Source organism: Pseudomonas spelaei (assembly GCF_009724245.1).
GTDB lineage: Bacteria > Pseudomonadota > Gammaproteobacteria > Pseudomonadales > Pseudomonadaceae > Aquipseudomonas > Aquipseudomonas spelaei.
This window is the reverse complement of record NZ_WNNK01000012.1, coordinates 56,637-111,900: the sequence shown is the minus strand read 5'-3', so window position 1 is coordinate 111,900 and position 55,264 is coordinate 56,637. Positions and strand designations below refer to the sequence as shown.

Below are 55,264 nucleotides of genomic sequence, written 5' to 3'. Positions count from 1 at the left end.
ACACAACCGCCAGAGCATTCGTTATGAAGACGGCATCGTCGATCAGTTGCTGACCCCCCTGCCCAACCATCAACTGGAAATGCTGCACTCGTGCTTCCCGCCCGGGACCTATAGCCAGCAAAGCTACAGCCATGAAGGCGAAGAAGCCGGTTATGTGTTGAGCGGACGTTTTGAATTGTGGGTCAGCGAGCGGCATTTCCAGCTGGATGAAGGCGACAGTTTCAGTTTCCCAAGCAGTGAGCCCCACCGTTATGGCAACCCCGGCAAAGTGGATACGGTGGTGATCTGGGTGATTACGCCGCCGACGTTTTGAAGCGCCGGGGGCCTGCTCAACGCTGAGTCGGAATACGAATGTCCCCGTCACGGCACTGACTCTTGACACTCCTTGGGCAAGCGGCGAACTCCAGGTCCTTGGTCAGGCAAACCCGTACCTCCGACAACACCTTGCCCTTGCAGATCACCGCCAGCCCATGACTCCGCATGGCTGGGTTGCTCTGGCGAAACAGCGTCTCGATGTCTTGGGCATCGAGCGAGTTCGGCACATTGAACGGTTGCAACTGCTGCGGGATATTGACTTTGCCCAGCGCGGCGTCGGTCTTGTCCAGATAGGCTGACGCCTCAAGGCCACTGCAAGTGCCATGCTTGGACCACTCATGCTTGAGCAGTTTCGGCGAAGGGAACAGCGTCGCGCCCTTGGCCAGTTCCCCAGCCGACAGCCTCGACTGTGGATCACAAGACGCCGGCCACCCTCCCTGCGTGTACTGCGGCCACAAACCGTGGAGCACAAACCCGTAACCTTTGCCCGAACACTGCTGATCCCCAGGGTGGGTCAGGCAGAAAGTCGGTGACCAGGACAGTGACAACACATAAAAATCAAACACCCCCGCCTGCCCCTGCTCCCGCTGGGCTGCCGCAGCCCCCGTGGTCATACCCGCCAACACCAGCCACAAGGCCATCCAGGCTGCTCTGTATTTCATCCGTCTATTTCCTTGAAAAAGTGTGCTGCCGTTATTAATGAAGGTTGCGCTGCAGCACCCGGTCCATGATGCGATCGGTCTTCAACGCCTCGCTCGCCATCGCAGGATGCTCGCCTTCCCCGCGAATATGCGCATTCATCCCCAGTACGTGATGCCACTGGATATGCTCATGGTTAGGCACCTCAAGGCTCAGGTTGACCTCGCCCTCAAGCCGTAAGGGATGCTCATCAAACACCGAGAAGGTAATGCGCCCCTGACTGCCGATCAGTTCGACACGGTCCTCGCGGCGGTCCGCGACAAAGTTCCAGCAGCCCATGCCCAGCGCTCCCGAAGCAAATTGCCAACTGGCGGTCACCGCATCTTCCGCCGCATAACGCCCCGCCTGGCGAGCGGTGAAACCGGCCACCTCGACAATATCCCCCGCCAGGTACTGAAACAGGTCGAAGCCATGACTGGCCAGGTCAGCGAAGTATCCACCGCCGGCCACCTGGGGGTCAGTACGCCAGTTGCCAGCCTGTTCGTCCGCCACCGACGCCGGTTTACACAAGGTCCAGGTCAGGTGGCGTAACTCGCCAATCTGCCCGGACTGCAACCAATCACGCACCTGCTGGAAGCGTGGCAGAGAACGCCGGTAATACGACACAAACAAATGCAGCCCCGCCTGTTCGAACGTGCGCTGCATCAACTCACTTTGCCCGGCATTCAACGACATGGGCTTTTCGACGCAGCAATGCTTGCCTGCCGCCGCCACCATCAGGCTGTACTCAAGGTGGCTGTCGGGCGGCGTGGCGATGTAGACCGCATCCACGTCAGGATCATCGATCAACGCTTGGGCATCGGTGTAAAACCGGGCAATGCCATGGCGCGCGGCATAATCGCGCACCGCTTCCTCACGACGCCCCATTACGGCCACCAAGGCAGAACCTGGCGCTTTGTAGAAGGCCGGTCCACTCTTCAATTCAGTGACGCTGCCACAGCCGATCATGCCCCAACGTACGGTGTTCATCGGTGTCCCTCTCCATGTGTACTTTTCAGTCGAGCAGTATCTGCGTTTTCCCGCCAGCCCTCCAGTCTGTGAGGCGAAGACCTCGCATGACATTTGCATTACACTTTTATGACAATCATCCGACTGCGGGGGCACATCCGATGAAGGTACGAGCCACGGTCATTTGCGAACACAACGGCCATATCCTGTTCGTGCGCAAGGCCAGGTCGAAATGGGCGCTGCCGGGGGGCAAGGTCGAACATGACGAGCGGCCGGCCGGCGCAGCAGCGCGGGAGTTGGAAGAGGAAACCGGGTTGAACGTGGACGGTTTGCTGTACCTGCAGGAGCTGAAGGCGGACAACACCGTCCATCATGTGTTTGAGGCATCCGTGGTGAACATCGACGAGGCCCGACCGCGCAGTGAGATCACCGAATGCCAATGGCTTCCCTACTCCACCCTGGAGCAGTTGGACACGACCCAAGCCACCAGGCGGATTGTCAGGTCGTTTTTGCGGCGGCTATAGGCGCATCAGCCTGCATAAACAACACCTGGGCGTTGGATTGCGCATCCAGCGTCACAAACCCGAACTTGCGGTACAACGCAATCGCCGCCAGGTTGTCGCTGTACACCCGCAAGGTCAAACGCTCAGCCCCCGTGGCCTCAATCGCTGCACGGATCAACTGACGCACCAACACCTCACCTACCCCCTGCCCGCGAACCGACGCAGACACGATGATTCGTCCCAGATGCACACTGCCAGTGATGACTGTCCAGAACTGGGCAAAGGCCACAGGCGGTGCCGACCCCATTGCCAGGCAAACACTTTGACTATCGGCAATCTGCAGGCGATCCGCCAGTTCATGGGGCAGAAACGGAAAAGACAACCGATCACCTGCCCAACGCAGGCAAGCCGCAGCATCCGGAAGCCAGTGGGCAATGACCGCATAATCAGAGGCAATGGGTGGGCGAAGGCTCAGGTCCATGGGCGTATATCTCATCAAGGCACAGGCTACGAACAACCTGCAAAAACGAGCGAAGGTCGTGCCAACTCACCCTACCAGATCTTGTAGGTGCCAAGCCTGTACAAGTCCTCTATAAAAGCCCGCACTTGCCCCCCATCCCTAAGGAACCCCAGCCATGCACATGGAAGAGCACACGCTGAGCACGATGAACGACGAGCTGAAACTCATGCTAGGCCGCTTTCGGCACGAACAATTCGTCGAGAAACTCGGATGGCGACTGCCGGCCCATCCGCACCAGGCCGGCTGTGAGTGGGACCAATACGATACCGAGCACGCCCGCTACCTCCTGGCGCTCAACGAAGACTGCGCCATCGTTGGCTGCGCCCGCTTGATACCCACCACACTCCCCAACCTGCTTGAGGGCGTCTTCAGCCACGCCTGCGCCGGGGCGCCGCCCAAGCATTCGGCCATCTGGGAAATGACGCGCTTCACCACCCGCGAACCGCAACTGGCGATGCCGTTGTTCTGGAGAAGCCTCAAGACCGCAAGCCTGGCGGGCGCCGATGCTATCGTCGGGATCGTCAACAGCACGATGGAGCGCTATTACAAAATCAACGGGGTCAACTACGAACGACTGGGGCCGGTCACCGTGCACCAGGATGAAAAAATCCTCGCGATCAAACTCTCGGCTCACCGCGAGCACCACCGCAGCGCCCTCGCCCCTTCAGCCTTCATGTCCGGCGCCTTGTTGAAAGAGACGGCTTGATACTGACCGAGTCGTTCTTGCGGTCGACTCGTCAATAATGGATGAACCTCAGATTCAGATATAGCCCAGCGCGACGGCGTAAGACACCGCCTGCACGCGGTTGCTGGCGCCGATTTTGCGCTGGATGTTGCGGTGGTGGTAATTCACGGTGTCAGTGCACACACCCATGATCACGCCGATCTCCTCCGAAGTCTTGCCGTCGGCCGTCCAGCGCAGCACATCACATTCGCGCCCGCTGAACTCCACATCCGTATTGAAGACACGTACGTCGCTCTCCAGCTCGGAAATTTTCTCGTGGACCGCGGCAGCAAACGCTTTGGTCACCGGTTTCAACGCCTCGAACTCCTGAAGACTGATGGCGTTGTCCTTGCGCGCCAGGCTTAGAAGCCCGACTCGCCCTTGGGTGTTGAACGAGGGCTGTGCCAAGCCGTGGCATAAATTTGAATCGTTGGCTTCAGACCACAGATCCGGACATCCCCGGAACAGCTCATTGCTCCACAAAATAGGGGCCGACGAGACCTTGCTGTGTTTCACCGTGGGGTCGATCACCGCATAGTTAGCCGCCTGATAACGCTGCACCCATTCCTCGGGATAGTTGCTGTACATATAAGTCCTGGGGCGCATGAACGGAGTCACACTGCACATACCATAGGCAAAAAAATCAAACCGCAGTTCACGCAAGGCTCTCATCGCGACAGCCGTAAACTCCTGCATGTTCATGGTTTGCGCAAAGATACTGTAAAAATAAGCATCCCATCCCAACAACTGCCCTAATTCCATTTTGAACACCACTACTAAAGTTGGAAACAGGTCGTGAGACTAGACCAACCTGAACTCATGTCAACAAGCAAAACCACACAGTCATAGACCGGTTCGCACTAGCACTAGATTTCTTACGCCTAATCCAAATAACTAGCCATTGGCCATTTCAGCCTGACGATATTAGTTAGCCATTGCCGCCCCTTCGCCGACGAATGAGCGTGCGCCTTCACAATAATGCAACAGTTCACCCGACGGACTGCGGCCAGCCCACTCACACCCCAATCACTACAAGATCTGGTAGTTCCAACTCCAAGAAATGCAGGTGTATAAACAACACCCACCCAGCACAGCCATGACGACGCAATAGTTAAAAACTGTAAATACTGACCCGAGTCAATTAACTAAATATTTACTTGAAGTTCGAAAATCTCAATTCAACTAAGGAGGATATTGCCCATGCCTGCCTCGCTTTCCCCTAGCGGCTTTAACGACCATCTTGAACTGCGCCAAAAAAATCGGACCACCGTCGAACAGTACATGCGTACCAACGGCAAAGATCGCCTGCGACGCCATGAGCTGTTCACTCAGGATGGCAGTGGCGGCTCCTGGAACACCGAAACCGGTGAACCCCTGGTGTTTAAAGGCCACTCGAAGCTGGCCGCCCTCGGCATCTGGCTGGAGAAGTGCTTTCCAGACTGGCAATGGCACAACGTCCGGGTGTTTGAAACTGATAATCCCAACCACTTCTGGGTGGAAAGCGACGGCCGCGGCAAGACCCAGGTTCCCGGTTATCCCGAAGGTTACTGCGAAAACCATTACATACATTCCTTCGAACTGGATAACGGCAAGATCACGCAAAACCGTGAATTCATGAACCCCTTCGAACAACTTCGCGGCTTGGGCATCGCTGTTCCAAGAATCAAGCGTGAAGGTATCCCCGCCTCATAAGCCCCTTTATTTATTGGAGATTGAGTATGCCTAATAGCGCAGCACGACAACTCACTGCTAGTGATACCACTGAACTTCGCCGCAAGAACCGCGCCACGGTCGAGCAATACATGCGTACCAAAGGCCAGGATCGCCTGCGCCGCCATGAACTATTTACCGAGGACGGCTCTGGCGGCTTATGGACCACCGACACCGGCGCTCCAATTGTAATCAGTGGCAAGGCCAAGTTGGCCGAACATGCTGTCTGGTCACTCAAGTGCTTCCCGGACTGGGAATGGTACAACGTCAAGGTATTTGAAACCGATGATCCCAACCATATTTGGGTCGAGTGCGATGGCCACGGCAAGATCCTCTTTCCCGGTTACCCGGAAGGCTATTACGAGAACCACTTCCTGCACTCCTTCGAGCTGGAAGACGGCAAAGTAAAACGCAATCGCGAGTTCATGAACGTCTTTCAACAACTACGCGCCCTGGGTATTCCGGTACCGCACATCAAGCGCGAAGGCATTCCTACTTAATCTCTTGGGAGAGTGATCGCATCATGGAAGACTTACTGAAACGGGTTCTAAGTTGTGAAGCGTTCCAGCAGCCTCAATGGAGCGAGCCCTCACAATTGCATGACGCGCAAGCCTACCTCCGGGACAGCGCGTCACTGATTCGAGCAGAAGATATCCTGGTGTTGCGTGCCACGTTGGCACGTGTAGCAGCCGGTGAAGCGATGATCATCCAGTCCGGTGACTGTGCCGAAGACATGGATGAAAGTGCGCCCATTCATGTGGCCCGCAAAGCTGCGGTGCTGGACATCCTGGCCGGTGCATTCCGGCTGGTGACCCAGCAACCGGTGGTGCGGGTGGGGCGGATTGCCGGGCAATTTGCCAAGCCCCGTTCCAACAACAGCGAACGCATTGGCGATCTCGAGTTGCCGGTCTATCGCGGCGACATGGTCAACGGCCGCGAGGCCGTCTGCGGCCATCGCCAGCACGATGCACAACGCCTGGTTCGAGGCTATCGCGCCGCGCAGGACATCATGCAGCACCTGGGTTGGAAAGAACCCGCCGGCAAGGAACAGCTCAGCGGCTCACCGGCCTGGACCAGCCACGAAATGCTGGTACTCGACTACGAATTGCCCCAACTACGTCGGGACGAACAGGGCCGGGTATTTCTCGGTTCAACCCATTGGCCGTGGATCGGCGAGCGTACCCGTCAGTTGACGGGCGCTCACGTGGCGCTGCTCAGCGAGGTGCTCAATCCGGTGGCCTGCAAGGTGGGCCCGGACATCACCCGGGACCAGTTGCTGAGCCTGTGCGAACGCCTTGACCCCAAGCGTGAGCCCGGCCGGCTGACCCTGATTGCCCGCATGGGCGCCCACAAGGTCGCCGAGCGCCTGCCGCCGCTGGTTGAAGCGGTGCGCCATGCCGGCCACCAGATCATCTGGCTGAGCGACCCGATGCACGGCAACACCATCGTCGCGCCCTGTGGCAACAAAACCCGCATGGTGCAGACCATCACGGAGGAAATCACCGCCTTCAAGCATGCCGTGACCTCGGCCGGTGGTGTGGCCGCCGGCCTGCACCTGGAAACCACCCCGGATGATGTCAGCGAGTGCGCGTCCGATGCCGCCAGCCTGACCCAAGTCGCCAGCCACTACAAAAGCCTGTGCGACCCACGCCTGAACCCCTGGCAAGCCGTTACTGCGGTGATGGCCTGGAAAAATCTGCCCTCCTCCTCCCTTGCTTCCCTTTGACTGGAGTTTGTCGCCATGACCGGCATTCCATCGATCATCCCTTATGCCCTGCCTACTTCCCGCGACCTGCCCGTCAACCTCGCGCAATGGAGCATCGACCCCGAGCGCGCCGTGCTGTTGGTGCATGATATGCAGCGCTACTTCCTGCGGCCCCTGCCCGACGCTTTGCGTGAAGAAGTGGTGAGCAATGCCGCGCGCATTCGCCAATGGGCTACCGACAACGGCGTGCCGGTGGCCTACACCGCCCAACCTGGCAGCATGAGCGAGGAGCAACGCGGGCTGCTCAAGGACTTCTGGGGCCCCGGCATGAAGGCCAGTCCTGCCGACCGCGAAGTGGTCGACGCCCTGACGCCCGAGCCCGGTGACTGGCAGCTGACCAAGTGGCGCTACAGTGCGTTCTTCAACTCTGACCTGCTGGAACGCATGCGCGCCAACGAACGCGATCAGTTGATCCTGTGCGGGGTGTATGCCCATGTCGGGGTACTCATTTCCACCGTGGATGCCTACTCCAACGATATCCAGCCCTTCCTCGTTGCCGACGCTATCGCCGACTTCAGCAAGGAACACCACTGGATGGCCATTGAATACGCCGCCAGCCGTTGCGCCATGGTCATCACCACCGATGAGGTGGTGTCATGAGCCAAGCCGCCACCCGTCTTATGGAACGCATCCTGCAACCGACGCCTGAGCCGTTTGCCCTGCTGTACCGTCCGGAATCCAACGGCCCCGGCTTGCTGGATGTGCTGATAGGCGAAATGTCGGAACCGCAGGTCCTGGCCGATATCGACTTGCCTGCCACCTCAATCGGCGCACCTCGCCTGGACGTACTGACGCTGATTCCCTACCGCCAGATTGCCGAGCGCGGCTTCGAAGCGGTGGACGATCACTCGCCGCTGCTGGCGATGAGAGTCACCGAGCAGCAATCCATCGGCATCGAACAGTTGCTGGGGCTACTGCCCGACGTGCCGATCCAACTGAACGGCGAACGCTTCGACCTCAGCGACGCGAGCTACGCCGAGATCGTCAGCCAGGTGATCGCCAACGAAATCGGCTCAGGTGAAGGCGCCAACTTCGTGATCAAGCGCACCTTCCTGGCCGAGATCAGCGAGTACGGCCCGGCCAGTGCGCTGTCATTCTTTCGTCATCTGCTGGAGCGGGAGAAAGGTGTCTACTGGACCTTCATCATCCACACCGGCAACCGTACTTTCGTGGGGGCATCCCCCGAACGCCACATCAGCGTCAAGGATGGGTTGGCGGTGATGAACCCCATCAGCGGCACCTATCGCTACCCACCCGCCGGGCCCAATCTGACGGAGGTCATGGACTTTTTGGCCGACCGCAAGGAGGCCGACGAGCTGTACATGGTGGTGGATGAAGAGCTGAAAATGATGGCGCGCATTTGTGAGGACGGCGGCCACGTCCTCGGTCCTTACCTCAAAGAAATGGCGCACCTGGCCCACACCGAGTACTTCATCGAAGGCAAGACCCGTCGCGATGTGCGCGACATCCTGCGCGAAACCCTGTTCGCTCCCACCGTCACCGGCAGCCCGCTGGAAAGCGCCTGCCGGGTGATCCAGCGTTATGAACCGCAAGGCCGCGCGTACTACAGCGGCATGGCCGCGCTGATCGGCAACGATGGCAAGGGCGGACGCTCCCTGGACTCAGCGATCCTGATTCGCACCGCCGACATCGATAGCAGCGGCCAAGTGCGGATCAGCGTGGGCTCGACCATCGTGCGCCATTCCGAACCGATGACCGAGGCCGCCGAAAGCCGGGCCAAGGCCGCCGGCCTGATTGGCGCCCTGAAAAACCAGGCGCCCTCACGCTTCGGCAACCACTTGCAAGTGCGTGCGGCGCTGGCCAGTCGTAACGCTTATGTCTCGGACTTCTGGTTGATGGACAGCCAGCAGCGACAACAGATCCAGGCCGATTTCAGTGGCCGCCAGGTGCTGATCGTCGACGCCGAAGACACCTTCACCTCGATGATCGCCAAGCAGATGAGGGCACTGGGCCTGGTAGTGACCGTGTGCAGCTTCAGCGACGAGTACAGCTTTGACGGTTACGACCTGGTGATCATGGGCCCAGGCCCCGGTAACCCGAGCGATATCCATCTGCCGAAAATTGACCACCTGCACGTGGCCATCCGCTCCTTGCTCAGCCAGCAACGGCCGTTTCTTGCGGTGTGCCTGAGTCATCAGGTGCTGAGCCTGTGCCTGGGCCTGGAGCTGCAACGCAAAGCCGTTCCCAACCAGGGCGTACAAAAACAAATCGACCTGTTTGGCAACGCCGAACGGGTGGGTTTCTACAACACCTTCGCCGCCCAAAGTTCGAGCGACCGCCTGGACATCAACGGCATCGGCACCGTCGAGATCAGCCGCGACAGCGCGACCGGCGAGGTACATGCCTTGCGTGGGCCGTCGTTTGCCTCCATGCAGTTTCATGCCGAGTCACTGCTGACCCAGGAAGGCCCACGCATCATCGCCGACCTGCTGCGCCATGCCCTTATCCACACACCTGTCGACAGCAACGCTTCGGCCGCCGGGAGATAACCATGCACAAATACGTCATCATCGACGCCTTTGCCAGCGTCCCGCTGGAAGGCAACCCGGTCGCGGTATTCTTTGACGCCGATGACTTGCCGGCCCCGCAAATGCAACGCATCGCCCGGGAGATGAACCTGTCGGAAACCACCTTCGTGCTCAAGCCACGTAACGGCGGTGATGCGCTGATCCGGATTTTCACCCCGGTCAACGAACTGCCCTTCGCCGGGCACCCGTTGCTGGGCACAGCCATTGCCCTGGGTGCACACACCGACAATCACCGGCTGTACCTGGAAACCCAGATGGGCACCATCGCCTTTGAACTGGAGCGCCAGAACGGCAGCGTCATCGCCGCCAGCATGGACCAGCCGATACCGACCTGGACAGCCCTGGGCCGCGACATCGAATTGCTCAAGGCTCTGGGCATCAGCGACTCGACCTTTCCCATCGAGATCTATCACAACGGCCCGCGCCATGTGTTTGTCGGCCTGCCGAGCATCGCCGCGTTGTCGGCCCTGCACCCTGACCATCGTGCCCTGTCCAGCTTTCACGACATGGCCATCAACTGTTTTGCCGGCGCAGGACGGCGTTGGCGCAGCCGGATGTTCTCGCCGGCCTATGGCGTAGTCGAGGATGCAGCCACGGGCTCCGCTGCCGGGCCCTTGGCGATTCATCTGGCGCGCCATGGCCAGATCGAGTTCGGCCAGCAGGTCGAGATTCTCCAGGGCGTGGAAATCGGCCGCCCTTCGCTGATGTTCGCCAGGGCTGAGGGCCGCGCCGATCAACTGACGCGGGTCGAAGTATCAGGCAATGGCGTCACGTTTGGACGGGGGACCATCGTTCTATGAACAGTTCAGTACAAGGCAAGCCATTGTTGGGTAAAGGCATGTCGGAATCCCTCACTGGCACACTGGATGCGCCGTTCCCCGAGTACCAGACGCTGCCCGCCGATCCCATGAGCGTGCTGCGCAACTGGCTGGAGCGCGCGCGGCGCGTGGGCATCCGCGAACCCAAGGCGCTGGCGTTGGCCACCGTCGACAGCCAGGGCCGACCCTCTACGCGCATCGTGGTGATCAGTGAGGTCAGCGACACCGGGGTGCTGTTCAGCACCCATGCCGGCAGCCAGAAAGGCCGCGAACTGGCGCGTAACCCGTGGGCCTCGGGGGTGTTGTATTGGCGTGAAACCAGTCAGCAGATCATCCTCAATGGCCAGGCCGTGCGCTTGCCGGATGCCAAGGCTGATGAGGCGTGGCTGAAGCGCCCTTATGCCACGCATCCGATGTCATCGGTGTCCCGCCAGAGTGAAGAATTGAAGGATGTTCAGGCCATGCGCGACGCTGCCAGGGCACTGGCCGAGGTTCAGGGTCCGCTGCCGCGTCCCGAGGGGTATTGTGTGTTTGAGTTGCGGCTTGAATCGCTGGAGTTTTGGGGGAATGGGCAGGAGCGGTTGCATGAGCGGTTGCGGTATGACCGTGGCGATATGGGCTGGAAGGTGCGGCGTTTGCAGCCCTGAGTAGTTTGGGGGGCTGCGGGAGATTGGCTGTGGTGGGGGGCATATCCGTTGCTGCGGTAACGGCGACTATTGGTTCCGCTCTTACAGCGGGTCACTTTTGAAAAGAGCCCAAAAGTAACCAAAAGGCTCTTGCCCCACCACTCGGCACCTCGCCTAGGCTCGGTGTGCCCTCACTCCGGCATTACTCCGTGGGCCGCCGCGACGGGCCATCCATGGCCCAACGCGGCTATCCCGGCATCCATGCCGGGATACCCACTGCGTAATACCTGCGTTCGGCCAGCGTGGTTTAACGGGGCGCCTAAGATCAAAATCAAAAGCACGGCGGCCTGAAAGCCGACCTGAGTGGTAGAAGCAAAAGCAAGGGCCAGAGCGAAAGCAGATCTGCTTTTCTGTGGGAGCTGGCTTGCCTGCGATGCAAGCAACTCGGTCTTTCAGGAACACCGAGGTGATGCCATCGCAGCATAGGTATCTACACAATTGCGCAGGCGCCTGATTTTTGTAGCCGCTGCCGAGGCACGAGGCTGCGATGCGGTCCGCAGGACCGCCCTAGGGGCCGCTACGCAGCCCATCGCAGCCTCGTGCCTCGGCAGCGGCTACAGGGTTTTCGCAGGATTCAAAAGATGTGTAGATACCCATGGCCATCGCAGGCAAGCCAACTCCCACAGTCGACCATACCCGCTTTTGATCTTGCCTTTGCTTCACACCACTCAAGCCGGCCGGTAGGCCGCTGTGCTCTTGATCTGCTTTTGACTTTGATCTTAGGCGCCCCGTTAAACCACGCTGGCCGAACGCAGGCATTGGTCCGTGGGTAAACCGGCAGGACGCCGGTTTAGCCGCACTGGGCCAGGGATGGCCCATTGCGGCGGCCCACGGAGCAATGCCGGAGTGAGGGCATGCCGAGCCACAGCGAGGCACCGAGTGGTGGGGCAAGAGCCTTTTGGTTACTTTGGGGCTTTTCCAAAGTGACCCGCTGTAAGAGCGGAACCAATAGCCGCCGTTACCGCAACAACGGATATGCCCTCTACCCAACCGCAGCAAACCCCCTGCGCCCAGCCTTGATCTCCGTACGCAACTCACCAATCAGATTGGAAACAGAACGAACACTGTCCAACCCTTCAGTGGAAACCCCCGTGAGCAACAAATCAACCCGCCCGGATTCAGGTTCAAAAACACTGATCCGCAAAGACCCATCATGATTCACCGTGCAATCACACGCCAAGGGCAGAAACCCGGACGCCATAATCCGGCGAAACTCGACAATCGAGATCATGATGGCACCCTCCCTGAACCTGACTCGGCAGACTGGATCCGTCTAGGTTAGATGAGCTTTGCGACTTCGCCCGCACAATTAGCACGAAAGTGTTAGCTACCCCACATTCCCATAGAAATCGTTGCCTCACTGACGTCAAAAAAACCACATCACGGCTTCTGATCCAATCAGATGGGAAGTCCTTGATACCTGGCGCCCCCCACCAGATGCTCTTGGCTTTTGTACCCACCCAGAGCGTCCCGCATGGGCATCGACAACCCGAGCGAACCCGGCAGCGCCGTATACAGGACCCTGCTGGAGTCAACCAAGGCCATTCATTGGCCTTTGTCGAGGCTGTCGACAAATTGCTGTATCAGGCCAAGCGCAATGGGCGGATGCGGGCAGAGTTCGACGTGTGGGTTGAAGAGTAACGCTTCAATACCTGTCAAATCGCGGGCAAAAAAAATCCCAAGTAGCTGATGGAAACTTGGGATTTAAAAATGCATAAACCGTGGGAGGTGAACGCAGGGCAATAATACCGTTCGGGAAAACTTGTAACAAGATGATTTCATGCCTTTCGTCGGATTAAAACAGCGCTAAGTCATTCAATAACCACATATTTTTTAAGGCGGCTGGAAGTTTTAATGCCACTTTTTGGTGCAAGTTAGACAAACTTGTAGCGCGTATTCCTTAGTAACTATCAGGTTATTAACGGGCCAGAATGGCTTCGACCTTGGCCCGTAGTTCATCCAGTGCAGCGTGCTCTTCAGGTGTGTATGCCTTGGCCTCTTCATGCAATGCGCACACCGTGCCATAGACCTCGCCGTCCGGACCGCGCACCGGGTAACCGAGGTAGTTGCTCAGGCCAAACTCCACTTCGTCTTCGTTACCCGCCCAATCAGCTTCCAGGCGCGAATCCTTGACGTACAGGGGGCCTGCGATGTCCACCACACGCTCGCAATACAAGGCTTGGCCGTTCTCCGCCAGGCTGCTTTTCTGCCCTTGAGCGCCAATCGGGTAAGTGTCTTCATGGCGGCCGGCGGAGGCTTCGACCTGCATGTGCTGGGGCAATGAACGCATGATCAGAATGGAGCTGACGCCCAGGCGTTCGGCCAGGGCATCAATGTCCTGGCGCAAGGATTCAAACTGTTCAGAGGATTTGGACATGGGGCGGGCTTCTCAAGTCGACACGAGGGCCGACTATAGCGGGGCACTCATGCCGGACTTAAAGACTGTTTACTTCAGTGCTTATGTCCGGACTGAATAACTGCCTATTGGGAGGTGGATGCACGTTCCCTCACGTATTTACACACGTCAGGTTTGTCCAGCGCGCCTGGGGTCAGGCTTTCAACCCGGCGGCAGAGCACCAAGCGTTCGGCGTCTTGCATTCGTTGCTGGTCAACCTGGGCATTGAGCCGAACGAAATAGATCCCCAACAAAACCGCAACACACAGCACCCCGACGACAAAGTAGAGCAAGCTATTGCCACTCGTCTCGACAGGCGGGGGTTCGTGCTGGCTCATGACCTCATTGCACCCTGTACTGCTCATTCAGCGTATCCATACAGACCCTGCTCCACACAAGCGTCTGATTGTAGAGAATTGGATACACGCGAATAAACAGAATGATTGTCGTGGATTTGTAATTGAGCCGTATGGCACGTGCTTGAAGCCCTGGGTTACGTCGCGGGGCTTTCGCCCTGGCGCTTCCTGAACTGCCCCGGCGGCGCCCCATGGGCCTTGCGAAAACATCGGGAGAAGTAGGCCTCATCAGTAAAACCACAACCATGGGCAATCTGGCCAATCCTCTGCGAGCCATTGAGCAGCAGCGTGCGGGCCAGTTGCATCCGTCGGTCGAGCACCAGTTGAGAAAAGGGCTTGCCGGTTTCCTTGCGCAGCAGATGGGTCAAGTAGTTGGGCGACAGGAAGGCGGCCGCCGCCGCATCGCTCAGGTTAAGCGAGGGTTCATGCAGATGATCGCGCAGGTAGCTCTGAACACGGGCCAGTGCATCCTTGCGGCCACGCCGGGTGGCATTGTTGGCGGCAAAGGCCTGGAGCGGCTCGGCGTACTGCTGGCACACCAGGCCGATCAGTTGAAACAGGCAACCCTTGAGCCGCTCCCGGGCACCGAAGCTGCGGTGGGCGTCCAGCGTGCGCATCTGTTCCAGGCAGGCTTTCACCTCCTCAAATGCAGCGTCGCCGAGGATGAAGTCGATGTGTTCCTGAAAGCGAAACGGTGACAGTTCCGGCGCCTGGCCGATGGGGATGTCTTCCAGGTCCAGGGGATCGCAGGTCAGTTGCGGCAGAAAGAACCCCTGGCTGAAATTGATCAGCATGAAGTCGCCGTCTTCGGGGTGGGGAATCACATGCAGGCGGTGGGGCAGGATAAATGCCAGGGCCTGCTTCGGGAACGGGCGCACGGCGCCGCCGATGTGCTGCACGGTGTCGCCGCCCAGGTTGATCTGGATCTGGAAGTATTCGTGGCGATGAGGACTGGTCAGCGCCGCCCTGCCCCGCTTGTCGCGGATGTAGAAATCGGGGCGGTCGCTGCGTTGTGCCATGCCGTAGGTGGTGACGCGGGTGCCGGGCATAAACGTCTCTCGGGTTGCCTGGGCCCCACTGTAGCGTCAACCCTGAGCGAGGGTGAAGCTCAACTCGCCAATCCCTTCGATCCCGGCGGTGACCACATCCCCCGGCTGCAGCGCACCGACGCCCGCCGGAGTGCCCGTGAAGATCAGGTCGCCGGCCTTCAATGCCACGGACCTGGAAGCATGACTGATCACCTCGCTGACCGACCAGATCTGATCCGCAAGATCGCCCACCTGGCGTTGCTCACCATTAACCTTGAGCCAGATTCGCCCGCTTGCGGGATGACCCACCACACTCACCGGACGCAGCGCCGTACATGGCGCCGACTCATCGAAGGCCTTGGCCCATTCCCAAGGCCGCGACAGTTTTTTGGCCTGGGCCTGAAGGTCGCGGCGGGTCAGGTCGATGCCCACGCCATAACCCCAGATATGTGCAAAAGCGTCTTCGACAGCGATATCCACCCCACCCTTGCCGATGGCCACCACCAGTTCGACTTCGTGGTGCAAATCGGCGGTCAACGGCGGATAGGCGATCACGCCCTGCGCAGCAACCACCGCATCCGCTGGTTTCATGAAAAAGAAGGGCGGTTCACGGTCCGGGTCATGCCCCATTTCACGGGCGTGCTCGCTGTAGTTGCGCCCCACACAGAACACTCGGCGCAGCGGGAAACGAGCACCGAGCCCCTCGATAGCGAGTGACGGTGTTTCAGCGGGGGTGAATACGTAGTGGGTCATTGCGCCTGCCTCTTCAAGTACCTGGGACCAGTATGAAGAGCGACAGGCGGGCAAAGTTGGACAGGGTTACGCAGATTTTGCACTGGGCGGTGTAATCATTTGCGCGCCAGCTTGTAGCGCAGGCAGTCCTGGTAAAAGCTCTGCCGAATCACCTCAGGCCTGGCCCGCGAACGGCTGTCATAGGTCTGCTCCGTAATACCCATGGCCATCATGTGCATCCAGGACTTGTTGAACTTGTACGTCTGGATCTTCTGCCGCGCGGCATACAACGAGACGCCGGACAGCTTCAACTCCTGGGCCCTGGCGGCCGTGCCCGCGCCCCAACTGCACATGTACCGATCGTTCTCTCGCAGCTCTCTGGCCTGAACAGTCGCCGCCCCGCCCGCCAGGGAACAGGCGATCAGCATGATTCCAACATTGCGCATTTGCATCCCGCCTAACCACCTGAAAATAAAAGTGATTTTGGCGAACATTTTGTAACAAGAGGGCCAGCAAAATGCCTTCTCAGTGACTTTCCAAGACAAACTTTTTGCGCCACAACCACAACCGGTTCCGCACAACGCTTCAAGCTTCATGCGACCGGTGGTTGCCGCCTCGGCATTGGCTGACGATAATCGCGGCCCTCTCCCACTCTCACGCAAGGAAATGCCGTGAAAAAGCTTCTACTGTTGGCCCCGTTGCTCGCACTGCTGCTGCAAGGTTGCGGCGTCACCATGACGCAATATGAGCCCAACTTCGATAACGTCCAGCGCCTCAAGCAAACACCCCCACTGCAGCCCATCAGCAACGCCCAGGTTACGGCCGCGTCTGGTGAGGGAACGCTGACAGTCCGGGCCAATCCGATCAGGTCTCCCAGCGGCAGCATCCCGGCACATATCCAGGCAGCCATCACCCAGGAACTCAAATTGGCGGGTCTGCTGAATCCGCAGGCAGAACGTCATCTGCAAGTGCTGGTGGTCAAGAACTCACTGACGGCAGGAATGGGTTCCGGCAACGGTACGCTGGCCGCTCGGTTTACTCTGCTCAAGGGAAATGACGTGGTGTACGAAGGGACCAAAGAAGTGAATAACACGTGGTCCAGTTCTTTCTTCGGATTCATTGCGATCCCGAATGCCGCGAATGCTTACAACCCGATGGTGCGCGATTTGCTCAAGTCGCTGTACAGCGACCCGCTGTTCATCCAGGCGCTTAAATAAGGCACGTACTGCGAGAGCGGGTCAGCCCGCTCTCGCAGAGGTTTCATCGCATGCTTGCGAGCGGGTCAGGCCCGTGGCACGCCGGCATCCAGAGCCGAATACTTCAGGTTCTTGCTGTCCACCATTTGCTTGAGCAGCGCGTTGACCTGACGGGTGAACGTGTCGGTCACCGCTTCTTTCGGCGTGTAGGCCATCATCGGGATAAACCAGATACCCATCCAGGTGTTGACTCCATCGTGGTTGGTGCCGGTACTCAACGCTTGACCTTGCGAGTCCAGGGACTCAAGGCTCATGGTGTACTGGTCAGTACCCAGGGTTGGAATGATGGTGAAGGTCAGGCCACTGATGAAGGCCATGACCAACTGACCACCGCTTGGCGGATGGTTGTAGACCTTCAGGCGCAGGCTGTAATCGCCCGGCTGCTTCTGGAACTCATCCAGGGTGACGCGACCAAACAGACCGGAATCGGTGAGGACTTTTTGCAACTGTGGGCGAAGCATGTCCCGCGCTTGCGGAACCTCAACGGCGGTAGTGCTTTTCGGTTCACCTTGGTAGAAAGCAAAGTCTACGTAGACGTTTGGCTTGTTGGCGAAGTTGGCCATCGATGGCAGGCTGACGGGCGCCACTTCGTCCTTCGTGAAGCTGGCGCAACCACTCATCCCCAACATGATCAGGGCCAACCCCAGCATTTTTCCAATGTGCATTACGACTTCCTTAGTTTTTAATGGAGCGTCTCCATGGCCGGAGTTGCTGGGGGCGGATAATAAAGAGTGAGCGGCAATGTTAAAAGGCCACTCCTGCTAAAAGTCGATTGTCGTTGGCGGATTTCGGAGGGGTGAATGCCAGGATTGACCGCCTGACATTCGGGAAACGTGCAGACCGCTTACTGATCGCGAACCACATACAGTCTCAGCCAAGTTGGCAGGCACTCACTGCCCTACCCACTTAGTGTGGTCAATCAGATTGAATAGTTTAAGTGCGACACTGCCGCACCACCTCAGGAATTACTTGCAACCAATCTTCTGCGGCAGTTGCCCCTGCCTGGATTTAAGCGCCGTTTGCACCATTTGCGGCAAGCCACTCCAGAACGTCAGGCCCGAACGTTCTTCAATTTGTTCGACGGTCGCGCGATAGTCACAAAAGTTGGCCGCCTTGGGCGAATCCTGATTCATGATGAATGAGGCATAAAGACCGTCTTCCGGCGACTTTCCGACAACAATAATCTTCCAGTAGCCACTGGGAATCGTGTGAACCTTATTGGTGCCTGGCAAAGTGCCGATAAACTTTTCATACAGTGGCCCCGTCATCACGTAGACCTCATCGATCGCCGCATCCTTGCTCAGGTTGCGCTCCTGATCCTCCAGACGCGCCCAAGGGCCCTGGTTCAAATCAGACTTCTGCGGGGTGATGTTGGAGAGGTAATTGAGGGTCTGCCAATCGGACACCCCGGCCATCGACGCCAGGTTCGCCTGGTGCCCACGGTCAACCTTCAGCGCGACGTTCGCGCCGTTGTAGTCCACAGGATCAAGGGTTTCGCCGGCCGGAATATCCGGGTCGGTCTGCCAGTTACGCGGACGCCCGCTGGCCGGTGTGGTCTTGGTGATCCGGTAGGCGACCCAGTTGGCGAACTTGGTCGAGCCATTGTTGTTCAGGGTGTAGGCCTGGCGATTCAGCGTCAGCGGCCCACCACCCGAAGGGCAGCCGAACGAGCAGTTATCGAGCGTGGCCGCCTGCTCGATGGGTGCCTGGATGGCACGCACTGGCTCACGGGTAGTTTGGGTGCTGGTACAGGCCGTCATCAGCGGCAGCCATAATAGCGCCAGGTACTTCAACTGTGCTTTCCTTTGCATGAGTATTGCTCCATTTAAAACAGATTAGTTAAATTAAAGGTAATAAGACCCCATAATGAAATGCCATCCACACCCGGCGACGGCAACACTATCAAGTCGATTGAAGGCATTTATCCGAAGAGCACTTCAGTGTGCTGAACAAATGCTTTTTGCGAGTACCGCGACATTCCATGTGCGTACACGCTTGAGAACCCGACGCCGAGAAAACAATCAATAACGCGAGGGACTCCACTACGGGTGAAAGTCATCTTTCAACCCAGTAGCCTGTATCTTATACACTCAATTGTTACAAAAAAACTAGCGCCGTTCGCAAAAAATTCAAGCCATGGCGCACGAGCCCGGCAATGCTTGAAACCCACCCTGAGGAGCGCGAAACTGCACCCATCCAGACCAAGGCAATCACGATGACGAAATCCACGACGACCGTTTCTGCGCGGGAGGCTTACCAAGTGCTCAAGGATGTCGCACTCGACACCCGCACCTTGCAACACCCGCCGACGGTCTCCAATGGCGAGACCACAGTGGTCAAGGTGGATGACTGGGAGATCACGCTGCTGACCAGCAATGGTGTCTTGATCGGTTGCCCGTCCTGTGTGGCACCCGACGGCAGGACCGGGCATTGGCACCGTTTCGGCACCGACCCGGTCAGCCTGCTGAGTGCCTGGGAACAGGCCCGGATTGAGGCGACGCTGCCGACCGCAGCGCTAGGAGAAAACCGCCTCGGTACGAGCGCGAAGGCCTGAAGCAATCATCAGGACGATGGCCGGGACAATCACCACGCTGGCCGCGAGCATTGCGCCCTTGAACCCGGCCACATTCAGCGCTCCCCCACCGATAATCACCCCCAGCCCGATCGCACTGTTCAACACAGCGGTATGGATCGCGGTGGCCGGCACCATGTGATCACCGGCAATCCTCAAGACCCAGGTTTGCAGGCCGGTAAACAAGGCGGAAATAGCGATGCCCCAGACCACCAGCAAGATCACCACAGGCGCGATACCCAGCAAGGGGCCGTAGATGCCCAAGGTCACCAAGGCCAGCGCCATCGCGATCAACGCTACCAGAATGAACGTCTTCAAGTAGCGATCAATAAACAGCGCACTCAACAGGTTGCCCAGAAACCCGGCTGCGCCGAAGGCAAACAGCAGGACAGCAATCAGGTACGACGTGATGCCGGGCACCTGGCCAATAAACGGTTCGACAAAGGTGTAGGCGCCAAAATGCGCAGCCGCGGTCAGCCCGGTGATGACGTAAGTGATCAACAGATCCTTGCGCCGCAGCACCGCTGCAAACCCGACACCTTTGGCGAGTGAATGAATCTGCATGGAGGGCAGCACCAGGGCTATCGCACCGGCGCTGGCGACACACATCAAGGCCAGGCACACAAACGCCGTGCGCCAGCCATCGTACTGCCCCACCAGATTGACCAGAGGAACGCCCATGACTGTGGCGACCGTGATGCCGCCCAACACGATCGAGGTGGCCAGCCCTATGCGTTGCACCGGCACAATGTGCGCGGCAGTGGCGGCCACGATTGCCCAGAACACACCATGGGCCAATGCGCCGACGGCGCGGGCGCCGAGCAGCGTCGAGAATTCGGGGGATAACGCCGCCAGGCCGTTTGAGACGGCCAGTATCAGCATCAACCCGATCAGCAGCGCCTTGCGCGGTATCCAGCGGTTCAACCAGTTGGACAGCAAGCCGCTGGCCGCGCCGATCCATGCGTACAACGTCACCGTCAGCCCGATCGTAGACGGGGTTTGATCCAGGTCGGCTGATATCTGCGACAACAAACCAATGGGGGCAAACTCGGAGGTGACCATCGTGAACGAGGCCACACACAGCACGCTGACTGCACACCATATCCGCAAGGCTGAGTTGACCATCGGTAATGTCCATCCCTGTTCATTGCTGAGTCATCGTGAACCCACCCGCGCAGCCTGCGCTGCGCGGGTGGGTTCGACACGTTCTACGCTAGATATCCACGGACACATCATACTCGGCGAGCCAACTGTTCATGCCCACCACCCGCTCCATGCCCATACGCTCGTGCAACGGCGAGACTTTCCCCGCCTCCCTGCCCAGGGTGTCCTTGACGCGCCCCAGGTCCAGCAATTGACGTACCGGTGCATTCGGGTCCGCCACGATGTTGGACATGGCCGAGCGCAGTTCTTTTTCGTAGGCCGGATCCTGGGTCGCCGGATAAGGGTTCTTGATCCGCTGCACGATGGAATCCGGTAGCAAGTCCCGTGCCGCCGCTCGCAAGATACTCTTCTCCCGGCCATCGAAGGTTTTCATTTCCCAGGGAATATTGAAGGCATATTCCACCAGCCGGTGATCACAGAACGGCACCCGCAACTCGAGCCCCACCGCCATGCTCATGCGGTCCTTGCGGTCCAACAGGGACTGCACGTAACGCGTCAGGTGAATATGGGTGATCTGGCGCATGCGCCGATTGGTCGCGTCCTCTCCCGGCAGCTCCGGCACCGCATCGAGTGCTTGACGGTAGCTGTCCTGCACGAAAGTGGGCATATCCAGTTTCGTCAGCAGGCCCTGATCGAACAGGTTCTTGCCGTCGAACAACTTGACCGTCGCCGTGGACATCCACGGGAAGGTATCGGCGGGAATGGCAGCCGGGTCATGGAACCAGCGGTATCCACCGAACACCTCGTCTGCGGCCTCACCTGACAGTGCCACCGTGGACTGTTTGCGCACCTCCTCAAACAGTCGGTAAAGCGAAGGATAGAGGTCACCCCAATAGGCCGGCGGCAAATCAAGCGCGCGGACAACGGCCAGGCGCAGTGCCGGGTCGGCCAGCTCTCGGCTGTCGAGGATGATCTGGCCGTGATTGGAGTCCACCCACTTGACCAGGTCCCAGACAAAGGGTGTGTCCGGCGTCAGGCGGAAACCATCACTGACGAACTCTTCACCGTGGTCCTTGAAGTCAAGGGAGAACGTACGCACGTTTTCCTTGCCTTGGGCCAACAGTTTTTTGGAGGCCAGGGAGGTAATGGTCGAGGAGTCCAGACCGCCCGACAGCAGCACGCACAGAGGCACATCGGTGATCATCTGGCGGTCGACAATGTCTTCCAGCAAATCACGGGTGTGTTGAATGGTTTGCTGCAGCGAATCCGTGTGCTCGCGGGCTTCCAGTTGCCAGTAACGGCGAGTCTTGATGCCATCGCGGTTGACCTTGACGATTTCACCGGGCAGTACCTCTCGCATACCCGCGAAGATCGCCTGCCCTGGCGTCTTGACCAGTTCCAGCAGCTCGCGCATGCCGTCGGCCTGGATTCGCCGTGGCACCAGAGCGTTGGCCAGAATGGCCTTGGGCTCCGAGCCAAAGATCACACCATCGGCGGTGGGGAAGTAGAACAGCGGCTTGACGCCCATCCGGTCACGGACCAGCAGTAATTCCTGTTTGCGGATATCCCACAAGGCAAAGCCGTACATGCCATTCAGGCGTTCGGCAAATTGCTCGCCCCATTCAACATAGGCCCGCAACACCACTTCGGTGTCACTGTTGGTTTTGAAGTGATGCCCTTTGCTCACCAGCTCGGCACGCAATTCGCGAAAGTTGTAGACCTCACCGACATAGCTGATAACCGCTACATCGTTCTCGTGACCCGGCTGGTTGGCAGCCATGGGTTGCCTGCCGCCCTCCAGGTCGATCACCGACAAGCGTCGATGGCCCAGGGCAATTGGCCCGTCAATCCACAAGCCTTCACCGTCAGGGCCGCGCAGGGCCATGGTATCGGTCATTCGCTGGACGGTGTCCCGGTGCTGCCTCAGATCCCTTGAGTAAGAAAGCCAACCCGCCATTCCGCACATAGTGTTATCTCCAGATGTAAGGGAAACTCGTTAAGCATCGAACAACTAAAAAGTGCAGGCCGGCTCAGTGCGCCGCCATGCGGATGAAGCGCCGGTTGAAGTAGCCCAACCCTTCGTGTGCGCTGCCTATCTGCACACTCACAGGCTCGCAGAACAGCACGCCATGGGAGTGCACACGGTGAGTGGCGACAATCCGGCAATCAAAAATCACCAGCGCATCCGTGAGCAAGGGCGAGCCTGTGGTCCCGGTATGCCATTGGCCAAAAGAGAACTTTTCGACCGTGCTACGGGGTTTGGCGAATATCTCGCTCAGCTCCGTGGCATGGGGCCCCAGCACATTGACGCTCAATATTTCGCTCTCCAGGCAGGCCTGGAAAGTGCTCGACCGTTGATTGAGGCACACCAGCAACGTCGGCGGCGCATCCGATACGCTGCAGACGGACGTGGCGGTCATGCCTTCAGGGTGACCATTGACGCGCGTGGTGATGATGCACACGCCGGCCGCGAGCCTGGCCATGCCGTCGTGGTAATCCTGCCTGGGTACGGCCTCGGTCTGAATGAAGTCAAACATGCAGCATCCTCATGGATGAACAGTACAAACGAAACGCAAAGGGAGGTGTTGCACCTCAATAACTCATCGAAGCCAAGTGCTCGACATCCATGCCCGGCCTTTTGAACTCGCTGGCCTGCAGGTCTCGGCGCAGAGCCTCGACGCCGTACAGCTGGATCTGTTTTTCGTCCAGCCAACGGTCGTCATACAGCGTATCGAGGTAGTTGGTGCCACTGTCAGGCATGATCGCCAGGACACTTTTCGCCGAGGAGCCATACAGGCATTGCAGCGCGCCGTAGGCCACCAGCCCTGCCGAACCGCCCAGCAGCAAACCGTTCTCACGGGCCAGGATCCGGCACATCGAGATCGCATGGTGGTCATCGATCAAGCTGTGGTAATCAAAGCAATCCAGGTGGGTATTGGCCGAGCGCCAGGCCAGGCCGACACCATTGAGCACGTAGGGCGAAAATGCCCCGCCCAGAACCGCAGATCCCACCACATCACACGCCAGCACTTTGACCTGCGGGCGAACGTGCTTGATGCCCCTGGCGATACCGGACAAATGCCCGCCCGTACTGACGCAGCCGACCAACACGTCGTAATCGAGGCTGGCGAATTCCTTGGCCGAGACCTTCTCGTGATAAGCAGGGTTATGTGGGTTGTCATATTGGTTGGGCCAGTAGGCACCGGGGTACTCGTGCAGCAACTGCTGGACTCTTTCGATCCGCGCCCGCTGATAGCCACCCTGCCCGTCTGGCGTCGTCACCAGATCGACCTGCGCGCCATAGGCCTTGTACCAATTGATCGCACTGGAGCTGACTTTGGGGTCGACCACCACAATCACTTTCAAACCCATCGCCGCGCCGATCATCGCCAGGGATTTGCCGAGATTGCCGGAGGTGGATTCGATCACGGTGCCACCCGGCGCCAGAAGACCGGACTCCAGGGCTGCCAGCACCAGGCCCAGGGCGGTCCGATCCTTGATGCTGTGGTTGGGGTTGAATTGCTCCAGCTTCAAATAGAGCTTCTTGCCGCTGGGCACCAGCGAGTGGGAAAGTTCGAGGACCGGACACGATCCAATGGTTTCCAAAATGCTTTTCACAAGGCGACTCCCTTCATTTCCTATCGAAACGATGACGTAGCGATAATCCCAAGCTCGGGACACGGATCCATGGTCAGAAAAGTGTTGCGCTCGGCACCAATGAGTAACGGGTCCTCAAGGTGCAAGGCTCCCAGGCCGAACTCGTAGTAAGGCGTCTCTACGGAGATCACCATGCCCTGCTCGACCTGTGCGTCTTCGCCAGGCGCCAGGATCGGCCGTTCATAGGCCTCGTGGCCGATGCCATGCCCGACGTGATGACGCCTGTATTCAGGGAAGCCGTTGCTTCTCACGCACTCCATGGTCATGTTGAAGATGTCCTTGCCGGACATCCCTGGCCTGATCAACCGCGCTGCGTGCAGCATCCCTTCACGCAATGCGGCATAGCGCAGGGCCGTTGCATCGGTGACGTCGCCATAGGCGTAGACCCTGGCCAAGTCTGCCCAAAACCCTTGGTAACGGGTGTTGGAGTCGAACCAGAGCAGGTCGCCCCGTTGCAAGGTAATGTCTGCCCGCTGTTGGCGCTGCCCGCCGACGGCCTCACGACCGATCTTGATCATCGTCAGCTCAGGGCGGCCGCCGAGATCGACCACGGCGGACTCGAAAATCTTGCCGATTTGCGCCTCGCTGATGCCCACATGCAGCGCTTGCGTCACGCGCTTGATCGCCGCTTCGTTGCAACGGGCCGCGAGGGTCAGCATCTCGACTTCATAAGGGGTCTTGACCCGGCGTATCTGCCGGATCAGCGCCGATGCCAGGATAATTGTGTCCCGGCCGAACTGTTGCTGCATCGAGGCCAGGGTAGCGTGGGCGATGCCGTCCTCGTCACAACCGATCCGGGTCGACGGTGTGACACCCAGCTCTTGCAACAGGGAAAAAAGCGCCTGTTGGGCATTCAAGTGCCGAGCCGAGTTACTGGTCCATGTATGGATGGCGACTTCGTCCCCGCGCAACACGCTGGCATTGGGTAATTCGCGATAGAAAGTGCCGTAAGTATAAACAAGGCCTATGGGAGCCTTAGACTCGGTAATCTGATCGCACTCGCCACAAGAGTGCACAATATGCACGATATCGGGATGCCGGCGACAAATGACCAGATAGCACTCGCCATAATAAGGATTCAACTCCTTGACCACGGGCCTGATGCCCGTGAAGTAGTTGATATTTTCGCGAGTGGACACTAACAACATGTCAATATCTTGCGAATCCAAGACACTGGAGAGCTTGCCAAGATTATAAATCACGAACAGTCAGTCCCTTTGATTTCAAATATTGTGCAGCCGCCGGCGCAGTCACATACCCAACTGCAAAGTTAATCTAACAGCGAGTACCCGGCCGGCCGCTTACGTACCGAGACTAGTGTTTTCCTTTAAGCGCGCGCTCTACCGAGTCCGACATGGCTTGCTTGTTGTAGTTGTTGTAGTGCGCAGCGGCAATACGCATGGGATCGCCCGCATGGTACGTTTCGTAGATCATCTGCCGCTGACCGAAGCCATCGCCGCTTACATCCCAGGCCAAGTTGAGTAACTTGCCTCTGTCCATGGGTGACAAGAACGGATTTTGCAACGCCTGTTGCAGGCATGCTTCGTTCTCATTATGAAAGTCATCACCGTGAGGCACAGCCAACATCGAGCCCGCCGCCAGGGACTGAACTGTCTGCAACATCTTCTGGTACCACTTCGGAAAATGGCAACGAATCGCCTGGATCGCATGAATACTGGGGTTGCACACACCTTCGGCATCCACGTGCGCTTCGAGCTCGCACAGCATCACGGCGCCGCGGATAAGCTCATAGGCGGTGGTCAGTTCCCCCAGTTGTTCCTGGACATTGATATAGGAGGAAAGGCCGAGGTTGCGGGCAAGGCTGTCGGCAACACCAATCAGCAACTCGGCCTTGGCCAGGCCCCGGACGACACCCTGGTGACCCGTATGATGGCGGGTACGGGTCACGTCGTAGAATTGGTTGGATTTGGCAATGTCGCGGAAGATGAACACATCGGACCAGGGAATCTGCACCTGATCAAACACCAGATAGGCGTCTATCTCGTCCATTTTGCTCGACAGCGGGTAGTCGAACTCCGAAGACTCGGGGTGTACCAGGCTCTTGCGGCAAATGATCTTCAAGCCTTGCGCATCGGTCGGCACGGCGAACGCCAGCGCATAATCGGCATCATGCTCAGTCAGGCCGGGCATGTTGAAGATCAGTAATTGATCCGCGATGGGAGCCAGGGTCACAATCATTTTGGCCCCGCTGACTTCGATCCCCCGCTCACTGACGTTTACGCATTTGACGCCAGCATAGAGGTTGGACTGAAGCCCCATGGGCTTGGAACGATCGATCTGTGGGTTGATCGCTCCGTGGCCGACGAACAAATGCTCTTTGGCACAACGGTCATAGAAATCAATAACGTTGGCCGAGTAATCCGCATGTTCATCGTGCCCGAAGAACGTCGCGTGGGAACGCATGGCGCACAAGCCGGCATTGATAAAGTCGGGGGTTCTTCCCAACATCCCGAATGAACTATCAGCCACTTTTTTATAAGCGTTACGTTTGCGCGCCAGATCATCGACAGTGCCGGGAATCATCAGGCTTATTGCGGCAGGACTGCCATTGTAATCGAAGTGAAAGTCTGGACCTTCCAACATATCGTAATAGGACAATGTATTCTCAATGGCCCCCTGAAATGCAGGCTCCTGAAGAACGTTATTGACCCTTTTACCATTTAGCCAAATAGCACGAGGCACAGCCAAACGTTGGAGATACATATCCCTTGCTTTCATCATGACCTTCCTTTGTCAGTTCGCACTCCAGCCCGCAAAACTTACGGAGTGCGAAATGATTTGTAAAGCATCCAAGCGGACTTTTTTTGAATTACACCTTGACCAAGCGTCAAGGATGACTTTCAACCAATTGATATAGCAGGAGAAATAAAGGCTCAAGAGAAACATGAAACTTTGCGCCCCCCTAACGTACACCCCACACAACGACGCCTTGGTGCACGCTCCTTATCAGGGCAACTTAATGTTATTCGCGCCCCACCAAAGTGCGCCACACCCAGGAACTTCAGAATAACTTGTACTTGAAGCCCACCATTGTATAAGCATCTTCAAGAACAAAAAGTTGCAGCCCCTTGTAAAGGGCCGCATCGGAAAGGCTTAGCGCAAACTCCAGGAAATACCGGCATAAACGCCCCTGCCGTCGCCGGGTGTAGAGCGGGCGACGTCCAAGCCCTTATCGTCATAACCGGGTGTGACCGTATTCGCGTAGCGTTTGTTGGTGAGGTTGCGCAGGTCCACCCAGGCTTGCCAGTCTTGCTTGGGTGCGTCGTAGCCAAACGTTGCGCCCAGTAACGTGTAGGCCGACGCGTAATAGGAATTGGCATAGTCCACCGCCACGCGTGAGGAATGCTCGCCATTGAGGCTGGTGTAAAAGCCGGTGGGATGGCTGTAGCGCAATTGTGCCTGATAGTAATGCCTGGGGATGCCGGGCAATGCGTTGTCACCGAAACGGTCGTCATCCCGGTAGTGGAAATCGCTGTAGGTGTAGGCCTGGCGCAGGTCGAGTTTGCCGGTATTGCCGCCGTCCCATAGCGGGCTGATCAGGCTCAGTTCCACCCCCTGATGCACGGTGGGGCTGGCGTTGGATTCGGAGATCACCGCCGACGAGGTAGACGTTGCAGCCATTTCCACTGCGAGCAGTTCGTGGCGCACCTCGGAACGATACAGCGCCAGGTCCCACTGCCCGAGCCACGCCTCACCTCGCCCGCCTACTTCCAGGGTGGTTGCAGTCTGGTTCTTCAACTTCACGCCTTCACGTTGCAGGCCACTGGCGGGACCGCTGTTAGCCGGGAAGAACTTGTTCGAGCCCCAGATCATCGACCACGCATGGGGTGGCTCCACCGAGCGACTCAAGTTGCCGTACACCTGCAACAGAGGGTTGAAGTCGTAGCGCAAGCCAATGCGTGGGGCATAGTCCCAATCGTGCTGGCTCACAGGCGCATGGGTCTGGGGGTACGTGACCTCGGTTTCCCGGCGGGTGTAGATCGCCGCAATCCCGGTGGTCAGCCAAAGATCCGGGATCAGTTCAAGGTCGTTGCCGATATGCAGCACGCTGTCGGAGCCGAGGTAGCTGTAGTCACGAGTCTTGGTACCAGGGGCATAACCTGCAGTATTGCCGACCGGCACCCGCACGTATTCCGACGCGCCATTGTTGGGCAGCGCCTGGGTGGTACGCAGGCCGAGGGTGGTCTTGCTGTCGTGGCCGAACAGGGTGTCCTGGCGAATGTAGTTCAAGGTGCCGCTGATATCGGTATAGGCCACCTTGAGGCGGTTGGTGCCCTCCCTCAAGTCCATGGGATAGTCGTGATACACCAGACCGGCTTCGACCCTGGAATTGTCATCCAGATGCAGGGTGGTCTTGTTGGCGATCCAGGTCGAGCCGGGTTGCAGGCGTTTCGAGTCACGGGTCACGTTGAGCGCGTTGGCGGCTCGCGGGTCGTGTCTGATCTGCTCGCGCGTCAGTTTGCCGGGCGAGTCGTTAGCGGTTTCCCGGTAGCGGAAATAGAAGCGTGTTTCCAGGTCGGGATTGAACCGGTAGCCGAAGTTGGCTGCCACGCCCTTGCCGCTGCCCGAGCTGTGATCCTGGAAACCGTCGTATTCGGAGTCGGTCAGGCTGATGTAGTAGTCGGCATCCCCCAACACCTGTCCGGAACTGATCTCCCGCTGGCCATAGCCATGGCTACCGACCTCGTAGCGCACCTGCAACTTGGGCGCGTCGTAACCGGTATGGGTGACGTAATTGACGGACCCACCGAGCGCCAACGCCCCTTGGTCAAAACCGTTGGCACCCCGCAGCACCTCAACCCGGCTGAGCCACAACGGGTCCTTGAGTTCATAGGGTGTACCGCCGGGGCCGGTGAGTGGCAGGCCGTCGAAGGTTTCGTACAACCCCGAAGCATGGGCTCCCGGGCCTCGGTTGATGCCCGAGCCACGAATGGACAGCTTCACGCCCTCATTGTTTGCCGCCTTGGCGTAGACCCCCGCCTGGTACTTGAACACATCTTCGTTGGTGCTCACGCGCCCCTGTTTGACGCTGCTGAGGTCGATGTAGTTGGTTCCCCCCGGAACGCTTTTAAGTTGGGCCTGGGCCGCCTCCTGCGCGCTGATCTCGGCACTGGTCACCTCCAGCGGAGCAAGTTCGAGCGTACTCTGCTCCTCAGCGTGGGCCAGTTGGCTGAAGCTCAGGGCGGCGCCAAAACCGAGCACAGGCCAGGTCCTGCGGGCAGAAGAAGCAAACGGGGGGTGTCGCAGGAGCATGTGGCAAATCCTTGGAATTCAGTGTTGCGAGGGCTACGCCCGGCACGAGATCAGTCATGGGAAGAACCAGAAGCCCGACGGGTCACGCCCTGTGATAGAGCCGGACGCGTCGTACAGCACTGTCAGACCGGCCCACCCCCACTAAGTCCAAAATCGAATTAACAAATGCAAACTCAGTATTTATCGAAATAAGTCCTACACAGTAATGTGAAGCCACTGAGTCGCCACCGCCACAAGAGATCTACCCCATGCACACATCGACCAACGTCATCGATTTCACCCTTCACCGCAAACGTCGCCAGGCACGCGCGGCGGCCGAGCTGATGTGGACGATGTATGCGGCCCGAGCCGGGCTGGCGGTGTTTGCAACGCAGACGACGAACCCGTCCAGCGACACGCGTCGGGCGTGACGCCCATGAATTTCCTGCACACGATTCCCGAACTGCCAGAACCCAGCCTCAACACCAAGGACTGCAGCAGCGACGATGACGCCATTGGGCAGCAGGTCGCACAGAATTTGCAGCGCCTGCGCAGCAAGCGCCACCTGTCGCTGGATGCCTTGGCGCGGGCGTGTGGCGTAAGCCGGGCGATGTTGGCGCAGATTGAGTCCGGGCGTAGCGTGCCGTCGATCAAAGTCCTGTGCAAAATTGCCAAAGGCTTGAAAGTCTCGGTGGCCGCGTTTCTGGAAAATCGTGCATTTGAAGGGGTTGAACTGCTTCCGGCACAACAGAGCAAACGCCTGGTGAGTGCCAGCGGCGTTTTCGTCAGCCGGGCGCTGTTCCCTTACGATATGGCGCGTCAGTCAGAGTTCTATGAGATACGCCTGAGCGCCCTTGGCGAGGAGATTTCCGAAGGCCATGGACCGGGGATCCAGGAGAACCTGGTAGTGGCCCAGGGCGTGCTGGAGGTCAGTGTCAACGAGGAGCGGTATCTGCTGTCCACCGGCGACTCGATTCTGTTTTACGCCGACCAGCCCCACCGCTATCGAAACCCCGCCGACAGCGAAGCACTGGCGTTCCTGGTGATCACCTATCCCGAACGACTCGACTGAATGCAAAAAAGCCCCGACGCGCAAACGCCGGGGCTTTTTCATTGCCGCTCTCAGCAGGTGCAGCACATCATCGGCATGCCGTTGCAGCTCATCATCATCGGCATGGCGCAGTCGTTCATCATCTTCATCATCAGCATGCAGCAGTTGTTCATCATGTCCATGCTCATGCCCGGCATCGGCATCATTTTGCAGGTCATGCCATCAGCTTCCATCTTGCATTCCATGACGCACTTCATCATCGGCATTGGCATGCCCATTGGCATCATCATCGGCATGCTCATGCTGCTCATCATCGCCATGGCGTCTTCGGACATGCACATCATGGACAGGTTGGCGCACTGCATCATCATCGGCATGCCGCAGTTCAGCATCATCGCCATCATCTCGGCGTTGTTCTTGAACATGGCCATGTCCATGCCGGCCGCCGGCTTCAGGGTGCACATCATGGCATCGCCAGTCATCTCGCACTGCATGGTTGCCATCATCATCGGCATGCCCATCATCGGCATCATCGGCATCGCGCTGTTCATAGGCATCTGCATGGCATTCATCATGTTCGAAACTCCGTAATCGACAGGAAGGGACAAATTCTGGGGCCGATTCTAGAGATGCCGAGCGCTGGCACAAGGCGTTGGCCGAACAGCAGGAACGGGCGCTGCATCGGGGTTTATCAAAGTTCAACGGCCGCAAGATCCGTCATAGCGGTCAAATGGATGTCATTGCATCCCTGTAATCTGTTTTCGATTCAAAATACAGGCTATGGATATTCGATCCGGGAATGCCCACCTGTCATAAGGAAATAAACGATCTAACCGGGGGCAAAAATAGTGAATCGCCCAACCTCTGGAAGCCTCAAACACGCGCCACGATAAAAATGCGCTTGAAGGGAAACAAGGTTCGGCCATCAGACTCAGGTGGATACTCCTCATGCACGCGCTTGAGGTATTCGCCGAGAAAACGTTTCCGCTCCTGATCATCCAGTGTCAGCAGCACCGGACGCAGCGCCGACACCTTTACCCAGTCAAAAATCGGCGATTTTCCGTCGACCACCTGCAGGTGTTCGGTCTCCCATATGTCCAGGTCCTGGGTCAGCGGTGCCAACAAACGGTAATAGCAATCCAGCGAGAGTACTCGCCGCTCAGCCATGGAGCGACGCAGCGCCTCGGTGCCCAGGGGCTTGCCGCCAACACCGGCATGTTCCAGGGTTTCCAGCATCAGCCGATACCAATGGGCCTCCCGCCAGTTGGGCATATGGGCGGCCAGGCATCCGCCAGGCTTGAGCTGGCTCAACAGGCGTGGCATCAGTTGTTCATGCCCGTTGATAAAATGAAGCACCGCCGCTGCCAGCAACAAGTCCGCCGGTTGTTCAGCGTGCCACTCCAGCAGATTACGCCGTTGCCACAGTGCCCGAATGGGAAGGTAGGTCGCCTCGGCAAGCATTTCGGCAGAGCTGTCGACCCCAATCAGTTCCGCATTGGGCCAACGCTGGGCCAACAAGTGGGTAGCAATGCCTGTACCGCAACCCAAGTCGTAAATCAGTTGTGGATTCTCGACAGTGATGTGATCAAGCAATTCAATCACTGGACGTTCACGTAACTGGGCAAACTTGAGATAAGTCGACGGGTCCCATTGGGTACTGGCCGCGCTTGCCGGTATGGGTTTCACGATCATGAGGTTGACCTCCAGGTCGTATTACAGTTGTCGTCCAATGACATTCAGCGTTCGCAGGACCAGGCCGACACCGCGCCGGGTGTCGGGTTCGCGCAGTAACATCAGTAAGCCATAAAGGCTGTCAGGTGTTGTCTGCGCCCGAGTTTGTGCCTTGGCCATGCGCAAGGCATTGCCCAGCTCCCAACTGACAGACGTAGCCTGATCGAACAGGCCTGCCAGTTTTTCAACCATCGCCACGTCGATTAGATCAATCGCATGGGAGGTCACCGAGATCAGGTCGATCACGTTGTCCAGCCGGCCGCTGTCGACCAGAGGCTGCAGTTTGTTCAGCAAGGCCTGTAGCGCAATGTCGTGTTCCGTTGGCGCTGTTGAGGCACAGCTATCTTCGGGGATTGATCCTTCCATTTCGGCATACTCCTCCTGGTGTCAGGTCAAAGCATTCCGCGTGCAACGGCCCAATAAAGGCCGCGATTGAAGCCTTCGCGTAATAGACCACCGAGTTTGTTTGGGGGGGTGGGTAATACATCATGTGTGTAGTCGTACCAGAGCGGCATGCCGGCATTGAGGCCCATTTGTGCGACGGCCTGGACACGCCCGTCGTACACCGCATCTGCCGAGCCGTGACGAATTTGACCGGCGATGTTGTTGGCAATTACGGGGGCCTGGTTATGGCATGCCCCTCCGGCTTTGCTCACGGGCAAATCGACGGTGTCACCGATCACGTAGACATTCTCCAGGCCATACACCTGAAGCGTTTCGTGATGGGTTGGCAACCAGCCTTCGTTGTTTTGTGCCTGTGATGCACCCGATTCGAGAACGGCATCGACAGCGCGGATGGGCGGGGTCGCCATCAAGATATCGAAGGGCTGGGCCTCGCCTTCTGCGGAGTAGGCGATACGTTGATCCGGGTCGACAGCTTTCAAGGTAAAGCCGCGCTGAAAACGAATGCCGCGCTGTTCAAAAAGGCTGGGCAAAACCTCCCCAGTGGGCCGTTGCAAGAAGAGGCAATTGCGCATCAGCTGTGCCGTACTGGGATAGGTGTAGATGATTTCGACCTTGTCGCGCACACCCCGCCGACGCAAAAAGTCATCGAGCATCAGCGTGGTTTCCACCGGGGCGATGCCACATTGATGGGGCACATTGGGTGTTTGCGGAAACGACACCGTAATGAAAATCCGGCCCTGCTTGATCGTGTTCAGGCGTTGCGCCAATTGCCGCGCAGGCTCGTATTGATAGAAATGGTCACCGGCTTCCTTGAGCCCTTCAATCCGCTCCGGTGCGGGTACACACCCGGTGGCAATCACCAGAATGTCGTATTCGTAGCGTCTCCCGCTTCGGGCACTCAGGGTTTGTCCGGCGAAGTCAAAGCCGGTGATCTCATCAACCATGAAGTCGATTTCGGGTCTTAGCAGCGAACGCTCCGAGCGCTTCAACTCGTCCTGAAAAAACAAGTTGAAGGCCACGTACATAAACGCAGGCTTGTAGAAATGATCTGGGCTATTGGATATCAGGCTGATCTGCACTTCACCCCGAAGGATCTCCGGGTACAACTTGGTGACCAGTTGGTTAGCCAGCATCGTGCCGCCTACCCCGCCTCCGACCAAGATGATGCGTGTTTTCACCTTTCTTGCCTCCGTGCAGATAAAAACTCCCTACAAAGAACCTAGTCAAGAAACGCAAGGGGGCTAGACGGATAGGCGATAAGAGGAGCACTGCTAACTTCCACCGTTTAAACATTGCCCAGCTCAGGATTGGTCAGAAATAGCGAACAGTCTATCCAGTCATCACAGGCTTATCTTTAAACCGGCGCTCTCTAGACTGTGGTTCACCTCATACCCGCCAGGAGTTACCTCATGACAGACCACTCGATCAAAGGCAAAGTCGTTCTCATTGCAGGCGGCGCCAAGAACCTGGGCGGGTTGATTGCCCGCGACCTGGCGCAACAGGGCGCCAAGGCCCTGGTGGTTCACTACAACAGCGCCGCGAGCAAGAGCGACGCCGACGCAACCGTCGCGGCCATCAAGGCCCTGGGTGCCGAAGCGGTGGCCCTGCAGGCGGACCTGACGTCGGCCGGTGCTGTCGAGAAGCTGTTTTCCGACGCCGTAGCGGCGGTCGGCAAGCCAGATATCGCCATCAATACCGTCGGCAAAGTCCTGAAAAAACCGATGTCCGAAATCAGCGAGAAAGAATACGACGACATGATGGCCGTCAACGCCAAGACAGCATTCTTCTTCATCAAGGAGGCCGGCAAACACCTCAACGACAATGGCAAGATCTGCTCCATCGTCACCTCCCTGCTCGGTGCCTATACGCCGTTTTATGCGGCCTATGCAGGCGGTAAAGCCCCCGTCGAACACTTCACCCGGGCGGCCTCCAAGGAGCTTGGTGAGCGCGGGATTTCGGTGACAGCGGTGGGGCCAGGGCCGATGGATACGCCGTTCTTCTATCCCGCCGAAGGTGCTGACGCGGTCAGCTACCATAAAACAGCCGCCGCTTTGTCGCCCTTCTCCCAGACAGGCCTTACCGACATCCAGGACGTGATTCCGTTTATTCGCCACTTGGTCAGCGATGGCTGGTGGATTACCGGTCAGACTATCCTGATCAACGGTGGCTACACGACCAAGTAAATCGCTGCCTGAAATGACGATGCAACAGGATGAGTACCAAAGGCATGGATAAAATTGAACAGTACCGTGTCTTCGTCCAGGTCGCCGAACGGGAGAGTTTCATCAAGGCTGCCCAAGCGCTCAAGCTGCCTCGGGCCTCGGTCTCGGCTGCTATCCAGCAATTGGAAGCCACCCTCGGTACTCGACTGCTGCATCGCACCACACGCAACGTTTGCCTGACAGCCGACGGCGCACAGTTACTTGAACGGGCACGGCAGGTGCTGATCGATATCGAAGCCCTTGATCAGCTGTTTCAGCCTATTGAGAACCAGGTAACCGGACGACTCAATGTCGACGTGCCCAGTCGCATCGCCCGTCGCCTGATGGTCCCTGCCCTGCCCGACTTCCTGGCCAGTCACCCTGGACTCCAACTGGCCCTGGGCTCGACGGACCGGGCCATCGACCTGATTCATGAAGGCGTTGATTGCGTCATTCGCTTCGGTACGCCGCACAACAGCAGCCTGGTGGTGAAGCCATTGGGACGTGCCGTGCTGATCAACTGTGCGAGCCCGGGGTACCTTGCCAAATTTGGTATTCCAAAGCATCCCGATGACCTGGTTAACGGCCATATGAGTGTTGGCTACACCTCGGGGGTCTCAGGTCACGAGTCGGCTTGGGAATACCTGTTGGACGGCGTTGAGCAAGCCCGGCAGTTACCCAGTAATATCGTTGTCAACAATGCAGAAAACTACATCGCTTGCTGCTGCGCGGGGCTGGGGTTGATCCAGGTTCCGCTGTTCGATGTGCAGCACCTGATCGATTCAGGGGAGTTGGTGGAGGTCATGCCCAAGTACCGCCCAGCGCCTATGGATGTTTCGGTGCTGTATCCGGACCGTCGCCAACGCTCTCTGCGCTTGAGTGTGTTTATCGAATGGTTTGGGGAGCTGATTTCGCCCTATCTTGAACCGTGACTTTGCCGGTTTGGCGAAGCAAAAAGCCCCCTCAACAGCAATGGCACGCCTTACCCCTGGCGTGCTCAAAAATCCACCCCATGTAAGGTTTATTTAAAAACCGGCACTGCCGTTGAGTGAGCGTTTTTTTTCAGGTATTCACGCAACCGGCCCCCAATCTCTTCAATTTTTGCCTCTGCAGCCTGCAAGGCCTTTGCGTTGGTATGTACGGAGTAGTTACCCAAAGCAAGGTCGTAGGGATGAGGTTTGGCGGAGCCCATCACAAACACAGCGTCTTCTGTTTTCGCCTCCAGCGTAATTGCATGACTACCGGGTTCGAACACCACCATCTCTCCCATATTGACCCGCTCGGGCAGGTGCAGGGTTCCTCGGCTGACACTCAACCACAACGATTCATGCCCTTTGGGCGGTACGTACGTCCAGGACTCTCCGGCCGGTATCGTTACCAGCAGGTAATTGATTCCATCAGGCGCACGGACCGGACTTTTGACCCCCTGATACGCGCCAATGACCAAGCGTGCCGGGCCTACTTGCGGTATCGCGTGTGACTCCAGGTATTGGCTATCAACACTCGCGCTTTCCAATTCAGGCGGCAGTGCAATCCAGAGTTGAAACCCTTGAACTCTCTTCGACGTGCCGGCTGACATCTCTTTTCCGTGCCAAACCCCTCCCCCTGCACGCATCCATTCAACACCGCCGTAATCGATTGTCCCCGTGCCAGAGTCTGCGTCATCGAAATGCATGTTTCCCTCTGTAATGACTGTGATGGTTGCGATCCCCGAGTGCGGGTGCATGGGCATACGCTCCGGGAGCGAACTGTCGCCGTCAAACAGGTCAAGAAAAACGAAAGGCTTGATGAGATGACCAAGGTCTGAGGGGCTCATCAGTCGCACAATAGGGCCGTGACCTCTACCGATTGTGCGGTAGCTTATTTGGCGCTGTACATTTTGCTCAGCAAGATTCGCGGTGCGCATATTTTTTCCTCAAGCAATAAGTGGTCCGCCGAGCGCTAAGGATGGTCAGCGGCAGCCTGTGATGTGAGCCCATCTTAGGCGTTAGCAATTAACTTAATTAGTAGCTAGAGTTGGCTTTCACTCATCCATTTTTGGCGCAATGACGTGTTCGACTTAAATGACGTGGCTGTTTTTGTTCAGATCGTCGACGCAGGAAGCTTCGCAGGAGCAGCCCGCCGTACCGGGACGCCACCCAACACGCTCAGCCGGCGGGTGAAGCAGCTAGAGGAGATCATGGGGGTCCGCCTGCTGCATCGCTCTACTCGCAAGTTGGTACTTACAGATGCCGGTGAGGCACTGTATGAGCGAAGCGCTAACCAGGTAATGGATTTGATGGAGGTGAGCCGCCAACTCGTGCAAGGGAACCAGGAACCAACGGGCCGAGTAAGGGTGGCGGCACCGGCAGATTTCTTCGAGATTTTCCAGATGGATTTTGTCGCCGGCTTCCTCGCTCAGTATCCCAAAGTGAGGCTCGATTTTGTCCTGAACGATCAGCGGGCGGATCTGATCGCAGAGGGGATAGACCTGGCTTTCAGATCTGGAGCGTTATCCGACTCAAGCCTGGTTGCTCGCAAGATCAGCACCGGGCGGCGCATCCTCGCTGCGAGCCGTACATACCTTGATGCTTATGGAACGCCTGAAAATGTTTATGCGCTGGGCGAACATGCCTGTATTCGTACCTCTCCTTCATCTGCGCAGACCCATTGGCACCTTGTCGGCCCGCAAGGCTCTCTCCAGATTGACGTCAGTGGGCAGTTTTGTGCCAGTACGGCGCAGTCCCAATTGAAAGCTTCCATAGCGGGCCTGGGTATCTGTTTGCTCCCTGAACCCATTTTGCGCTCGAGCTTGGTGAGTGGGCATCTTGTCCAGGTCTTACCTTCCTATAGCCAGCAAAACAACGACTTATCTATTCTTTATCCCAGTCGTAAACAAATACCTTTGGCCGTCAGCACGTTTGTGGTGCAAGCAATTGCCCACCTTCAGGAACAAAACACCTGATAAGTACCCCACACGCTGCGTAGCCAGAGCAGTGCAGATAATGAACCACAGAAACTGCACGGCACCGCCGATCACGTAGCGCCAGGCTCACCAGGCTTGATAAACCGTAAATGTTAAGGTTTTGATTTATGAGCGTCATGAAACCTTGGCTTAGCCTTTGGGCTTTTGTGGCGCGCATTTACGCTGCATCAGGTACAAAATTTTTGGCAACCCTGCAATGTTATTGGGGGCAATGCCCTGATGAGGCCGAGGTAGTTTCAGACAGGGAAAAGTGCGTACTCTCATACTCACCCAATGCGTGTATTGCGCTCGAAATGACGGTTTTTCCATCAAGCAAGGAACGAACATGACACGGATTTTCAAGCTGTCGGAGAACATCTACCAGGCGGTGGACTCAGTACTCAGACACGGTTACGCAGCGCTGGAAGGCACTGAGTCATCTGCGGTTCCGTACGCCAAGAAAGTACTGAACGCGCTCTCTGTCTACCCAGAGGTCTCTGCCATAACATCCTTTCGTTTAACAGCGAAGCAGGGATACCTCTACTTCGTTTATGACACCAACAAACTCAAGCATGAAAAGGTCATCTCGCTGATTGATGCGGTAGACCTCAGAAGCTGACCTCAACACCTGTTGTTCCCTCCGTCAAGGCATGCCCGTCCTGCGCGGGCAATCAACGCGCCAAAACCGGTCTACCCCCTACGACGAACGGTCACCGAAATCGGTCATAGACCGGACTTTTTAGTACGATCGTACTTACTTATACGTTACTGTTGCCTGGCTTCCTTGTCGTCAAAGCCGACGCCGGCGATCGGGAGCACCCTGAACCAAACGCACAAAAATAACTTCAATGCACGTTTGTTTAGCCCGACGTATCAGCCTCCACCGTCGACCATCGGTGTTGATCGCAGGGCCCAAGGAGAACGTAAATGGCTATGTTCGATTACAAGGGGCAAGACGCCCGCGTCCTGATTTCAGATGCCTGGAACCTCGCCACCTACACCAGTGGTGTAGCGACCGTAGGCGCCCTCTACAACATCCCGGGACTGGTCCTGGGCGAGGGCAACACCTTCGCACTGCCCAAGGGCTGGCGCGAGATCGGTGCCAGCGAACTGAACGTTGATAACAGCCACACCGACCTCACTGGCAGCTTCACGGGCGAGAACGTGTTCGGCTCCCAGGCCCGGGTTTTCGGCCAATACAACGACAGCGGCCAGTTGCTGAAAATGGGCTTTTCCATCGCCGGCACCAACTCGCCGATTGACCTGCTGGGCTGGCCGGCAATGATCGACAACTCCTACATTCGCGGCTACGACTACCTGCTCGACTCGATCAAGGACTATGCCACCGACCACAACCTGAGCGGCAAGGATGTACTGGTGACCGGCTACAGCCAGGGCGGCTCGGTGACCAACAGCATGTTCCTGGGCAAAGACACGCTGGCAGACGGCTTTTTCAAGGATTCGGACTACTTCGGCATGGAGTCACCCAAATCCAGCAACAGCGAGGGGATCTTCAATTTCGGCTTCGAAAACGATGTGGTGCACCGTCTCATTGGCCAGCAAACCGATCTGGGCAGCGCGATCATCGACGCACTGAAAGGCAGCGATGCGAGTTACACCTCAACCACCGACAACATCGTGCTGTTCGACACGGTCTACGCCCTGCCCACCTGGCCCAACGGCCCGTTCTCCATCGCCAACCTGAGCGGCTGGGCCGCGCACCTCGAAGGGATCTTCATCAACCCCATCCAGCGCATCGGTCAATCGACGTTCTACGACCACATCGAGCGTGACAGCACCGTCATCATCAGCAACCTCGACCCGATCAGTCGCAGTTTCACCTGGGTCAGCGACAAACAAACCGCCACCTCCAATCACTTCGGCACACCAGCCTTCCTGCTGGGCACCGACAGTGCAGACAAGCTGCAGGACGGTCGCAGCGATGACTTTCTCGACGGTTTCAGCGGCAACGACAGTTTTCGGGTGAGCACCGGCACTGACATCGTCGCCGGTGGCGATGGCAATGACAAAGTCTTCCTCAAGGGCGCCGCCGCCTCCTACGAGGCTATACAACTGAGCGATGGCACCCTGTTTCTCAACGACACCAGTGGCCAGTACGGCCTTAAAGAGCTGCATAACGTCGAGCATGTCGAGTTCGAAACCAGCCTGGCCAACGCCCTAGGCCAATTGCCCATTATCGGTGGCCTCTTCAGCGACATCGGGCAAACTCTGACGCCGGCCTACACCGTCACCAGCGGCAAGCTGGACTACGAAGGCTGGTTCGGCGCCGACAAGGCCTACGCCAAAGCCATTGAAGGCACCCAACTGGCGGACACCCTCAAAGGCACCGCCGCACGGGACCTGATGTTCGGCCAGGGGGGCAATGATCGGCTCGAGGGTGGCGCCGGTAACGATCTGCTGCACGGCGGCGATGGTAACGACACCCTGCTCGGCGGCACGGGAAACGATGCCCTGTATGGCGGCAGCGGCAACGACATTCTGATCGGCGGCCAGGGCAACGACCAACTCAGCGGTGGCGTGGGCAGCGACCTGTTTGTGTTCGATCAGCAAGGATTCGGCCATGACCGGATCAGCGACTTCAACATCCATCAGAACGGGCATGATGTGCTGGTGTTCTCCAAGTCGCTGTTTGCCTCAACCGACGCCGTCCTCGGCGCCACCACTCAGAACGGCAGTGACAGCGTGATCCTGGCGGGCGACAGCAGCATCACCCTGGTAGGGTTCAGCGCCGCACAACTGAGTGCGCAGATGATCAGCCTGGTTTGATGTTGATTGGCCCTGGAGGTCGAAGGTGAAAATCCCGCAGAGTCTCTGACTCCGCGGGATTTTCTTGCTCGCCGTTTCATGGCGGTCGAGCACTCCAATGCAACAAAAAATCAGCAAGCGCCCTGATCAGCCTTTGCCCTTGTTCTTGTTCTTCGCGCTGCCCTGCCGAGCCTTGAATCGCGGATTGGATTTGCAGATCACGTAGATCCGGCCCCGGCGCTTCACAATCTGGCAATCGCGGTGACGGTTTTTCGCTTCTTTGAGTGAGGACAACACTTTCATAGAGGAGGCTCCTTGCATCAAGTTGAGATGTAATAACATATCTTAAATGCAAATAAGAATACTTATCAACTTCTATTCTCAAGGTTACGCGCCCTCGTGCTGATGGATCCAAGAGCGAGAAGACTCGCAACATGGGCCTACACGGCACTCAAAGGAAAAACACCGATGCCGAAACCTCCATACTGACTGCATATTTTAACGGCACCTTGGGCCCACTATTGGTCCGAGGTGACAATCATGAAAAAGCGTCGTCTGAATTGGGGCCAAGGAGCCCGGGTGGTGATCTGTACCAGCGTACTGGGGCTTGTTCCGCTCGCCCGGGCCGCAACCGAGGAGGATCCATGGGAGCGGATCAACCGTCCCGTCTTCAGCTTTAACGATACCGTGGACACCTATGCCTTCAAGCCTTTGGCCCAAAGCTATCAGTTCGTCACGCCCACCGTAGTGCAAACCGGTATCCACAACTTTCTCAGCAATATCGGTGATGTGAAGAACCTGACGAATAATCTCCTGCAAGGCAAACTCCATTCTGCTGGCGTGGATACCGGGCGTTTGCTGATGAACAGCACGATTGGTCTGGTGGGCCTGGTAGACGTCGCAACCCCCATGGGTCTTAAGCGCAACGACGAAGACTTTGGCCAGACGCTGGGGCACTGGGGCGTCGGCAGTGGGCCCTATGTGGTGTTGCCGCTGATGGGGCCCAGTACGCTTCGCGATGCTCCGGCGCGGTATATCGACACCTATGCAGCGCCATACAGTTACATGGACGACATCCGCACCCGCAACGCCTTGTACGGCGCCACGTTGCTGGACGGCCGCAGCCAGATGCTCAAAGCCGGCAAGCCGGTCACCGGCGACAAATACGTTTTTGTGCGCAATGCCTATCTGCAAGGACGCGAGTTCAAGATCAAAGATGGGCGGGTCGAAGATGATTTCTGACCAACCCCTTAATTACGCTACGGCAGCAACTGCAGACTGAAAGTCGTGCCCTTGAGGCTTCCAGCATGACGGTCATATTCAAACGGGCCCCCATTAACGCGCCCAAAAATGCGAGAGTTTCAAGGACTGGCCGACCCGTTTCGGGGTAAATTCGGCCTGCACTCCACTCCCCATTTCACTTAAGGATGAGCAACATGGCTAATGATCTGGAGCAGTCAGGTTCCACCACTACCACCCAGACCACCACCTCGCTGGAGCAGGTGAAAACCGGGCGGGTTCTGAATTTCAACTGGGCCCCGAACGCCAACACCACGACCACCATCGTCTCGGCGGACTTCGTCGATTACCGGGTCGATACTACCCAGGGCAGCCCCACGGGGGACAGTCACTCCATTGCGCGGTTTACCTATGCCCAGGGCAACGGTGGTGGACAAATCAGCCAGTTGTTTCTCGAAGAGATGCGTGCCGGCGTGCGTGCCAACACCCGGATCGGGCTGTTGGTGGGGCGCAAATGGGTCCTGGACCCTAATGGCGAAGTGTCGGGCAGCGTCGGCACCTATGTGATCGAGCAATTTGATGACATGCGCGCCAGCGTCAACTACGTCGGCACCTTCGCACGGGTCTTCGCCGATCCACGGATGGTCAGTTACCACGCCGGTGGCCACGTGCACCCCAACGTTTCGATCACCGCCAGCCAGGCCCTGACGATGGCGGACTCGGGCAAGTCGATCCTGGTGATCAGTAACACCGACGTCACGCTCACCCTGGGTGACGATGTGACAGAAGGGTTCAAGGTCACTTTGATTCAGGCCGCGGCCGGCAGGATCAATATTGCGGTATCGGCCAGTCATGTGATCTACAGCAACGCCGGCACTCGCACCCAAACACTCAGTCCACTGGATGAACTGGAGGTCAGCACCTTCCCGTTCGGCCCGGTGTACCTCGCCTTCCGCGTCAGACCTGCCGCCTAGTCGCCCACCGGGGCCTGGATGGGATCAGGCCCCTGACCGTTAAAATCATATTCGAACGCCCTCGGTAAATCGCGCTCCGGTCGCCGCTCGCCCAACTGCTACGCTGTTCACTCCAGGGAGGAACACCGATGCCGAACGCTGACCTACTTCTCACCTCTGCTTTCCAGGCTCAACGAAAACCAGCTCGCTCTTGGGGCTGCCATCATGGAACTTTCAAATTGGGTCGAGCAGCAAGGCAGCATCGAAGTCGCCGAGAACTTACGCAGCACACTGGACACCCTCGGCAGGAACGAAGAGTTCATCAAGCTGACCCTCGCCGTACTCATGACACCTGACTGATCGTCGAAAAGTTAGTGCGTCCGCAGACACGTCATCGATTAAACCATTATAGAAAATCCAACCAAGTCAAAATAAAACAGAAGGGGTTTGTATGATAAGCAGAAGAGTATTTACCTACGGACTAGGCGCACTACCTTTAATTTACTCGGCAGCCTCCTCATCGAAAAACATATCAGAATCATCAAAAACACCCAATATTTCAGAGGCAGAAAAATCAAAACACGAAAAATTCATGAAAATGGCGATTGAACAAGCGAAAAACAATAAAACCTACCCCTTTGGGGCGGTAATAGTAAATGAAGAAACAGGCGAGGTTATGGCTGAAGGCGTGAACTCTGGCGCCATGAACCCAATCAACCACGGAGAGATTGTTGCCATTAACAACTTTGTTGATAAACACGGCAACAGTGGCTTCAAGAGCCTGACTCTGTATACAACTGGAGAACCATGCTCTATGTGCATGAGCGCGATTGCATGGTGCGGTATACCCAGAGTCGTCTGGGCCAGTTCTATAGAAAAAATCAGGGCATCGGGGATTGGACAGATTAGTATCAGCGCATTGGAAGTTGCGGAGAAAGCCAAGGAGTTTTACCAACCGGACTCATTGATAGCTGGAGTTCTTGCCAGTGAATCTGACAAATTATTCGATCAACGGCATAACAAATGACCCTATGAAAAACAATAAGTCAGCCCTGCTTCTGCTGTCATTGCTCGTAATAGCTACAACCGGCTGCCAACAGGAGCCGACACCCGTCTATAACGGGCCCTTCGGCCTGCAGATGGGCATGACCGCCGAGCAGGCCCGGGCAGTCACCAAGGTACTGGGCAGCAATGATCGGCGTCACATCATGCTAGTCGAGCGCCCGCCAAGGCCAATTATCGGGTTTGATGAGTTGTCACTCAAGTTTGGTAAAGAGGCCGGGCTATGTGAAATTTATACGGCGGTCGAGATGCCCGCAGACACGCAGGACTTAGCTATTCGCGCCCGCTTCGAAGAACTGACCCGGCTACTTGCCCAGCGCTATGGCGCGCCCTCGGTAGCCATCGACCAGGCGGTGGATGACGAACGAAAGCAGGTCCTCGTGTCGCAGTGGCTGGCATCCCAAGGGGCGAGCCTGGAAGGAGCGCTGGAAGCTGTTCTGACAGTCGGCAGGCGTGATGTCGACCCCATCAGTATCGGCCTGTCCATTTCCGGACCCGGGTCCGAACAGTGCCAGCAAGAGCAGCGCGAGGGAACGAACGACGCCTCTTGAATCACACAGCAGGACGGTCATTGGTCGCCGGCGTCGGTGGGTTTATGCAGTTAAAACGTTAGCGTGACGGCATACTTGTCGAGGCAGAACACAAGTTTGAGGCCTGACAATTCGTTAAGACTGACGGGTGACCAAGATGAAGAGACCTGAAGGTGCACCCGGTGCGTTCCAAGCCGCCTGGAACAGCCACGACATGACGGCTCTTGGCAGTCTGTTCGATCAAGACGCGACGTTCGTGAATCGTTTCGGACACTATGTCCAGGGTATTGAAGAAATCGTGGCGCTCCACGCTCCCATTCACGAAACGATCTATCGCGACTCTACGCTACAGAATGAGCTCATCGATATTGCTCATATTACTGACGGCGTGGCGGTCATCCATTTCTGGAGTCGCCTAGCCGCCGGACCAGCCCATCCAGCTGGACCACACGTAGTGGATACACTGATTCTCGCAGTGTTGGTAAGACAGAACGAGACCTGGCGCATTCGAGCGCTGGAGAATGTGACCCTGACAAATCCGCGGACCGGTGAGGCAATCTTGCGCGACGGGAGAACAGCGTGAAGTCCGCGCCATAGATCTGCTCCTCTGTGCTCAACCTAAAAGTCAGCTCTACCTAAATCGCTGCCCAAGAGGTGTGTAAGTTACCTTGAAAAATAAGAGCTTACGGGGCTTGACCCTTCGCTAAGCAATACATGCATCGTCAGGGAGAAGGAAACATGTCACCTCAGCCACAGCCACCCTGGCGGTCATCGGGATCACAACTCACGTCAACTGACACAGCCTGCAGCGCAAACACTACCCACAATGAAACGTAGAGCCGTTGCCCTGCCTGCGGCACGCGTCTCTATCGCGAGCCTGCATGTTGTCGATGCTTGGATTGCCGGTGGTTTCTGGATCGTGCCTAACGGGAGTGCCGGGGTGGTTTAGCGCCTCTTGCCCCTCGATGTGTAACTCTCGTGGCACGGGTTTCGCCTCTGGCGGCGATGCCGGTTTAGGCAACTGATTGATGGTCTCACCAAAGCGCTGGAGTAACGGACCTTGCGGCAACTCATCAGCCACGGCCGTGGCCGATATGACCAAGGTCAACAATACCGTCTCGTATCCCTTAAAAACGTTCAACACCGGCCCCTTTGAGCGAGCTGACTAAGTAGTCAGAGTTAAGCACTTGTGCACTCAAGCAAGAAAAAGCTGCCCGTCCGACAGCCTGACACTCGGTGATCTGTCGTACGCCATGCATGGACGGGCAATAGATTGTCGGCGAAACGATTCAGCAATGTCACTGACTGAACTGTTATTGAACTGTAAATCCCTGCCCCTTCAACGTCAGCCGCTGTAGAGCGGCCACCAGATGCAAAAAGCCCAGCGGGTGGGCCGGGCTTCTCGTCTAGGGCTGGGCTTTAGTTGAGGCTGCTGCTCAGCGTTATCGAACCGGAAACGGAAGTTGCCCCATCAGCCCAACGATTGTCGCGGCAAAACGTCCATCAGGATCAAGATCAGGGTCGAAGACCGTAACCGTCATCCCCCTACACCTGTGATCGGCAACGAACGGAGTCAGGATCTTCACCAAATCATCGGGAGCGATACCTGGAGACCCAGGGCTATCGACTGCTGGCATGACAGCCCGGTCCAGCACATCAACATCAAGGTGTATCCAGAAGCCTTGCTCAGGCACCCGATTGAGCGTTTCACTGATACGTTTGACAACAACCGCAGGGCCGATCATCAGCGCCTCAAAAACATCTATTCGGTTGATGGCAGTGTTGTTTACGTCAGGCCATGCAAAATCTTCGTCCCTGCTTTCACGTTCGCCGATCTGGACAACATGGTTATCGGCCACCAACGGACCGGATATACCGGGCCATTCGGTCGCCAGGGGCTCACCTCGACCCGTCGCGAGCGCAAGGTCCATGCCTGCCACAGCACCCAAACTTTTCTCGGGGTCATAATTGCCAGGATGGCGAAAGTCGCTATGCCCATCAATATGAATAAGCGAAAGTGGACCTGCGGAGCGTGCACCTGCAAGTGCTCCCAGGAGAACCGAGCAGTCCCCTCCGATGACCAGTGCGAAGTCACCTTGCCGATTGGCTTCGCGTACTAAATCCGCAAGCGCGAGATTGAACAAACGCATGGTATAGCCGTTACGCAGACGTGTTCCCGATTGCGCGTCTGGACTATAGGTCGGACGCGGCAATTCTTTAAATGCGCACTCGCCTATCGCACGGAGCAGGCCAGCAGCAACCAGCGCGGCTGGCGCGCGCCAGGTACCGGGCTCGTGGTTTGGCCACAGAGGGCTGAGCCCCAGATTTGACGGCGCAGCGATCACTTGCATGAGATAGAACCGCGCATTGGCTATGCACCTGTCAGATTTCGCCTGGCTTGGCGGGACTGTAACATTGGGCACTCCTGCAAACTTAGGAAGGTGCTTTTTCACGATCGGGCTGATGGCAAACCCGCCCGACTCTCCTGAAGGACTGCTTTTACTGATCTGCCAATATCCGTTGAATAACTTGGTTCGATTTGTCCACCTTACGCTGACTCTCATCCAGCTTGGCCAGCGTGATCAGAGCCTTCCACAACGCCCATCCGCGACCTCGTGCCCAAGTTGCATCATCCAGAGCAAGGGCAGAACGAAAAATGTGTCGACTTTCTTCGCCCAACATTGTCCATGCGATCACCAAGTCACACGCTGGATCGCCCACGGCTGATGATCCGAAATCGATGACCGCGTGCAGCTTTCCATCCTTGACCAGCAAGTTGCCGCACGCAAGATCACCATGCACCCAGACATTCGGGTTACTCCATGTAGAGCCCATGGCAGCGCCCCAAACTTCCAGGGCTGAGGCGGTATCGATGCAGCCCGCGAGCAGCTCAAGTGCTCTGCGTGTTTCGCCGTCATAAACAGACAGCGAACCCCCTCGATAGAAGTTATGCAGGCCGGCCATTGGTGCGTCCGTGACATCGACCCGATGCAGATCGACAAGAAAGCTCGCAACTGAACGCGCAAACGCGTCCTCATTGTCGATAAGCCCCTCCTGCGCCGGCTCACCTTCCAGCCAAGCGTAGACAGACCAAGGCCATGGATAGTCGCTTGCCGGCGCTCCTTTGACGATTGGGACCGGGATAGGTAAAGGCAGGTGTGGAGCGAGCACCGGAAGCCATTTGTGCTCTTTCTCTACCTGAGCAACATAGGCAACTGCACTCGGAAGTCTCACCGACATTCGGTCACCCAGTCGAAAGGTCCGGTTGTCCCAGCCACCCGGTAAGACAGGCTCAACTGTCAGGTGCGCCCATTGAGGGTACTGCGTTGCAATCAGTCGCCGAACGAGAGCGGCATCTATCAACTCTACGGACTGCTTTTCTGTGTCGGGCATTACCCATTCCGTAATACTGATGAAGGAACAGCATAACGCAGTCTTTCAGAGAAAGACTGCGCTTGTGATGCGATTGCCAAGGGCGATACCTTGCGCGCGACCGCCTTTCAGGCGGCCCTGACACAAACCAACAAAAGCTGCAGTAACGGCGACTACAACACTCAGGCGCAGGTGAACACCAACCCCCAACGCCAGCAAAACGTGAACAAGGCGGCGGATGCGGTCAACGCAATTGGTGGCCTGTTCAAATATGTCCGAATGCCCTGTGAAAAAGGCCCACTTATGCCAGCTAGAAACTACAAAGCCCACATCAGTGGGCTTTGTTGAGTTAGCAGTCACACTGTCAGCTCAAACGTTTCACAGCCTGCAAGGTATAACTCAGCGGCAGACGCCAGGGTTTTTCATTCAGGCGCCACTCGCCATCATCCTGGGAGAAGGTCATCTGAGCGGGTATGGCTGGCCAGGGAACGCTTTGATGTTCGACCAGGCCAGTAATGTCCAGGCCATGGGCCAATAGTGCCGTGATGATTTCCCCAAGGCCGTGGTTCCACTGATGGGTGACCGAGGCCTTCAGCGGCTTATCGACTTCGGTTTCGACGTAGGTATTGGCATCGTCCCAGACCAAAGGTTCTTTGCGTTCGAAATACGGCAGCTCAATGCACAGCAGTGTTGCTTCGTTGGTTTCGTCGATCGACCACAGCATCGGATGGCCCTCGCGGATGAACAGACGGCCACCGGGCTTGAGCAGTTCGCTGACATTGCGCGCCCAAGTGTCGATATCGGGTAGCCAGCAGAGGGCGCCGATACCGGTGTACACCAGATCGAAGCTGTTTTTAGGCAGTGCTTGCGAAGCCTTGTACACATCGGATTCGACGAACTGGATGGTCGCACCGGCGCGTTTGCTCAGCTCCCGGGCCTGCTCCAGTGACGCGGGGGAAAAGTCCAGTCCAATGACGTCTGCGCCCTTACGGGCCAACGACAGGGTATCGGTACCGATATGGCATTGCAGATGCACTGTGCGCAAGCCCTTGATGTCACCCAGCAGCGGCAGATCGAAACGAACGACATCGGAAATATAGTCTGGATTGTCGACAAAACGCTGAGCCGCATAATCCTTTGAAGCCGCGTGCAGAGGCGCGCGCTCGTCCCAGTTGGCTTGGTTAAGGTGAAGGTAGTCGCTCATGGGGCGGGTTCCTGTCGGTCATTGCAAGGTGAACGGCAGGCTAGCGCAGAGAAATCAAACGGGTCTTTAGGAAATGTGTAAGCACACCTGCCATCCAAACCTGCGCGGTTTCGGTAGGGGCAATAACATCAACTTAAAAATATGTGGACACTGCCCTTGTCGCTCTTGGCACACAGTTCAGGCACCCGGACGGGCGCGGCTGTAGATCTTGTTGCCATCGTCGCCATAGGCCACGACCCTGCCTTCCTCGACCTTGAAGGCCTTGCCGAAGGTGTTCTGAAGCATGTCGGGCGGAACGGCGATTTTGTCAGTGACGAACTTGGAGCGGCCAAAGGCGCCGCCGATCTTCTCCTGGTAGAGAATGCCGGTAGCGGTATCACGCTTAACCGCGAAAAAGTTCTTAGCGTTCTTCGTCATGTCAGTGCGCATTTACAACAAGGTTGACTTGCAGAACCCGGCCAGCGCCGGGCTTCTTGTTTCTACGACATCCTTTTCACCCGCTATTCACAGGAAGGGGCGCAAATTGCCTCCCTACTCCTTTGCAGAATCCCTTTAGGCCCGTACGCGGGCCGTTTTTTTGCCTGCTCGCTCTCCATACCCTCAATTGGAGACGACGCGATGCCCTACCCTGAATACGCTGCGTCGACAAGGCACAGAGAGTCATCTATACCTATGTAAGAAGTGACAGCATTCTCGACCGTCTCGCTTCTGCAAAGTACTCCATTGCAGTCGCCCCTCCAGATTCCATGGTGAGGAAGACTGTCCGTGGTGCCGTACAGTCGGCGCGAAGTGCTCTCGCCGAACCAACTCTGACTGGAGACGGCACCTATGGCTATGATCATGAGCAAGGCAATCAGGCGGTTACTGACAGCCAATACCATCTTGCTATCAGGGTGCTTCAGCGACGGGGCGCCCCGACTTCTGGAGTCTGCGGAAAAGGAGCTGGGGACTGATGGGCCAATCACCATGCACTATCATTCGGCTGTTTATTACCCTGATGAGATTGCACTCCAAGGTGGTGGATATATAGTCGGAATTGAGAAAGGCGACCCCGATAACATTCTTCAGCCAGATGAGAATCTGACGTTCGAGCAGCCGAACAGTACAGATAAAACAGTCAGGGACCAGCAGGCCGCCGTTCACGAAGGCAAGATTATGTTTGTGTCGCATATCATTCGTAATCAGCCTCCTGGAAGCCCCGAAAGGAACTGCACCTTGTTCGATGCCTACTACCGGCCAGCCGTCACAGCTCCGCCGGTTCGTGACTGTACGGCCTTTCCTAAGCACCCTCCCAAGATTGCTTCAAAAGATGCATACAGTTCAGGCTGGAAGGGGATGGCCCTCCTGCAGCAGGCCTTGAGTGTCGATATCAAGTCCCATTCCTACACCCACATCATTGTCGTGGTCATGGGATGGAACACCGTACAAGAGGAAGCGATCAGGAACATCAACTCCATCATCAGAGGGATAAAACATGCCAGTGAAGGAACCCCAGGCGCCTTCAAACCACTCGTCATAGGTGTGACATGGCCAAGCCAGTGGAACAGCCCATGGCTTGATCCCATTTATAAACTGACAAGCTTCGGGACAAAGGCAAAAGACGCCGATGAAGTGGGATTGACCTGGTTAGGCGTCCTACTAGGAAACACCATTCCTCAAGCCAACACAGATCCAAAAGGAAGCTTGCCGGTCATAGCGATAGGACATAGCTTTGGGGCGCGAGCGGCGACCACGGCAGCTTGTGACGGGCCAGTAATATCTGATGGTTCGGGTTCTCGATCCTCGAAGCAAACGGTAGATTTGCTGATCAACTATCAGGGGGCTTTCTTGACAGATAGATTGCTGGATAAAGGCCCAGACGGGGCGCTGCGCGACAAATGCCCTCGTGCAAGGAGCATAGCCCTAACCTCCTCCAAGAACGATACTGCGGTCAAAAGAGCCCTCTGGGGCATCTATGCCGGCAGTGAAGAAAGTTTCCTAGAATACTGCTCAGTGCCATCCACGCTCATAAATTGCGTGAAAGCAAGTGCTACCGGGCAAACTACCCCGCCACCAACGTCCGGTAGAAGGGTGACCTACATCAATTCGGACGCCTTGATTACCTACAACGCGTTCTACACCGGAGGAGGAGCTCACAGTGATATTTATCGAGATGAGCAAGGCGTTCTATCATGGTCACTGATCAAGGCGCTTAGTGGTAAAAGCAGTTCATTACCTGCCGCAGTCGTTCAGCCATAGACGGCAAGGAAAATGTTTGAGCTCGAGCCAGAGTGACGTAAAGGGGCTCAACCGTAATCGTCACCATCGGTATGGGGAAATCGCCCGTTTTCAACAATCAGGAAATCCTCGGAAAGATCTCATTTCGTATGGTTCTTTCAGCTCCTCGTGAACACTCTCTAAGCCCGCTCTCCCCATCGCGGGCTTTTCTTTGCCTGCCATTACCTGGCCGAGACTCGCCTCACCCGATCTACAGGGCAACGACTATACGTGCCCACCTACAAGCCTCCTCTTCGTAAGTAGGAGTACAGGATGTTCAGTCACGTAACTGTTGGGACAAACAATATCGATATGGCCGCCGCTTTCTATGACGCGGTGCTGACCCCTCTGGGGCTGTGCCGTCGGGTTGTAACCCCTGATGGTGGACCGCCTTCGGCATGCTGGATTAAGCCAGATAGCGTTCTCCCTCGCTTTTATGTGTACAGCCCCTATGACCATAACGGCGCCGGAGCAGGGAATGGCAGCATGGTGGCTTTCACTGCACCATCTCCAAATGCGGTAGATGCAGCCTATGCGGCTGGACTTCTTGCTGGCGGATCTGATGAAGGTGAGCCTGGCCTACGCCCGCACTATGGTGATGGTTATTACGGTGCATACCTGCGTGATCCGGACGGCAACAAGGTACACATCGTTCATCGTGGAGATTTGCACCTGCCGTAACGAGTTCTGCCTCTTCTCTTATGTTCGACTCAAGCCCGCTAATGGTTGCGGCTTTAAAAAGTAAGGAAGCCCAATTCAATGTCCCGTATTCAGTCAATTTCTCTCATCGCATTGGCACTCGCCACCGCAACTCTCTCAGGATGCGTTACGCCCCCTACCTGGGTTAACAGAGGCCCAGTCGATCTGGATGTCTGGAATGGCCTGATGAACTGCTATACAGATGCCAATATCATCGACGGAGAAAGGATGGAGGGGACGATCTGCGCCACGCAGGAATCTGGTTTCTTCGGAGGCGGCGAACCTGAAGTTTATTTCGGACCATGGAATCGGAAATTCATGAAGGAGTACGCGAGCGCAGCCACGGCAGGGATAGCTCAGGACTGGAACGGTAAAAAAGTATTCTTGCAATGTGCCCCTACCCTCGCAACGGATAACAAAACAGTCACGACGCGCTTTTGCAAAGTAACCGTCAACGATCAGTTGCTGGTGAGTGCAACCGTAAAATACGTGAAGTAAAACAAGGCGCCTCAGTCCTTGCATGACTCATGGCAATCCAGTTCGCAAGCTCAGTAGCCGTGAACCGGGCTTGCTCACGACATCTCAGCCAAAGGATGCTGACCTAATGAAGTCAATGTTTACAGCTGCCGCTCTAATATCGGCGACGACTCTTATTACAGCCTGTCAGAGTGGGCCATACACCCCGCCGGAGCCAAAAGCAGACGTACCGACTACCAAAATGAGCGTTGGCAACTTCATTTCACCGAAAGCGTGTACGAGTGGCACCAATACGTTGAATGGCAAATTGATTGGAGCCAGCCTATGTATCCGATCGCAGAAATATGAAGTCTTCGGCGGTCCAGATATCACCCTGAGTTTCAATCGCGAGCTTGTTGCGGTCCTTACCCCTCAGGAAGCAGTTAAAGGGTTCACGGCTACCAAATACAGCATCACCGTTTCATTCAAGTGCGAAGAAATCCCCAAAAAAGACACCGACGATGGAAGCTCCTATCACTGCTCCTACGATGCCAGCAATCTTCCCTTGATCAGAGCGGATATCACATATCCGTAGGGTGATGACGACGACCGGTACATCGCCGAACTCATTACGCCTGAGCTTTCCGGGCCTCTACCTGCTCGGCCTGACCCAGGACTGTCCTACCCTGCTTCTCGAAACTCGACGACGCCCACATCACCCGGATGTCTGCATCCAGTAGATGGGCGTGGTCTTCGTTGTGAATGCTGCCGGTGTCGGCAAGGATCTCAGCTTGGAGCCATTCCCATACTTCGGGAGCCGGGGTTAGGCGAATGCCGAGGTCGGATAGGTCGGACAGCTCAAGCAGTGACGATGGAGGGTATGGCCTGCCCATGAATCACCTTGAGCTTGAAATAGTGGCGCATTGCCGGTATTCATGGCGACTTCAAAAAGTAAGGAAGCTAATACTCATGTCATTCGTCAAAGCCCGCTCACTCTTCGTATGCCTTTTGGGCGCTTCGTCGCTCACCGGATGCACCGTTGGCCCTCAAGCAACGTGGACCAACCTAGGCCCCGGTGGGATAGCAACCAAACGCAGCCAAATCGCCTGCTATACAGACGCAAACATCATCGACGGGAAGCGAGTGGAAGGCACATTGTGTGCGTTTCCTACGTCCGGATTCCTGAGCGATGGCGAGCCTACCGTAATCGCAAGAATGGGCTATGGGCAGCAATACACTTTGGAGTTCAGCAAGACGCTTGCGGGGTTTGAACTACCATTCGGCGATAAGAAGGGAGTTCTGAAATGCGATCCTATGAAGACTGAGCCAGGTAGGACAATGCCTGAGAGCTTTTGCACTCTCACAGTCAACGGCCAGAAATTGGTCAGCGCTAAGATACTTTTTGGTGGCATGTGACAGTCACCGGCGCCGCACTCACCTGCGGCACACCTTCTCCACCCTGAGTGCACTTACGTGCAAATACGGTTCTCAAGATCCACAGGATCGAATACATTGCCCGCCCCGCTAGCCAAAGGATGATGGCCATGAAAGCTTTCCTGCAAATCTTAGTTGTACTTTCTACCGCCCTACTCATGACTGCCTGCCAAAGTGGACCTCCGCCGCCGCCAACAGTCGAAGCTCCCATGCAGAAAATCGTTCTCGACAAATGGGTCCAGGTTCGCCTTTGCATCGATGGAAGCAACACCATTGATGGAAAGCTAATCAACAGTAGGCTGTGTGCCCAAACGCAGAAGTACGAGTTGTTCGGTGGCCCAGTGATCAAGTTAGCCGGTCAGCACGGATATGTTGGTTCTCCTTCGCCACAGGAAGCAATCAAGGGCTTTTCTGCTACGGATGACGGCATCACATACACACTCAAATGTGAACAGTTGCCCAAGGTAAGTGCCGAAGCTGGTGATTCTTTTCACTGCGCGTTCGATGGTAACAACCTCCCCTTGATCAGAGCGGATATCACATATCCGTAGGGTGATGACGACGACCGGTACATCGCCGAACTCATTACGCCTGAGCTTTCCGGGCCTCTAGGAGCGAGCGCATGGAGCAGGGATTGAAGGTCGTCGCGCTGGTCGTCTTGGTGTTATTCATTTCGTTTTGTGGATTCGTCAAGATCCGCCAGGCGCGGCAATGGAAGATAAACGTTGAAACTGATTTCAAAGCAGCGTTGGAGCGCATGCAAATCAATGCCTACGATCTGCTCACGAATCGGAGTCAAGCACCTAGCAGGCAGCGACCGGCCGAGGTCTATCGAATTTTGCGCGACCAACAAGGCCGGTACTTCCTGTACCTGTACTCAGTTTCAAGTCCGGGTGTACTCCAACCGCTCTCAGAGGATCACGCTCTATTGGCAGTCAAAATGAATGGCTAGCTGCGCTTTCACCTACAACATGCCTATACCCTTCCCCGCCATCGAGCAGCACATCAATCAGCTTCTGCTCACCCAGGCGCATCGCACCCAGACACTGCAGGTCGTCGCACTTGGGGCCGAGGCCAAACACTGTGACCTCACCTTTCGGACCGATCAGCGTCAAGACACCCACGGTGCATTCCGGATGCTCTCCAGCATCTAAGTCATCAGCAATCTTGCGCAGGGTCTTTGCAGCGTCTCGCCAGTACTCACGTTTGGACGAGGTTCGAGGCTGTGAAGTACGGCGATTTTGGCAACTGCCGGACGTGCAAGATCTGCCGCATTAGCCACGGCAACCACCGGGGCGTCGATACCTACCACGAAACCCATCGCCCGGGCGGCTGGAACAAGATCACCAAACCCTGACCCACCTTCTGCCG

63 protein-coding genes and 1 pseudogene (1 of these 64 running past the window's edge) are annotated in these 55,264 nt (G+C 57.0%); 34 read left to right on the top strand and 30 right to left on the bottom strand.

Annotated features, from left to right (window positions below):
- Positions 1–313, top strand: partial view of a cupin domain-containing protein gene (locus GNF76_RS15790; RefSeq protein ID WP_155584071.1) — the 3' portion only. Its footprint begins 260 nt before the window's first position; the window shows 313 of its 573 coding nt (coding positions 261–573); its start codon lies beyond the left edge, outside the window; its stop codon occupies positions 311–313.
- A 16-nt stretch (positions 314–329) separates the two neighbouring features.
- Here the strand turns inward: GNF76_RS15790 and GNF76_RS15785 are convergent, their stop codons facing one another.
- Together GNF76_RS15785 and GNF76_RS15780 are read right to left on the bottom strand one after the other, a co-directional pair.
- The gene (locus GNF76_RS15785) at positions 330–977 is read right to left on the bottom strand and encodes a ribonuclease T2 family protein (RefSeq protein WP_155584070.1); all 648 of its coding nucleotides are present in this window, start codon (positions 975–977) and stop codon (positions 330–332) included.
- A 34-nt stretch (positions 978–1,011) separates the two neighbouring features.
- Complete coding sequence (locus GNF76_RS15780; RefSeq protein ID WP_155584069.1) at positions 1,012–1,983, bottom strand: Gfo/Idh/MocA family protein; 972 nt, start codon at positions 1,981–1,983, stop codon at positions 1,012–1,014.
- Between the two features lie 140 nt (positions 1,984–2,123).
- On the opposite strand from GNF76_RS15780, the gene GNF76_RS15775 reads away from it, so the two are divergent.
- On the top strand, positions 2,124–2,486 hold the full coding sequence (locus GNF76_RS15775) for an NUDIX hydrolase (RefSeq protein WP_155584068.1): 363 nt from the start codon (positions 2,124–2,126) through the stop codon (positions 2,484–2,486).
- Here the strand turns inward: GNF76_RS15775 and GNF76_RS15770 are convergent.
- Entirely contained in the window at positions 2,461–2,946 is a 486-nt protein-coding gene (locus tag GNF76_RS15770; RefSeq protein ID WP_178123358.1) for a GNAT family N-acetyltransferase, read from the bottom strand. The two genes, GNF76_RS15775 and GNF76_RS15770, sit on opposite strands and share 26 nt — an antisense overlap.
- Before the next feature lie 154 nt (positions 2,947–3,100).
- Between GNF76_RS15770 and GNF76_RS15765 the strand changes: the two genes are divergently transcribed.
- Positions 3,101–3,691, top strand: coding sequence for an acyl-homoserine-lactone synthase (locus GNF76_RS15765; protein WP_155584066.1), 591 nt, complete (start codon positions 3,101–3,103; stop codon positions 3,689–3,691).
- A gap of 54 nt (positions 3,692–3,745) precedes the next feature.
- Here GNF76_RS15765 and GNF76_RS15760 read toward each other — a convergent pair whose 3' ends face one another.
- Entirely contained in the window at positions 3,746–4,471 is a 726-nt protein-coding gene (locus tag GNF76_RS15760; RefSeq protein ID WP_155584065.1) for an autoinducer binding domain-containing protein, read from the bottom strand.
- 438 nt (positions 4,472–4,909) lie between these two features.
- On the opposite strand from GNF76_RS15760, the gene GNF76_RS15755 reads away from it, so the two are divergent.
- Genes GNF76_RS15755 through phzG form a run of 7 tightly spaced genes read left to right on the top strand, consistent with a single transcriptional unit; the run spans position 4,910 to position 11,198 of the window.
- Entirely contained in the window at positions 4,910–5,401 is a 492-nt protein-coding gene (locus GNF76_RS15755; RefSeq protein WP_155584064.1) for a PhzA/PhzB family protein, read from the top strand.
- Positions 5,402–5,427: 26 nt separating this feature from the next.
- Positions 5,428–5,919, top strand: a complete 492-nt coding sequence (locus GNF76_RS15750; protein WP_155584063.1) for a PhzA/PhzB family protein — start codon at positions 5,428–5,430, stop codon at positions 5,917–5,919.
- Between the two features lie 23 nt (positions 5,920–5,942).
- Entirely contained in the window at positions 5,943–7,145 is a 1,203-nt protein-coding gene (locus GNF76_RS15745; protein ID WP_155584062.1) for a 3-deoxy-7-phosphoheptulonate synthase, read from the top strand.
- A gap of 15 nt (positions 7,146–7,160) precedes the next feature.
- Positions 7,161–7,784, top strand: coding sequence for an isochorismatase family protein (locus GNF76_RS15740; protein ID WP_155584061.1), 624 nt, complete (start codon positions 7,161–7,163; stop codon positions 7,782–7,784).
- A gap of 20 nt (positions 7,785–7,804) precedes the next feature.
- Entirely contained in the window at positions 7,805–9,694 is a 1,890-nt protein-coding gene (locus GNF76_RS15735) for an anthranilate synthase family protein (protein WP_379652586.1), read from the top strand.
- Between the two features lie 2 nt (positions 9,695–9,696).
- Positions 9,697–10,533 (top strand): PhzF family phenazine biosynthesis protein, encoded by an 837-nt coding sequence (locus tag GNF76_RS15730; protein ID WP_155584059.1) that lies wholly within the window; start codon positions 9,697–9,699, stop codon positions 10,531–10,533.
- Positions 10,530–11,198 (top strand): phenazine biosynthesis FMN-dependent oxidase PhzG, encoded by a 669-nt coding sequence (gene phzG, locus GNF76_RS15725; RefSeq protein ID WP_155584058.1) that lies wholly within the window; start codon positions 10,530–10,532, stop codon positions 11,196–11,198. Before GNF76_RS15730 ends, phzG begins: the two co-directional genes overlap by 4 nt.
- Before the next feature lie 1,021 nt (positions 11,199–12,219).
- Here the strand turns inward: phzG and GNF76_RS15720 are convergent.
- The gene (locus GNF76_RS15720) at positions 12,220–12,468 is read right to left on the bottom strand and encodes a DUF1652 domain-containing protein (RefSeq protein ID WP_155584057.1); all 249 of its coding nucleotides are present in this window, start codon (positions 12,466–12,468) and stop codon (positions 12,220–12,222) included.
- A gap of 206 nt (positions 12,469–12,674) precedes the next feature.
- On the opposite strand from GNF76_RS15720, the gene GNF76_RS15715 reads away from it, so the two are divergent.
- Positions 12,675–12,878 (top strand): hypothetical protein, encoded by a 204-nt coding sequence (locus GNF76_RS15715; protein WP_155584056.1) that lies wholly within the window; start codon positions 12,675–12,677, stop codon positions 12,876–12,878.
- Between the two features lie 277 nt (positions 12,879–13,155).
- On the opposite strand, the gene GNF76_RS15710 is transcribed toward GNF76_RS15715, so the two are convergent.
- The 5 genes from GNF76_RS15710 to GNF76_RS15690 all read right to left on the bottom strand — a co-directional run bounded on the left by GNF76_RS15710 (position 13,156) and on the right by GNF76_RS15690 (position 16,194).
- A complete protein-coding gene (locus tag GNF76_RS15710) occupies positions 13,156–13,614 on the bottom strand; it encodes a GAF domain-containing protein (RefSeq protein ID WP_155584055.1) in 459 nt (152 codons plus the stop codon).
- A gap of 104 nt (positions 13,615–13,718) precedes the next feature.
- A complete protein-coding gene (locus GNF76_RS15705; RefSeq protein ID WP_246211921.1) occupies positions 13,719–13,997 on the bottom strand; it encodes a hypothetical protein in 279 nt (92 codons plus the stop codon).
- Between the two features lie 128 nt (positions 13,998–14,125).
- Positions 14,126–15,037 (bottom strand): helix-turn-helix transcriptional regulator, encoded by a 912-nt coding sequence (locus GNF76_RS15700; RefSeq protein ID WP_155584054.1) that lies wholly within the window; start codon positions 15,035–15,037, stop codon positions 14,126–14,128.
- A gap of 36 nt (positions 15,038–15,073) precedes the next feature.
- Positions 15,074–15,769, bottom strand: a complete 696-nt coding sequence (locus GNF76_RS15695) for a fumarylacetoacetate hydrolase family protein (RefSeq protein WP_155584053.1) — start codon at positions 15,767–15,769, stop codon at positions 15,074–15,076.
- Positions 15,770–15,864: 95 nt separating this feature from the next.
- Positions 15,865–16,194, bottom strand: a complete 330-nt coding sequence (locus GNF76_RS15690; protein WP_155584052.1) for a hypothetical protein — start codon at positions 16,192–16,194, stop codon at positions 15,865–15,867.
- Between the two features lie 225 nt (positions 16,195–16,419).
- Here GNF76_RS15690 and GNF76_RS15685 point away from each other — a divergent pair, with 225 nt between their 5' ends.
- The gene (locus tag GNF76_RS15685) at positions 16,420–16,965 is read left to right on the top strand and encodes a hypothetical protein (protein ID WP_178123357.1); all 546 of its coding nucleotides are present in this window, start codon (positions 16,420–16,422) and stop codon (positions 16,963–16,965) included.
- A 65-nt stretch (positions 16,966–17,030) separates the two neighbouring features.
- Here GNF76_RS15685 and GNF76_RS15680 read toward each other — a convergent pair whose 3' ends face one another.
- Complete coding sequence (locus GNF76_RS15680; protein ID WP_155584051.1) at positions 17,031–17,669, bottom strand: hypothetical protein; 639 nt, start codon at positions 17,667–17,669, stop codon at positions 17,031–17,033.
- 300 nt (positions 17,670–17,969) lie between these two features.
- A complete protein-coding gene (locus GNF76_RS15675) occupies positions 17,970–18,815 on the bottom strand; it encodes a DNA/RNA non-specific endonuclease (protein ID WP_155584050.1) in 846 nt (281 codons plus the stop codon).
- 404 nt (positions 18,816–19,219) lie between these two features.
- Between GNF76_RS15675 and GNF76_RS15670 the strand changes: the two genes are divergently transcribed.
- Entirely contained in the window at positions 19,220–19,558 is a 339-nt protein-coding gene (locus GNF76_RS15670) for a DUF7693 family protein (protein WP_155584049.1), read from the top strand.
- On the opposite strand, the gene GNF76_RS15665 is transcribed toward GNF76_RS15670, so the two are convergent.
- From GNF76_RS15665 to GNF76_RS15635, 7 genes are all read right to left on the bottom strand, one after another.
- Positions 19,520–20,701, bottom strand: a complete 1,182-nt coding sequence (locus GNF76_RS15665; RefSeq protein WP_155584048.1) for an MFS transporter — start codon at positions 20,699–20,701, stop codon at positions 19,520–19,522. The two genes, GNF76_RS15670 and GNF76_RS15665, sit on opposite strands and share 39 nt — an antisense overlap.
- Positions 20,702–20,789: 88 nt before the next feature.
- Positions 20,790–22,646, bottom strand: a complete 1,857-nt coding sequence (gene asnB / locus GNF76_RS15660) for an asparagine synthase (glutamine-hydrolyzing) (protein WP_155584047.1) — start codon at positions 22,644–22,646, stop codon at positions 20,790–20,792.
- A 64-nt stretch (positions 22,647–22,710) separates the two neighbouring features.
- Complete coding sequence (locus GNF76_RS15655; RefSeq protein WP_155584046.1) at positions 22,711–23,217, bottom strand: flavin reductase; 507 nt, start codon at positions 23,215–23,217, stop codon at positions 22,711–22,713.
- Between the two features lie 55 nt (positions 23,218–23,272).
- Positions 23,273–24,298 carry a pyridoxal-phosphate dependent enzyme gene (locus tag GNF76_RS15650; protein ID WP_178123356.1) on the bottom strand — a complete coding sequence of 342 codons (1,026 nt, stop codon included), beginning with the start codon at positions 24,296–24,298 and terminating at the stop codon, positions 23,273–23,275.
- Positions 24,299–24,318: 20 nt separating this feature from the next.
- Positions 24,319–25,539, bottom strand: a complete 1,221-nt coding sequence (locus tag GNF76_RS15645) for a M24 family metallopeptidase (RefSeq protein WP_178123355.1) — start codon at positions 25,537–25,539, stop codon at positions 24,319–24,321.
- 112 nt (positions 25,540–25,651) lie between these two features.
- Positions 25,652–27,076 carry a 4-hydroxyphenylacetate 3-hydroxylase N-terminal domain-containing protein gene (locus GNF76_RS15640; protein ID WP_178123354.1) on the bottom strand — a complete coding sequence of 475 codons (1,425 nt, stop codon included), beginning with the start codon at positions 27,074–27,076 and terminating at the stop codon, positions 25,652–25,654.
- Between the two features lie 375 nt (positions 27,077–27,451).
- Positions 27,452–29,611, bottom strand: coding sequence for a TonB-dependent receptor family protein (locus tag GNF76_RS15635; RefSeq protein ID WP_155584043.1), 2,160 nt, complete (start codon positions 29,609–29,611; stop codon positions 27,452–27,454).
- 248 nt (positions 29,612–29,859) lie between these two features.
- Here GNF76_RS15635 and GNF76_RS29330 point away from each other — a divergent pair, with 248 nt between their 5' ends.
- Genes GNF76_RS29330 through GNF76_RS29820 form a run of 3 tightly spaced genes read left to right on the top strand, consistent with a single transcriptional unit; the run spans position 29,860 to position 31,232 of the window.
- Positions 29,860–30,021 (top strand): hypothetical protein, encoded by a 162-nt coding sequence (locus tag GNF76_RS29330; protein WP_178123353.1) that lies wholly within the window; start codon positions 29,860–29,862, stop codon positions 30,019–30,021.
- A 5-nt stretch (positions 30,022–30,026) separates the two neighbouring features.
- Positions 30,027–30,662 (top strand): helix-turn-helix domain-containing protein, encoded by a 636-nt coding sequence (locus tag GNF76_RS15630; RefSeq protein ID WP_155584042.1) that lies wholly within the window; start codon positions 30,027–30,029, stop codon positions 30,660–30,662.
- Positions 30,663–30,719: 57 nt separating this feature from the next.
- Positions 30,720–31,232, top strand: a complete 513-nt coding sequence (locus GNF76_RS29820) for a hypothetical protein (protein WP_178123362.1) — start codon at positions 30,720–30,722, stop codon at positions 31,230–31,232.
- A 282-nt stretch (positions 31,233–31,514) separates the two neighbouring features.
- On the opposite strand, the gene GNF76_RS15620 is transcribed toward GNF76_RS29820, so the two are convergent.
- From GNF76_RS15620 to GNF76_RS15610, 3 genes are read right to left on the bottom strand one after another with little or no spacing between them, the layout of a single operon-like run.
- Positions 31,515–32,333, bottom strand: a complete 819-nt coding sequence (locus GNF76_RS15620; protein ID WP_155584041.1) for a methyltransferase domain-containing protein — start codon at positions 32,331–32,333, stop codon at positions 31,515–31,517.
- Between the two features lie 21 nt (positions 32,334–32,354).
- Complete coding sequence (locus GNF76_RS15615; protein ID WP_155584040.1) at positions 32,355–32,738, bottom strand: DUF1641 domain-containing protein; 384 nt, start codon at positions 32,736–32,738, stop codon at positions 32,355–32,357.
- 26 nt (positions 32,739–32,764) lie between these two features.
- Entirely contained in the window at positions 32,765–33,955 is a 1,191-nt protein-coding gene (locus tag GNF76_RS15610) for an NAD(P)/FAD-dependent oxidoreductase (RefSeq protein ID WP_178123352.1), read from the bottom strand.
- A 231-nt stretch (positions 33,956–34,186) separates the two neighbouring features.
- On the opposite strand from GNF76_RS15610, the gene GNF76_RS15605 reads away from it, so the two are divergent.
- Entirely contained in the window at positions 34,187–34,960 is a 774-nt protein-coding gene (locus GNF76_RS15605) for an SDR family oxidoreductase (protein ID WP_155584038.1), read from the top strand.
- A 44-nt stretch (positions 34,961–35,004) separates the two neighbouring features.
- Positions 35,005–35,910, top strand: a complete 906-nt coding sequence (locus tag GNF76_RS15600; RefSeq protein WP_155584037.1) for a LysR family transcriptional regulator — start codon at positions 35,005–35,007, stop codon at positions 35,908–35,910.
- An 89-nt stretch (positions 35,911–35,999) separates the two neighbouring features.
- Here the strand turns inward: GNF76_RS15600 and GNF76_RS15595 are convergent, their stop codons facing one another.
- Positions 36,000–36,884, bottom strand: a complete 885-nt coding sequence (locus GNF76_RS15595; RefSeq protein WP_246211919.1) for a pirin family protein — start codon at positions 36,882–36,884, stop codon at positions 36,000–36,002.
- A gap of 144 nt (positions 36,885–37,028) precedes the next feature.
- On the opposite strand from GNF76_RS15595, the gene GNF76_RS15590 reads away from it, so the two are divergent.
- The 3 genes from GNF76_RS15590 to GNF76_RS15580 all read left to right on the top strand — a co-directional run bounded on the left by GNF76_RS15590 (position 37,029) and on the right by GNF76_RS15580 (position 40,709).
- Entirely contained in the window at positions 37,029–37,922 is an 894-nt protein-coding gene (locus tag GNF76_RS15590) for a LysR substrate-binding domain-containing protein (protein WP_178123351.1), read from the top strand.
- Between the two features lie 346 nt (positions 37,923–38,268).
- Entirely contained in the window at positions 38,269–38,541 is a 273-nt protein-coding gene (locus tag GNF76_RS15585) for a hypothetical protein (protein WP_155584036.1), read from the top strand.
- Positions 38,542–38,849: 308 nt separating this feature from the next.
- Entirely contained in the window at positions 38,850–40,709 is a 1,860-nt protein-coding gene (locus GNF76_RS15580; RefSeq protein ID WP_155584035.1) for a calcium-binding protein, read from the top strand.
- Positions 40,710–40,835: 126 nt separating this feature from the next.
- On the opposite strand, the gene ykgO is transcribed toward GNF76_RS15580, so the two are convergent.
- Positions 40,836–40,991, bottom strand: coding sequence for a type B 50S ribosomal protein L36 (gene ykgO / locus GNF76_RS15575; protein ID WP_016969318.1), 156 nt, complete (start codon positions 40,989–40,991; stop codon positions 40,836–40,838).
- A gap of 237 nt (positions 40,992–41,228) precedes the next feature.
- Between ykgO and GNF76_RS15570 the strand changes: the two genes are divergently transcribed.
- From GNF76_RS15570 to GNF76_RS15545, 6 genes and pseudogenes are all read left to right on the top strand, one after another.
- Positions 41,229–41,930, top strand: coding sequence for an MlaA family lipoprotein (locus GNF76_RS15570; protein ID WP_155584034.1), 702 nt, complete (start codon positions 41,229–41,231; stop codon positions 41,928–41,930).
- A 194-nt stretch (positions 41,931–42,124) separates the two neighbouring features.
- Positions 42,125–42,901, top strand: coding sequence for a hypothetical protein (locus tag GNF76_RS15565; RefSeq protein WP_155584033.1), 777 nt, complete (start codon positions 42,125–42,127; stop codon positions 42,899–42,901).
- A 128-nt stretch (positions 42,902–43,029) separates the two neighbouring features.
- Positions 43,030–43,240, top strand: a pseudogene (locus GNF76_RS15560) (hypothetical protein).
- Positions 43,241–43,331: 91 nt separating this feature from the next.
- Positions 43,332–43,907, top strand: coding sequence for a nucleoside deaminase (locus GNF76_RS15555; protein WP_155584032.1), 576 nt, complete (start codon positions 43,332–43,334; stop codon positions 43,905–43,907).
- Complete coding sequence (locus GNF76_RS15550; RefSeq protein WP_343037825.1) at positions 43,867–44,493, top strand: hypothetical protein; 627 nt, start codon at positions 43,867–43,869, stop codon at positions 44,491–44,493. The genes GNF76_RS15555 and GNF76_RS15550 overlap by 41 nt, the downstream gene beginning before the upstream one ends.
- Before the next feature lie 136 nt (positions 44,494–44,629).
- Complete coding sequence (locus tag GNF76_RS15545) at positions 44,630–45,055, top strand: SgcJ/EcaC family oxidoreductase (protein WP_155584031.1); 426 nt, start codon at positions 44,630–44,632, stop codon at positions 45,053–45,055.
- 859 nt (positions 45,056–45,914) lie between these two features.
- Here GNF76_RS15545 and GNF76_RS15540 read toward each other — a convergent pair.
- Positions 45,915–46,823, bottom strand: coding sequence for an arginase family protein (locus GNF76_RS15540; protein ID WP_155584030.1), 909 nt, complete (start codon positions 46,821–46,823; stop codon positions 45,915–45,917).
- Between the two features lie 148 nt (positions 46,824–46,971).
- Positions 46,972–47,865 (bottom strand): aminoglycoside phosphotransferase family protein, encoded by an 894-nt coding sequence (locus GNF76_RS15535; protein ID WP_155584029.1) that lies wholly within the window; start codon positions 47,863–47,865, stop codon positions 46,972–46,974.
- A gap of 90 nt (positions 47,866–47,955) precedes the next feature.
- On the opposite strand from GNF76_RS15535, the gene GNF76_RS15530 reads away from it, so the two are divergent.
- Positions 47,956–48,192, top strand: a complete 237-nt coding sequence (locus GNF76_RS15530) for a hypothetical protein (protein ID WP_155584028.1) — start codon at positions 47,956–47,958, stop codon at positions 48,190–48,192.
- A gap of 16 nt (positions 48,193–48,208) precedes the next feature.
- Here the strand turns inward: GNF76_RS15530 and GNF76_RS15525 are convergent, their stop codons facing one another.
- Both GNF76_RS15525 and GNF76_RS15520 read right to left on the bottom strand, forming a co-directional pair.
- The gene (locus GNF76_RS15525) at positions 48,209–49,048 is read right to left on the bottom strand and encodes a class I SAM-dependent methyltransferase (protein ID WP_155584027.1); all 840 of its coding nucleotides are present in this window, start codon (positions 49,046–49,048) and stop codon (positions 48,209–48,211) included.
- Between the two features lie 177 nt (positions 49,049–49,225).
- Positions 49,226–49,465: a DUF6651 domain-containing protein gene (locus tag GNF76_RS15520; RefSeq protein ID WP_155584026.1), complete on the bottom strand. Its 240-nt coding sequence runs from the start codon at positions 49,463–49,465 to the stop codon at positions 49,226–49,228.
- A gap of 411 nt (positions 49,466–49,876) precedes the next feature.
- Here GNF76_RS15520 and GNF76_RS15515 point away from each other — a divergent pair, with 411 nt between their 5' ends.
- From GNF76_RS15515 to GNF76_RS15500, 4 genes are all read left to right on the top strand, one after another.
- On the top strand, positions 49,877–51,286 hold the full coding sequence (locus tag GNF76_RS15515; protein WP_155584025.1) for an alpha/beta hydrolase family protein: 1,410 nt from the start codon (positions 49,877–49,879) through the stop codon (positions 51,284–51,286).
- A 291-nt stretch (positions 51,287–51,577) separates the two neighbouring features.
- Positions 51,578–51,985 (top strand): VOC family protein, encoded by a 408-nt coding sequence (locus GNF76_RS15510; RefSeq protein WP_155584024.1) that lies wholly within the window; start codon positions 51,578–51,580, stop codon positions 51,983–51,985.
- Between the two features lie 78 nt (positions 51,986–52,063).
- Complete coding sequence (locus GNF76_RS15505; protein ID WP_155584023.1) at positions 52,064–52,501, top strand: hypothetical protein; 438 nt, start codon at positions 52,064–52,066, stop codon at positions 52,499–52,501.
- Between the two features lie 106 nt (positions 52,502–52,607).
- Positions 52,608–53,054, top strand: a complete 447-nt coding sequence (locus tag GNF76_RS15500) for an LptM family lipoprotein (RefSeq protein ID WP_155584022.1) — start codon at positions 52,608–52,610, stop codon at positions 53,052–53,054.
- Positions 53,055–53,088: 34 nt separating this feature from the next.
- On the opposite strand, the gene GNF76_RS29575 is transcribed toward GNF76_RS15500, so the two are convergent.
- Positions 53,089–53,352, bottom strand: coding sequence for a putative metallopeptidase (locus GNF76_RS29575; RefSeq protein ID WP_246211918.1), 264 nt, complete (start codon positions 53,350–53,352; stop codon positions 53,089–53,091).
- Between the two features lie 651 nt (positions 53,353–54,003).
- On the opposite strand from GNF76_RS29575, the gene GNF76_RS15495 reads away from it, so the two are divergent.
- Positions 54,004–54,444, top strand: coding sequence for a hypothetical protein (locus tag GNF76_RS15495; RefSeq protein ID WP_155584021.1), 441 nt, complete (start codon positions 54,004–54,006; stop codon positions 54,442–54,444).
- 71 nt (positions 54,445–54,515) lie between these two features.
- Positions 54,516–54,845, top strand: a complete 330-nt coding sequence (locus GNF76_RS15490) for a hypothetical protein (protein WP_155584020.1) — start codon at positions 54,516–54,518, stop codon at positions 54,843–54,845.
- Here GNF76_RS15490 and GNF76_RS29570 read toward each other — a convergent pair.
- Entirely contained in the window at positions 54,829–55,068 is a 240-nt protein-coding gene (locus tag GNF76_RS29570; RefSeq protein WP_246211926.1) for a hypothetical protein, read from the bottom strand. The genes GNF76_RS15490 and GNF76_RS29570 overlap by 17 nt on opposite strands.
- Positions 55,069–55,264: the final 196 nt, after the last annotated feature.

Bases quoted from the DNA above. Each gene is read 5' to 3' on its own strand.
- GNF76_RS15785 (WP_155584070.1), bottom strand. From the start codon at position 977: ATGAAATACAGAGCAGCCTGGATGGCCTTGTGGCTGGTGTTGGCGGGT.
- GNF76_RS15780 (WP_155584069.1), bottom strand. From the start codon at position 1,983: ATGAACACCGTACGTTGGGGCATGATCGGCTGTGGCAGCGTCACTGAA.
- GNF76_RS15775 (WP_155584068.1), top strand. From the start codon at position 2,124: ATGAAGGTACGAGCCACGGTCATTTGCGAACACAACGGCCATATCCTG.
- GNF76_RS15770 (WP_178123358.1), bottom strand. From the start codon at position 2,946: ATGGACCTGAGCCTTCGCCCACCCATTGCCTCTGATTATGCGGTCATT.
- GNF76_RS15765 (WP_155584066.1), top strand. From the start codon at position 3,101: ATGCACATGGAAGAGCACACGCTGAGCACGATGAACGACGAGCTGAAA.
- GNF76_RS15760 (WP_155584065.1), bottom strand. From the start codon at position 4,471: ATGGAATTAGGGCAGTTGTTGGGATGGGATGCTTATTTTTACAGTATC.
- GNF76_RS15755 (WP_155584064.1), top strand. From the start codon at position 4,910: ATGCCTGCCTCGCTTTCCCCTAGCGGCTTTAACGACCATCTTGAACTG.
- GNF76_RS15750 (WP_155584063.1), top strand. From the start codon at position 5,428: ATGCCTAATAGCGCAGCACGACAACTCACTGCTAGTGATACCACTGAA.
- GNF76_RS15745 (WP_155584062.1), top strand. From the start codon at position 5,943: ATGGAAGACTTACTGAAACGGGTTCTAAGTTGTGAAGCGTTCCAGCAG.
- GNF76_RS15740 (WP_155584061.1), top strand. From the start codon at position 7,161: ATGACCGGCATTCCATCGATCATCCCTTATGCCCTGCCTACTTCCCGC.
- GNF76_RS15735 (WP_379652586.1), top strand. From the start codon at position 7,805: ATGGAACGCATCCTGCAACCGACGCCTGAGCCGTTTGCCCTGCTGTAC.
- GNF76_RS15730 (WP_155584059.1), top strand. From the start codon at position 9,697: ATGCACAAATACGTCATCATCGACGCCTTTGCCAGCGTCCCGCTGGAA.
- phzG (WP_155584058.1), top strand. From the start codon at position 10,530: ATGAACAGTTCAGTACAAGGCAAGCCATTGTTGGGTAAAGGCATGTCG.
- GNF76_RS15720 (WP_155584057.1), bottom strand. From the start codon at position 12,468: ATGATCTCGATTGTCGAGTTTCGCCGGATTATGGCGTCCGGGTTTCTG.
- GNF76_RS15715 (WP_155584056.1), top strand. From the start codon at position 12,675: ATGCTCTTGGCTTTTGTACCCACCCAGAGCGTCCCGCATGGGCATCGA.
- GNF76_RS15710 (WP_155584055.1), bottom strand. From the start codon at position 13,614: ATGTCCAAATCCTCTGAACAGTTTGAATCCTTGCGCCAGGACATTGAT.
- GNF76_RS15705 (WP_246211921.1), bottom strand. From the start codon at position 13,997: ATGAGCAGTACAGGGTGCAATGAGGTCATGAGCCAGCACGAACCCCCG.
- GNF76_RS15700 (WP_155584054.1), bottom strand. From the start codon at position 15,037: ATGCCCGGCACCCGCGTCACCACCTACGGCATGGCACAACGCAGCGAC.
- GNF76_RS15695 (WP_155584053.1), bottom strand. From the start codon at position 15,769: ATGACCCACTACGTATTCACCCCCGCTGAAACACCGTCACTCGCTATC.
- GNF76_RS15690 (WP_155584052.1), bottom strand. From the start codon at position 16,194: ATGCGCAATGTTGGAATCATGCTGATCGCCTGTTCCCTGGCGGGCGGG.
- GNF76_RS15680 (WP_155584051.1), bottom strand. From the start codon at position 17,669: ATGCACATTGGAAAAATGCTGGGGTTGGCCCTGATCATGTTGGGGATG.
- GNF76_RS15675 (WP_155584050.1), bottom strand. From the start codon at position 18,815: ATGCAAAGGAAAGCACAGTTGAAGTACCTGGCGCTATTATGGCTGCCG.
- GNF76_RS15670 (WP_155584049.1), top strand. From the start codon at position 19,220: ATGACGAAATCCACGACGACCGTTTCTGCGCGGGAGGCTTACCAAGTG.
- GNF76_RS15665 (WP_155584048.1), bottom strand. From the start codon at position 20,701: ATGGTCAACTCAGCCTTGCGGATATGGTGTGCAGTCAGCGTGCTGTGT.
- asnB (WP_155584047.1), bottom strand. From the start codon at position 22,646: ATGTGCGGAATGGCGGGTTGGCTTTCTTACTCAAGGGATCTGAGGCAG.
- GNF76_RS15655 (WP_155584046.1), bottom strand. From the start codon at position 23,217: ATGTTTGACTTCATTCAGACCGAGGCCGTACCCAGGCAGGATTACCAC.
- GNF76_RS15640 (WP_178123354.1), bottom strand. From the start codon at position 27,076: ATGAAAGCAAGGGATATGTATCTCCAACGTTTGGCTGTGCCTCGTGCT.
- GNF76_RS15635 (WP_155584043.1), bottom strand. From the start codon at position 29,611: ATGCTCCTGCGACACCCCCCGTTTGCTTCTTCTGCCCGCAGGACCTGG.
- GNF76_RS29330 (WP_178123353.1), top strand. From the start codon at position 29,860: ATGCACACATCGACCAACGTCATCGATTTCACCCTTCACCGCAAACGT.
- GNF76_RS15630 (WP_155584042.1), top strand. From the start codon at position 30,027: ATGAATTTCCTGCACACGATTCCCGAACTGCCAGAACCCAGCCTCAAC.
- GNF76_RS15620 (WP_155584041.1), bottom strand. From the start codon at position 32,333: ATGATCGTGAAACCCATACCGGCAAGCGCGGCCAGTACCCAATGGGAC.
- GNF76_RS15615 (WP_155584040.1), bottom strand. From the start codon at position 32,738: ATGGAAGGATCAATCCCCGAAGATAGCTGTGCCTCAACAGCGCCAACG.
- GNF76_RS15605 (WP_155584038.1), top strand. From the start codon at position 34,187: ATGACAGACCACTCGATCAAAGGCAAAGTCGTTCTCATTGCAGGCGGC.
- GNF76_RS15600 (WP_155584037.1), top strand. From the start codon at position 35,005: ATGGATAAAATTGAACAGTACCGTGTCTTCGTCCAGGTCGCCGAACGG.
- GNF76_RS15595 (WP_246211919.1), bottom strand. From the start codon at position 36,884: ATGCGCACCGCGAATCTTGCTGAGCAAAATGTACAGCGCCAAATAAGC.
- GNF76_RS15585 (WP_155584036.1), top strand. From the start codon at position 38,269: ATGACACGGATTTTCAAGCTGTCGGAGAACATCTACCAGGCGGTGGAC.
- GNF76_RS15580 (WP_155584035.1), top strand. From the start codon at position 38,850: ATGGCTATGTTCGATTACAAGGGGCAAGACGCCCGCGTCCTGATTTCA.
- ykgO (WP_016969318.1), bottom strand. From the start codon at position 40,991: ATGAAAGTGTTGTCCTCACTCAAAGAAGCGAAAAACCGTCACCGCGAT.
- GNF76_RS15570 (WP_155584034.1), top strand. From the start codon at position 41,229: ATGAAAAAGCGTCGTCTGAATTGGGGCCAAGGAGCCCGGGTGGTGATC.
- GNF76_RS15565 (WP_155584033.1), top strand. From the start codon at position 42,125: ATGGCTAATGATCTGGAGCAGTCAGGTTCCACCACTACCACCCAGACC.
- GNF76_RS15555 (WP_155584032.1), top strand. From the start codon at position 43,332: ATGATAAGCAGAAGAGTATTTACCTACGGACTAGGCGCACTACCTTTA.
- GNF76_RS15545 (WP_155584031.1), top strand. From the start codon at position 44,630: ATGAAGAGACCTGAAGGTGCACCCGGTGCGTTCCAAGCCGCCTGGAAC.
- GNF76_RS15540 (WP_155584030.1), bottom strand. From the start codon at position 46,823: ATGCAAGTGATCGCTGCGCCGTCAAATCTGGGGCTCAGCCCTCTGTGG.
- GNF76_RS15535 (WP_155584029.1), bottom strand. From the start codon at position 47,865: ATGCCCGACACAGAAAAGCAGTCCGTAGAGTTGATAGATGCCGCTCTC.
- GNF76_RS15525 (WP_155584027.1), bottom strand. From the start codon at position 49,048: ATGAGCGACTACCTTCACCTTAACCAAGCCAACTGGGACGAGCGCGCG.
- GNF76_RS15520 (WP_155584026.1), bottom strand. From the start codon at position 49,465: ATGACGAAGAACGCTAAGAACTTTTTCGCGGTTAAGCGTGATACCGCT.
- GNF76_RS15515 (WP_155584025.1), top strand. From the start codon at position 49,877: ATGGCTATGATCATGAGCAAGGCAATCAGGCGGTTACTGACAGCCAAT.
- GNF76_RS15510 (WP_155584024.1), top strand. From the start codon at position 51,578: ATGTTCAGTCACGTAACTGTTGGGACAAACAATATCGATATGGCCGCC.
- GNF76_RS15505 (WP_155584023.1), top strand. From the start codon at position 52,064: ATGTCCCGTATTCAGTCAATTTCTCTCATCGCATTGGCACTCGCCACC.
- GNF76_RS15500 (WP_155584022.1), top strand. From the start codon at position 52,608: ATGAAGTCAATGTTTACAGCTGCCGCTCTAATATCGGCGACGACTCTT.
- GNF76_RS29575 (WP_246211918.1), bottom strand. From the start codon at position 53,352: ATGGGCAGGCCATACCCTCCATCGTCACTGCTTGAGCTGTCCGACCTA.
- GNF76_RS15495 (WP_155584021.1), top strand. From the start codon at position 54,004: ATGAAAGCTTTCCTGCAAATCTTAGTTGTACTTTCTACCGCCCTACTC.
- GNF76_RS15490 (WP_155584020.1), top strand. From the start codon at position 54,516: ATGGAGCAGGGATTGAAGGTCGTCGCGCTGGTCGTCTTGGTGTTATTC.